This window comes from Rhodophyticola porphyridii (assembly GCF_003688285.1).
GTDB classification, from domain to species: Bacteria; Pseudomonadota; Alphaproteobacteria; order Rhodobacterales; family Rhodobacteraceae; genus Rhodophyticola; species Rhodophyticola porphyridii.
On sequence record NZ_RCNT01000008.1, the window covers coordinates 57,672 to 115,342 of the forward strand.

The window sequence follows — 57,671 nt, forward strand, 5'->3', positions numbered from 1 at the left end:
TGCGTCACCGTGGGCCCTGCTACATCATGGGCGCATCCCGCCTGATCGGGATGCGCCCTTTCCAGTTCAGCGGGCGTTTGGAAATATGACATTCGATCTTGCCACGATCCTGACCCAGACCCATCCCTATGACAGCCTGCCCGCGGAGGATCAGGCGCTGCTGGCCGGAGAACTCTCCGAAGTCACGTTCGACACCAACGAGGTGATCTACCAAATCGGCGCACCGCAAACCGCGCTCTTCCTGATCCTGCGCGGCCGCGTGAACATCACCGATGAGACGGGCGAGCTGGTCTCGATCCTCGGTCCTAAAAACTCCTTCGGTGAACGCGGCCTGATGAAGAACGGCATGGCCGCCGTGACCGCCACCGCGGCGGAGCCCACCACGGTTGTCGCCATTCCGGCGGAGATTTTTCACAGGCTGATCGGCGAACATCCGGCGGTCCGCCGGTTTTTCGACCGGACCCGGCCGGCCATGGCCCGTAAGCAGGACCTGACGACCATGGCCCTGTCGGACATCATGACGCCCGGGCCTTTGACCTGCCCTCCCGGCACGTCGCTGATCGAAGCCGCCCGGATGATGCGCGACCGGCGCGTGTCCTGCGTGATCGTTTCCGAGAAGGGTGAAGCGACCGGCATTCTGACGACCCGCGACCTGACCAACAAGGCGCTGGCGGAAGGGCTTGCGTATGATACCCCCGTCAAGCAAATCATGACGCCCGATCCGATCACGCTGCCGCCCACGGCGCTGGTTTCGGACGTTCTTCATGCCATGGTAGAACGCGGCATCACCCATATGCCCGTGACAGACGGCGGCCAGCTTGTCGGTATTCTGACCCAAACCGATCTGACCCGGTTTCAGGCTGCATCCTCGGCCGCGCTGATCGAAGAGATCACCTATGCGCAAAGCACATCCGCGCTGGCCCAGATCGTGGGCCGCATCCCGCAGCTGCTGGTGCAACTCGTGGGGGCGCACAACGCACATCAGGTCGTGACGCGGCTGATCACCGATATCGGCGATGCGACCACGCGGCGGCTGCTTGCGATGGCCGAGGAAAAGCTCGGCCCCCCGCCGGTGCGCTATCTCTGGCTGGCCTGCGGATCGCAGGGCCGGCAGGAGCAGACCGGCATTTCGGATCAGGACAACTGCCTGATCCTGGACGATGCGGTGACCGAGGCGGATGACGCCTATTTCGCGGCGCTGGCCAAATTCGTCTCCGACGGCCTCGACGAGGCTGGGTATTTCTATTGCCCGGGCGACATGATGGCGACCAACCCGAAATGGCGCCAACCGCTGAGCACATGGCGGAAGTATTTCCGGGGCTGGATTGCCAAGCCGGACCCGGAGGCACAGATGCTGGCCTCTGTCATGTATGATCTGCGTGCGATTGGCGGCGACGCGGAGCTGTTTTCGGGATTACAGGAAGAAACCCTCGCGCAATCGGCCAAGAACAGCATCTTCGTCGCCCACATGATTTCCAACTCCCTCAAGCATACGCCGCCACTTGGCCTGTTTCGCGGCTTCGCCACCGCCCGCTCGGGCGAGCACAAGAACATGATCGACCTCAAGCACAGCGGTGTCGTGCCGGTCGTCGATCTGGGGCGGATCTATGCGCTGCGGGGCCAGCTGACCCAGGCCAATACCCGGGCGCGTCTGGTTTCAGCGGTGGAGACGGGCATCATCTCCGCCACCGGCGGTCGCGACCTGATCGACGCCTATGACATGATCGCCGATACCCGGCTGGCCCATCAGGCCGCACAGATCAAGCGTGGCGAAAAGCCGGACAACTTCATGCCACCATCCGATCTGAGCGATTTCGAACGCAGTCATCTGCGCGACGCCTTCGTCGTCGTCAAAACCATGCAATCCGCCGCCGGCTCCCGCGGCGGTCATCTGAGCTGACAGGAAAACCGCACATGTTCTTCACCCTTATCGCCACTCTTTTCGCCGGGCTTGCCGGCGCCGGCATGGTGATGCTTCTCAGGACCGTGCTGAAGGACAGGGTTCCGAAATGGGCGACGCCGATTGCCGCCGGTGCCGCCATGATCGCCGCGACCATCGGCAGCGAGTACGCCTGGTATGATGGCACGTTGCAAACCTTGCCCGCGGGGATGGAGGTGGTCGCGACACGCGAAAACCAATCCTGGTGGCGTCCGTGGACCTTTGTCGTTCCCTATACCGACGGGTTCGTTGCCGTCGATCAGAGTTCGGTTCGCACCAATGACGCCGTGCCGGGCGTACATTTGCTGAATGTCTATGTCTTCGCGCGCTGGCAGGCGGCTACGCAAATCCCCTCGCTCGTGGATTGCATCGGTAGCCGCCGCGCCGACGTCATCGACGGGATCGAGTTCGACGAAAACGGCGCTCCGATCGATGCCGATTGGCGTGAGGTCACGCCCGACGATGCCTTGCTTGCCGCCGTTTGCGGGGAGGCCGTCAGCTGAAACACCGGCCGGGAGGGGCCGACACTCGCGGGTAGGAGGAGGCCCGCAGCCATGTTTACCCATCTCAGTCTGCGTTTGCGCATATTTCTGTTCTTCGCCCTTCTGGCCCTCGGCGGCTCGGCATTGATGATCGCGGGGCTGACGCTCGGATACATCCGTCTGGGCGAAGACCATGCCCTGCCGAGCTTCGTGATCGCGGGCGCCATCGGCGTCTTGGCGATTTTCGGGCTGACTGCTTGGGTCTGGGTTCTCTTCGATGAAAACGTGGCCCGCCCGGTGGAGAGACTGGCCGCGGACATGCGGGCACGAGCCCATGCCGATGTCGATCTGGATATCGACCATGCACCGGCGCGCTATCTGGGCGATCTGGCCCCGGCTGCGGCGGCGGTGGCTTCAAACCTCACCGAGACGCGCAACGCCATGGCACAGGCGATCGGTCGCGAGACCGCACGGCTCGGCCTTGAGAAATCTCGGCTGGAAACACTTCTGGCCGAGGTGCCGGATGGCGTTCTCTTCTGCACGCCGGATCATTGCGTGGCGCTTTACAACGGGCAGGCCCGCACCGTTCTGGACAACAGCCCCGCCCTGGGGCTCAACCGGCCGCTGGCCGATGTGATCCTGCCGGGCCCGGTGCATCAGGCCTATGAGCGGCTGCTGGCCGCAGAGGCGCAGGAGGGCGCGGATATTCTTTGCGCCACCAAGGCAGGCGCAAAGCTGCTTGAGGCACGCATGCGGCTGATGTGGCTCGACGCGCAGGAGACCAAACAGCCGGGCTACATTCTGAGCTTGCGGGATGTGACGACCGATCTGAAGATCCACGCGGAGCGCGCCCATTTGCTGAACTCGCTTCTTGACGCGGCGAAAGGGGCCGTCGCAAGCAAGGATCCAAGTGCGATGGAGTACCTTGTCAGCACCACGGCCGAAGTGGCCGCCCGCAAACCCCTCACGGATACCGCATGGTGGCCGATGGAAGCCCTTGCAGCGACAGATCTGGGCGCGGCGCTTTCATCGCGGCTGAAACGCAAGGGCGTGTCCATTTCCACCGATCTGCCCGCCCTGAAACTGCGCTGCGACGGGTTCGCGGTGACCCGGCTTCTGGAACGTCTGGCGCTGGAATGGGCGACGGCGGGCGCCAGCGCATTGAAACTCGGCTTTGAGGATGACACGCAGAGCACGGGCCGGCTTGTGTTATCAGCCACGGGCGCCCCGCCCGATGCCGAAACGCTGGCGCGCTGGCTGGCCACGCCGCTCAGCCCCGGTCTGGCGCAGTTCGCCGGCCGGGACGTGCTGGTAACGCATGCCACGAGGCTGCTTCCCGACCCCTCCGGCGCGCTGTATCTGACCCTGCCCCTCGCCGATCCGCGGCCCCGCAGCACCGCACGGGTGATCCAATATGATTTCGAACTTTTGCATGCGGATATCCCCAAGGAGATAGCGGAGGCCGCGCTGAGGCAGTTGAATTACGTGGTGTTCGATACCGAAACCACGGGGCTGAACCCGCAAGTGGACGAGATCTGCCAGATCGCCGCCGTGCGGATCGTGAATGGCAAGATTGTCGATAGCGAGCGGTTCGACATGCTGGTCGACCCGGGGCGGCGTATTCCGCAGGGCTCGATCGAGGTGCATGGTGTGACCAACGAAATGGTCCAGGGCGCGCCATCGGTCGGAGAGGCGTTGAAACGGTTTCACGCCTATGCGGACGGCGCGGTTCTTGTGGCCCATAACGCCCCGTTCGACATGAGTTTCCTGCAGCGCCGCGAGGCCGAGATCGGGGCGCGCTTCGATCAGCCCATTCTGGATACGGTCCTGTGCTCGGCGATCCTGTTCGGGCAGTCGGCGGATCATACGCTGGATGCGCTTTGCCAGCGGCTTGGTGTCGTGATCCCCGAGGCCGACAGGCATACGGCAATCGGCGACGCCATCGGCACGGCGGCAGCCTTTCGCAAGATGATTCCGATGCTGGAAGCGGCAGATCTGCCCAGTTTGGGGGCAACGATCAAGGCTTTCGACAAACATGCCCGCCTGATCGAGCATCTCAATTGACGTGAGGCTGCAGGTGCAGCATTTTCTTTTAGAAGAATCACGAAAGGATCTCAGATGGCGCGTATACCGCTTTACCGCAAGGCCGAAACGGAAATGCTGCGGCGCATCAAGACCGGGGAATGGGCCATTGGCCAGCGGCTTGGAAACGAGTTTCAGCTGGCGGAGGAGTTCGGCGTAAGCCAGGGCACCATGCGCCGTGCGCTCATCACGCTGGAGGGCCAGGGCTTTCTGGCGCGAAAACCGGGCCGCGGCACCATCGTTGCAGAACCCGGCGATACCGGCGATGAGGGGACGGCCCGGCCCGGTTTCGACCGTTTGGCCACGCCCGGCGGCGAGCCGCCCGACCTTGCAGTGTTTCGAAGCCGCACCACCGGTCGCCGCGCCGGGGCCGCAGAGGCCGAAATGCTGGGCGAGGCAAGGGCCCTTGTGGTGGAACGAATGCTGAAGCGCGGCTCTCGCCGGTTCGCGCAGGATGAAATCAGCCTGCCGGAAAGCCTGCTTGACGATATGGATGGCGAGGCTGCGGTGACCCTGCCGGACCTTTTATCCGCCCATGGCCTGGAGGTCGCGCAGATCGAGGATCGGATTACCGCCGAGCTCAGCTCAATGAGCGAGGCGGTCGCCCTGGAAGTCGACCGCAATACGGCCCTTCTGGTACTCAGACGGATCGCGAAGGACGCCTCGGGCAGAGTTCTGGCCATTCAGGTCATGAAAATGGCCAGTGACGATATAGGCTATTCAATCGGTCTTATCGGGTGATCCCGCCGGTTACCCGGTAGCCCGTCACAAACCCAAGGAGGCCGCCCACCCGGTTGGCGCGTTTCAGCGAACCCGTCAGAGCCCGTCGATACAGACGTATTTCGTATCGAGATAGTCATCGAGGCCCTGGCTGCCGCCCTCTTTGCCCATGCCGGATTCCTTGACCCCGCCGAACGGCGCCTCGACCGTTGTGATCAGGCCGGAATTGATACCGATCATACCATACTGCAGCCCTTCGTTCAGACGGAAGGCGCGCGCGAGATCGGTCGTATAGGCGTAGGAGGCGAGACCGAACACCGTGTCATTGGCCATGGCAATCGCCTCCTCCTCCGTTTCGAAGCGGAAGACCGGCGCAAGCGGTCCGAAAATCTCCTCCTGTGCGAAAGCCATGTCCTGTGTGGCCCCGGTCAGCACAGTTGGCTCGAAGAACTGCCCGCCCAGCGCATGACGATTGCCGCCAATCGCGACCTCCGCCCCCTTGGATGTCGCATCTGCAAGCAGGCTTTCGACCTTTTCCACCGCTTCCATGTCGATCATCGGACCCTGCTCGACGCCGTCCTCGCGCCCGTCGCCGACTTTCATCGCGCGGGTCCTCTCCACAAGTCTCTCGACGAAGGCGTCATGGATCCCGGACTGCACATAGATGCGGTTCGCGCAAACGCAGGTCTGCCCCATATTGCGATACTTGGACGTCATCACGCCTTCCACCGCAGCATCCAGATCGGCATCGTCGAACACCAGAAATGGCGCGTTACCGCCCAGCTCCATGGAGACCTTCTTGACCGTGTCCGCGCTACCCCGGATCAGTTCCTTGCCGACCGCAGTGGAGCCGGTGAAGGTGATCTTGCGCACCTCGTCGCGGGCCATCATCGCGCCCGCGATTTCCTTGGCGGATCCTGTCAGTATGTTCACTGTGCCGGACGGAAAGCCGACCTCTTCGGACAGCGCCGCCCATGCGAGACCGGAGTAAGGGGTGGCTGTGGCGGGTTTGGCCACGACGGTGCAGCCAACAGCCAGCGCAGGCGCCAGTTTGCGGGCAAGCATGGAGGACGGGAAGTTCCATGGTGTGATCATTCCCACCACGCCAACCGGATGCCGCGTCACGAGAATGCGGCGGCCGTTCACGCCTGCGGGCACGATCTCCCCCTTGGCACGGCGCGCTTCCTCGGCGAACCAGCGGACATATTGGGCACCGATTGCAATCTCGCCCAACGCCTCCGCAAGCGGTTTGCCCATTTCGACGGTCAGCAACTCCGCCAGATCGGCCTGATTGTCCATCAGCGCATCATGAAGCTTCCAGAGCAGACCGAGCCTGTCCATCAGCGCCATGCCCGAGAACGCCGGAAACGCCGATTGCGCGGCGTCGATGGCGCGCAGTGTCTCGGCCTCGCCTGCCTTGGGAACCGTACCGATGACCTCGCCGCTGGCAGGGTTCGTCACGTCGATGGTCGCGCCGTCATCCGCGCCGACCCATTGGCCTGAAATGAAATTCTTCTCGCGCAGCCAGGTCCGGTATCCGCTCATGCCAACTCTCCCATTCTCACGGCCACATCCAGCATCCGGCAGGAGAAGCCCCATTCATTGTCGTACCACCCGAAAACACGCAGCATCCCCCCTTTTGACCGCTTGATCTCCGGCCCGGCAATCACGAGCGATTCCGGACGGGCGCGCAGGTCGGACGACACGAGAGGTTGCTCAGTGAACCCCAGAATCGGGCCCGCGGTTCCCCGCAACATCTCCCTCGCCTCTTCGGCGGTAGGAGCGTCTTCCGTGATGAGCGCCAGATCAATCGCCGACACGCTGGCCGTGGGAACCCGCACCGCCGAGCCCGTGATGCGCCCCGCAAGATGGGGCAGGACCAGATCGACCAACGCTTCGGCACTGGTGGAGGTCGGCACCATCGACAGGGCCGCCGCGCGGGATCGCGCCAAATCGCCGGTGGGCGCATCCACAGTGGGCTGACTGCCGGTATAGCAATGGATCGTCGTCATCAGCGCGGTTTCCAGACCATAGGCCTCGTCCAGCACCTGAACCAGGGGCGCGACGGCATTGGTGGTGCATGATGCGTTGGACACGATGCGATGGGCGGGCGCCAGCAGATCGTCATTCGCCCCCAGAACCACGGTCAGATCCGCCTGCGGCGACGGGCCGGAGATCAACACACGGGCAGCACCCGCCGCAAGCCCGGCCTCCGCCACAGCGCGATCCTTGGCGCGACCCGTGCATTCCATCAGGACATCCACATCCGCCAGCGGCACCGCGCCCAGATCGGACACATGCGAAAGAGGAATGCGGCGCCCGTCTATCACCAGTGCCCGCGGCGCCGTTTCGACCGTGCCCGGATAGGGGCCGAAGACGCTGTCATACTGAAACAGATAGGCGCAGGTTTCGGGCGGTGCGATATCGTTGATCGCAACGATCTCCACCCCAGGCCAGTCCGTCCGCGTCAGCGCTGCACGCAGAACCGAGCGTCCGATACGCCCGAACCCGTTGATCGCAACCCGAACCGCTCTGGTCATCTTGCCGTCTCCTTGCTCCCTGCATACTCATGCACCCGCGGTGCAGGGGACGCAACGGGTGGCGCACCGAACAGGGTATCCCCGACAGAGAAGCGTTTTACAAAGCACCGGCGACACGCCAATATTCGCACCAAGGGGGAGAGAGGGACTTTCATGCGAACACAGGTTGCCATCATCGGCGGCGGACCTTCTGGCCTGCTGCTGTCTCAGTTGTTACATCTCCGCGGCATCAGTTCGGTCGTTCTGGAACGCAAGACGAAGGACTACGTTCTGGGCCGCATCCGCGCCGGCGTGCTTGAACAGGGGCTTGTCCGACTGATGGAAGAGGCCAATGTCGCCGGTCGGATGCACCGAGAGGGATTTGTCCATGACGGCACGCTTGTGGCCTATGGGGACGAGATGTTCCATGTGGATTTCAAGGCCCATACCGGATCGGGCGTCATGCTCTACGGCCAGACCGAGTTGACGCGCGATCTCTACGAGGCGCGCGAGAAGGCCGGCGGAGAGCTGATTTTCAATGTCGAGGATGTGGAGATTGCGGGCGCCAATACCGATTGCCCGCAAGTGCATTACCGCGTCGGCGATAGGATCCATCAGCTGAATTGCGATTTCGTGGCCGGCTGTGATGGCTTCCATGGGGTCAGCCGGCGGACGATTCCCACGGACCAGAAGCGCGAGTACGAGAAAGTCTATCCTTTCGGCTGGCTTGGCATCCTGTCCGAAACGCCTCCTGTAAACGATGAACTGATCTACTCCAACTCCGAGAGGGGCTTTGCGCTGTGCTCCATGCGCAACGCGAATCTAAGCCGTTACTATATCCAGTGTTCCTTGTCGGACCGTCCGGAGGACTGGACCGACCATGCCTTCTGGGACGAGTTGAAGCGCCGTATCCCGCGCGAGCAAGCCGAGGCGATTGTCATGGGCCCCTCGATCGAGAAATCCATCGCGCCCCTGCGGTCCTTCGTCTGCGAGCCGATGCGATGGGGGCGGCTGTTCCTCTGCGGCGATGCGGCCCATATCGTACCGCCCACGGGGGCCAAGGGGCTCAACACCGCCGCGTCCGACGTGCAGTATCTCTACACCGGTCTTCGCAGATTTTATGAAGACGGCGACATGGAGGGGCTGGACAGCTATTCCGCCAAGGCGCTGGCACGGGTTTGGAAGGCCGAGCGGTTCAGCTGGTGGTTCTCTTCGCTCATGCATCGCTATCCGGATCAATCGATGTTCGATCACAAAATGCAGATTGCCGAACTTGAATTCCTGCGCAGCAGCGATGCCGCGCAAAAGGCCATGGCCGAGAATTATGTCGGCCTGCCCTACTAGACGAGGCGCAAGGAACATCATGTCAAACGCAGACAAGGCCCGTGCGGGCGGCTACATACCCCGGGACCGCGGCTGGCACCCGGCTCCCTTTCATCCGCCCTACAAAACAAGTGTGAAACGCGCGCCTCAGGCGGCACTTCTCTCCTTTCCCAGCACCTTGAGCGAGGAAACAGGCCCGGTTTTCGGCCACACCATGCTGGGGCCGCTCGACAATGATCTCATCCTGAACTTCGCAGCGCCCGGAGAGGCCGCGATCGGGCCGCGCATCATCGTTCATGGACGGGTGCGCGACGAGGCCGGGCGCGGTGTGGCCGGCGCCCTGCTGGAGGTCTGGCAGGCAAATGCGGGTGGCCGCTATCGCCACAAGAAGGAAAGCTATCTTGCGGCGCTGGACCCGAATTTCGGTGGCTGCGGCCGGGTGATCACCGATACGGACGGGCGCTACGAATTCCGGACGGTGATGCCCGGCCCCTATCCCTGGCCCAACGGGATGAATGACTGGCGCCCCGCGCATATCCATTTCTCGCTTTTCGGGGCCGGATTTGCGCAGCGGCTGATCACGCAGATGTACTTCGAGGGCGATCCGCTGATTGCGCATTGCCCGATCATCGGCAGCATCAGCGACCCCGCCGCCGTCGGCGCGCTGGTCGCCCCACTGGACATGGCGCGCACGGTGCCGATGGATGCCCGCGCCTACAAGTTCGACATCACGCTGCGCGGCCGTCGCCAGACCACGTTCGAAAACCGGCCGGAAGGATTGTGATATGGTTCAACCTATTGATATATTGAAGGAAACACCGTCTCAAACGGCGGGGCCCTACGTTCATATCGGCTGCACCCCGAATGTCACGGGCATTCACGGGATCTACGACACCGATCTTGGCGCGTCGATGAAGACGGGGCCGGTCAAGGGGCAGGAGATCATCCTGACCGGCACGGTTTACGACGGGATGGGCGCAGCGCTGAAAGATGCGATGGTCGAGATATGGCAGGCGGATGCGGCAGGGATTTATCCATCCGCGCAGGACCCGCGCGGACCGGCGGACCCCAATTTCACCGGCTGGGGGCGCTCTGCCGGTGATATGCAGACCGGGGCCTTCCGCTTCGAGACGGTCAAGCCCGGGCGCGTACCGTTCCCCGACGGGCGGATGCAGGCGCCCCACGTCACTTTCTGGATCGTCGCGCGCGGCATCAATATCGGGTTGCACACCCGGGCCTATTTTGCCGACGAGCCCGAGGCGAATGCCGAAGACCCGATCCTGACGCGGATCGAGCATCAGTCCCGGACTCAGACCCTTCTGGCAGAACCGGACGGATCAGGCGGCTACCGGTTCGACATCCATTTGCAGGGCCCGAACGAAACCGTCTTCTTCGACATCTGAAGAACCTAGCTCCCCGGCAGATTGACGATCACGCCTTTCTGCTGTGCATGGCTGGCCGCGTCGGCCAGGATCTGTGCCTGCAACCCGTCCTTGATGCCGGGTTCCGGCGCACGCCCGTCAAGCACGGCAGAGACGAACTCGGTCATCTCCGCGACATAGGCAAGGGCGTAGCGTTCCAGAAAGAAATGCTGCGCCGGCGCGCGCCGGAAACCGGCCTCGGTCGCAATCTCCACCGTATCTTCCAACTGGTTTTCGGCACGCAACAATCCCTTGGATCCGTGTATCTCGACCCGCTGGTCATATCCGTAGGCCGCGCGACGCGAGTTGGAGATCTGACAGATCCGGCCCGATGCCGTCGTCAGGATCGCCGACGCCGTATCCACATCGCCCGCGCGACCGATCTCTGCATCGACCAGGGCGGACCCGACAGCCTGCACGCTGACCGGGTCTTCACCCAGCAGGAACCGCGCCATATCGAAATCGTGGATCATCATATCGCGGAACAGGCCGCCGGAGCCCAATATGTAGGATATGGGCGGGGGCGACGGGTCGCGGGAAAGGATCGTGACCAGTTCGACATCTCCGATCTCGCCCGCCTGCAAACGGCTGTGCAGCTTGGAGAAATTCGGATCGAAACGGCGATTGAAGCCGGTCATGAACGGGACGCCCGCCGCCTCCACCGCGCCGACACAGGTGCGGATATTGGCGACATCCATGTCGACAGGCTTTTCGCAGAAGATCGCCTTGCCATTGGCGGCGGCCGTCCGGATCAGGTCGAAATGGGTATCGGTCGGGGTCCCGATGACAACGGCATCTATATCGGCCGCGGTCAGGATCTCCTCTGCACTCCGTGGTCGTACACCGGCCCTGTCGGCCAGCGCCTCGGCCGCGGCGGGCACCGCATCGGCCACGGCCACAAGCCTTGCCCGCTCCACCTGACCGATGGATCGGGCATGCACCTGCCCGATACGGCCGCAACCCAGAATTCCTATATTGAGCATCACGTCACGCCTTTCCGCTCGCGCCCACGGCGCGGATGGCCGCGCGGGCGGCCTCCATCACCGGATCATGGGTTTCTTTCAGGATCTGAACCCGGTCGAACCGCGCGGGGTCCGTGTTGACAGCCGCGCGCAGCGCCGCCCCGAACGCCATGCGCAGTTCGGTCCCGATATTGAACTTGCAGATGGCGGAACCCGTCGCCAGCGCCGTCCGCTGGGCCAGTGGCACGCCGGAGCCGCCATGGATCACCAGAGGCACATGGGTTACCGCCTCGATCGCGCGGATGCGCGGCTCGTCCAGCCCGCCCTCGTGATCCTGTTGCAGATGCACGTTTCCGACCGAGATCGCCATTGCGTCGACGCCCGTTTCCCGGGCAAATCGAGCCGCCTCCCCCGGGTCCGTACCGGCCGACGCCTCGCCGCCGGAATAGCCCACGAAGCCGATCTCCCCCTCGCAGGACACGCCCGCGTTATGGGCCAGGTCCACGATCGCGGCTGTTTCGGCGATGTTTTCGGCCAGCGGCTTGCGCGAGCCGTCGAACATCACGGAAGAGAAACCCGCCCGAATGGCGTCATGGCAGTCGTCGACGGTGTATCCATGATCCAGATGCACCACAACCGGCACCGAAACGCTGTCTGCCAGATGGCGGAACATCGCGCCCAGAACCGGCAGCGGCGTGTGCGCCCGGCAACTGGGGCCCGCCTGGAGGATGACCGGTGCGCGTTCGGCCTCCGCGGCAAGCGCATAGGCCCGCGCATCCTCCCATCCGAGACAGACCAGACCGGCCACGGCATACCCGCCCCGAAGCGCGGGCTGAAGGACCTCGGACAGGGTCGCTAGCGTCATTTGAACTTGGCCACCATATCCATGATGCCGGGGATCGTATGAAGCTGCGCCGCATGGGTCGGCTGGAAGTACTGCTTCAGACTGCGCTGACTAAGGCCGCCGAGGATGGTGAAGTAATACATCTCGTAGCCCGGCAGCACGGCGCAGGGGTGGTATCCCTTGTCGATCAGGATCGTGGAGCCATCGACGATGTGATAGGCATCGCCGGGTTCGTTATCCTCCCGCTGTAGCATCTGCATGCCGGAGCCGTAATTCGGACGAAACCGGAAGTTGTAGGTTTCGTCATGCCGCGTCTCGTCCGGCAGACGGTCCGTGTCATGCTTGTGGCTCGGGAAGCCGGACCAGCCGCCCTGACCCACTGTGTAGAGTTCAGAAACCAGCAGCCGGCCCACACGGTCGTGATACCCGGCACCCAGGATATGCTTGATCTTACGGTGCGTTTTCGTCTCGTCAGAGCCGTATTGGACCAGATCCAGTTCCGCCTCCCGCACCGCGAAAGGTTTCAGGACCTCGTCGTATTTCGCCCCCGCGATGAACACCTCCGCCGCGTCGCTCTGACAGGTGATCCGCGTGCCTGCGCCCGTCGGCACATAGACGCCTTCGGGCTCGCCATCCCAGACATCCACGGTACGGTTGCCGATATCGCGATAGGTTTCGCCCGCCACCTCGACCGTCACAGTGCCCGTGGCCGGAACCACGCAGGTCTCGTAGCCGGGAACCGCATAGTCGAAATGCTCCCCAGCTTTCAGCTTCACTATGTTGAAGTAGTTCAGCGGCACCAGATCGTGGCCGGCGTCCACAATTGGCTCGTTGTGGTTATCGTAGGGCGGGATATGCATTTTTTTCAATCCTTTCAAGCGGCGTTTGGCCCGGCATGCGAGGCGAGAAACGCGTCAAGCTCTTCGGTGGTGGGCATGGCGGGCGCGCAGCCGACGCGGGCTACCACGATCGCGGCCGAAGCCGAGCCGCGCAACACTGCCTCCTCCACGTCTCGGCCCGCGGCCAGCGCCGCGACGAACCCGCCCATGAAACTGTCGCCCGCGCCGGTGGGTTTGAGTGCCTTCGTCGGATAGATGCCGGTACGGATTTCGCGGGTAGGCGTGAAGGTGACAGCACCTTTTTCACCCATCTTGTAAACGGCGATCTGCGCCCCACGGGCCACCAGAGACCGGGCCTTTTCCAGACCCTTGTCATATTCGCCGGCCATGAAGCCGAACTCCACATCATTGCCGATGATGACGTCGCAAAGCGCACCGGCACGGGAATAGACATCCGCCGCGACCTCGGCCGAGGGCCAGGAATAGGGGCGATAGTCGATGTCGAAAATCAACGGCAGACCAGCGGCCCTTGCCCGGTCGAAGGCATGAAACGCGGCGCTGCGGGACGGTTCGGCGGCAAGGACGGTGCCAGTGGCGATGAGGGCGGAATATCGCGTGTAATCAACCGCGTCGACGTCTTCTCTGGTCATCTCGAAATCGGCGGCGCCGTTGCGGTAGATCACCGACTGGTGATCCTCGATCCGGGTTTCCACCACCGCCAGAGAGGTCCGCGCCTCACCCCCCGTGGCGGCGACATGGGAGTGGTCGATCCCGTATCTTTCCAGCTCTTTGATCGCGAAACGTCCAATCGCATCATCCGAAACGCGCGTGACCAGGGCCGCGCTGCCCCCCTGCCTTGTGATCGCCACGGCGATATTGGCCGAGGAGCCGCCAAGGCAGGCGACAAAACGGTCCGCCTCTTCGGTCCGCGTACCGGGGGGGTCGGGATAGAAATCCATCCCCGCACGCCCGATGATGACAAACCTGTTGCCGGAAAGGTCCATCAGACGCCCTTACGTTGCTTGGACCGGGTGGCTTCCCAGGCTTCATGGGCCGCGCGCACCTTGGCGCTCTCGGAGACTTCGGGCGTTCCGACTTCCCACCAGGCATGGCCCTGCGCCGTCCAGCCGTCATAGGCATCCACCTTCATGACGATGACATGGGTCTTGTCGCCCGCCTTGGCGCGCTTGAACGCCTCGGCCAGTTCGCCCGGGTTCGCGACCGTCTCGGCAGTGGCGCCCATCGATGCGGCATGGGCTTCGAAATCCACCGCGAAGGGTGCAGGCACGGTCGGGCAGTCGGCGATCAGATTGTTGAAACTCTCGTTGCCGGTGTTGTTCTGCAATTTGTTGATGACGGCAAACCCGCCATTGTCGAGCACCAGAATGATGAGCTTCCTGTCGGTCAGAACCGAAGAATAAATGTCCGAATTCATCAGCAGGTAGGAGCCGTCCCCGGTGAAGACGATGGTGTCCCGGTCGGGCTCCTTTTCGGCCTGTGCAATGCGGGCGCCCCAGCCGCCCGCAATCTCGTAGCCCATGCAGGAAAAGCCGAATTCCACATCGACCGTGCCGATATCGAGCGTGCGCCAGTTGGCCGTCACCTCTGCCGGCAGTCCGCCTGCCGCCGCCACCACGCGGTCACGCGTATCGCAAAGATCATTCACCACACCGATCGCCTGCGCGTAGGAATTGGGCCGGTTCCCGGAAGCGACATTTCCGGCCACATAGGCATCCCATTTGACCCGCTCGTCCCGTGCCATATCTGTCCAGGCAACCGGGGCGGTGTAGTCCCCCAGCGCTTGGCCCAGGGCCAGCAATCCCAGCTTGGCGTCCCCGACGACTGGCAGGGACATATGCTTGCCCGCATCGTGGCGCGCGGCGTTGAGCGAGATAAGCGTGGCGTCCCGGGCAAAGGCCGTCCAGGAGCCGGTGGTGAAATCCTGCATCCTGCAGCCGACCGACAGGATCACATCCGCCTGTTCCGCGATGGTGTTGGCACTGTCCGATCCAGTCACGCCAATGGGGCCGATGTTCAGCTCGTGGGAGGCCAGCATGTTTGCCCGGCCCGCAATGGACTCCACGACCGGGATCCGGTGCGCCTCGGCAAAGGCTTTCAACTCGGCTACGGCGCCGGAATACTGAACGCCCCCACCGGCAATGATCATGGGGCGCTTGGCCGAGCCCAGTGCGGCAGCGGCATCCGCGACTTCACCGGCATCAGGGCTCACGCGGCGGATGCGGTGGCATTTCTTCTGAAAGAACTCGACCGGATAGTCATAGGCCCAGCCTTGCACGTCCTGCGGCAGACCCAGAAACGCCGGCCCGCAATCGGCCGGGTCGAGCATCGTCGCCAGTGCGGCAGGCAGCGACTGGATGATCTGGGCCGGGTGGGTGATCCGATCCCAGTAGCGAACGACCGCTTTGAACGCATCGTTCACACCAAGGGTCGGGTTTCCGAAATGCTCCAGTTGCTGCAACACCGGGTCAGGCAGACGTGTGATGAACGTATCGCCGCAGAGCATCAGCAAAGGCAGCCGGTTCGCATGAGCCAGCGCCGCCGCCGTCAGCAAATTGGCCGTGCCCGGCCCGGCGCTCGCGGTGCAGAACATGAACCGCCGCCGCAAATGGTACTTGGCATATCCCGCCGCCGCGAAGCCCATGCTCTGCTCGTTCTGGCCACGATAAAGCGGCAGCTCCTCCTGCACATTGTAAAGCGCCTCACCCAGACAGGGCACATTGCCATGGCCGAAGATACCGAACCCGCCGCCACAGACGCGCGTTTCGACACCATCAATCTCGATAAACTGGTTCTGCAGATAGCGGATGATAGCCTGTGCGACTGTCAGGCGATGCGTTTGTGGCATTCCGCGCCCCCAAGTGAATTTTGTCTTTTGCCGGGATGGCGCCGATTCAGACTTGCCTGTCCCTCGGGGCAACGATAGTTGTTTTGCAACCGGTTGCAACAGGATTCTCGGAGAGGGCGTGCAATGACCGAAATCGGCATCGGTATCATCGGCGGCGGATACATGGGCAAGGCCCATGCCGTCGCCATGTCTTCGGTCGGCGCAGTGTTCGATACCCTCCTGCGCCCGCGGCTGGAAATGGTCTGTGCAACAACGGCGGATCGGGCCGATCAGTATCGCCGTGCCTACGGTTTTGCGCGCGGCACGGGAGACTGGCGCGCCCTGGTCGCAGACCCCGCGGTAGAGGCGATTATCATTGCCGCGCCGCAGGAGTTGCATTGCGAAATCGCCCTCGCTGCCTTTGCGCTTGGCAAGCCCGTTCTGTGCGAAAAGCCGCTTGGCGCATCTTTGGAGGACAGCCACAGAATGGTGGAAGCCGCAGAAACCAGCGGCGCCGCCAACATGGTCGCCTTCAACTATATCCGTACGCCCGCCAGCCAGTTCGCCCGCAAGTTGATCGCCGGCGGAGAAATCGGTGATCTGACCTGGTTTCGCGGGGAACATACGGAGGATTTCTATGCCGATCCCGATGCGCCTGCGACATGGCGCACGCAAGGGATGAGCAATGGAACCATGGGCGATCTGGCCCCCCATATGATCAATGCGGCGCTGGCTCTGGTCGGGCCGATCGACGAGGTCATGGGCGCGGTCGAGACCGTTCACAAGACCCGCCCCGGGACAGGTGGTGCCCAGGAGGTCACCAATGATGACCACGCGCAGATCATGTGCCGGTTCGAAAACGGCGTGATGGGACACATGTATTTCAGCCGCATCGCAACGGGCCGAAAAATGGGCTATGCCTATGAAATCATGGGCACAAAAGGTGCGATCCGTTTTGATCAGGAAGATCAGAACGCGCTCTGGCTCTATCGCGCGGCGGGGCCCGAGGCGACACGGGGGTTCACGAGGATCCTCACCGGTCCCGCCCATCCGGATTATCTGCCCTTTTGCCAGGGGCCCGGTCACGGGACGGGCTATCAGGATCAGATCATCATCGAGGCCAGGGATTTCCTGACCGCAATCGAGACCGGCCAGCCGGTCTGGCCCTGCTTCCGGGACGGGATGCATGTGAACCAGATTGTCGCCGCCGCCATCGCATCGTCCGCCGAGAGACGATGGCGGTCGGTTTCCTCCGTCTGAAAGGGTAACTGAGATGACCATCCGTATCGGCAATGCCCCCTGTTCCTGGGGCGTGGAATTTGCAGATGACCCCCGCAATCCGCCCTGGATGTCGGTGCTGAAGGACTGCGCCGACGCCGGCTACACAGGAATCGAGCTAGGGCCCGTTGGCTTCATGCCCGAAGACCCGGTGATCGTGGCCGAAGCTTTGGCCACACATGATCTGCAGTTGATCGGCGGCGTGGTGTTCCGCCCGTTTCATGACCCGGATCAGTGGGACAATGTGCTGGACGGAGCCGTGCGCACCTGCAAGGCGCTTGTCGCCCACGGCGCGCAGCATCTGGTCCTGATCGACTCGATCTCACGCCGCCGCGCGCCCACGGCCGGCCGGCCGGACGAGGCCGAACAGCTCGGGCCTGATGAATGGGCGGGCTTCCGGGACCGGGTTGCGACGGTTGCCCGGATGGGGGCCGAGGAGTACGGGCTCACCGTGGGCATCCACGCCCATGCCGCTGGGTTCATGGATTTCGAGCCGGAGCTGGAACGGCTACTGGAAGAGGTAGATGAAGATATCCTGAAAATCTGTTTCGATACCGGCCACCACTCCTATGCCGGTTTCGACCCCATATCGTTCATGAAACGGCATATGGGGCGAATTTCCTACATGCATTTCAAAGACATAGATCCGGCCGTCAAATCCGATGTGATTGCAAGGCGCACCGGTTTCTACGAGGCCTGCGGACAGGGCATCTTCTGCAATCTGGGTCTGGGCGATGTGGATTTCCGCGCCGTCAGGCAGGTGCTGCTGGATGCAGGGTTCGAGGGCTGGTGCACCGTCGAGCAGGATTGCGATCCGACGCTGGACCCAGATCCCGTTGGCGATGCGCGGGCCAATCGCGCGTATCTTACATCCATCGGCTTCAACTGAAGAGGTGCGCGATGACAAAACTGACCTGGGGTATGATCGGCGGCGGCGAAGGCAGTCAAATCGGCCCGGCACATCGTCTTGGCGCGGGGCTGGATGGCGAGTTCTCGTTCATGGCCGGCGCTTTGGATCACCGGCCCGATGCCGGGCGCGCATATGGCCGGGCCCTGGGACTGGATGTGGATCGGTCTTATGGCGACTGGCGCGAAATGCTGGATGGTGAGCGCACGCGCGACGACAGGGTCGATCTGGTCACCGTCGCAACACCGAATGCCACGCATTTCGAGATCACCAAAGCGTTTCTCGAAGGCGGGTTTCACGTGCTTTGCGAAAAACCGATGACGATGACCGTGGCGGAAGGTGAAGAGATTGTAAACATTTCGAAAGAAACGGGAAAGATCTGTGCCGTCAACTACGGCTATTCCGGGTATTCGCTGGTCCGGCACATGAAAGCCATGGTCGCCCGCGGCGATATCGGAAAAATCCGCGTGGTGGTGGCGGAGTTTGCGCACGGGCACCATGCGGATGCCGCGGATGCCGATAATCCGCGGGTGCGGTGGCGCTACGATCCGGCACAGGCGGGTGTCTCGGCCCAGTTTGCAGATTGTGGGATTCACGCGATGCATATGGCATCTTTCGTGACCGGACAGGAGGTTGAACGCCTGAGCGCCGATACGATTTCCGCGATCGGCAGCAGAGTTCTGGAAGATGACGCCATGGTCAATTTCCGTATGAGCGGTGGCGCGGCAGGCCGGCTCTGGACCAGTTCCGTGGCGATCGGGCGGCAGCACGGTCTGACATTGCAGGTTTTCGGCGAGACGGGCGGGCTCAGATGGGCGCAGGAGCAGCCGAACCAGTTGTACTACATGCCTTTGGGACAGCGCCTGCAGGTGATCGAGCGCGGCGAAGCAGGTCTCAGCCCGGAGGCAGATCGCGCCAGCCGGGTGACCATCGGCCATTCGGAAGGTATGCCACTCGCTTTTGCAAATATCTACAAGGATTTGGCCGAAGCGATCCAGGCACGGAAAGAAGGCCGGACAATGGATCCGGCGGCCAATCTCTACCCTCGCGCGGAGGACGGTTTGCGATCCATGGCGGCTGTATTTGCGGTGGCCGAAAGTGGCAAGGCCGAAGGAAAATGGGTGGATGCGCGGCCACCCATGTTTCGCTGACGGGCTCATATCCACCCGCGCGCATTTGGCGAGACCCGCGTGGCAGAAGTCCCGGCCGGATCGTCCGGTCGCGCATGCCGAGCGAGGGCCGCTGCCCTCCGGCGCGGTCAGGGCGGAAAGCTCATGGCGAGACCTTGCGAACTGGCGGGCGCAGCGTTCCACGTTCAACGATCCGGCAGGGGAACAGCCGCGCCTCCGGCGTGCGGTCGGGTTTGTCGACGGTGGCCACAACCAGTTCGATGGAGGAATTGATGATCTCGCCAATGGGCTGACGGATGGTGGTGAGGTTGATGTTTTCCCAACCGGCCATTTCCATGTCGTTCAAGCCGATGATCCCGATATCGCCGGGCACTGAAAGCCCGGCATCCTTCACCGCGCTCAACGCGCCAATGGACAGCACGTCGTCACCGCAGAAATAGGCCTCTCCCGGGTCGGAGGTCAGCAACCTGATCATTTCCGCACGGCCTGCATCGAACGAATAATCGGATGCGAAACTGTGGCTGACCGTCATGCCTGGGTGGCCCTGCATCACATCCATGAAGCCGATCAGGCGATCCTGCGTCGAGGTGGCCCGTTCCGGCCCGCCCAGAAATGAAACGCGGGTGTAGCCGCGATCGATCAGGGTCTGCGCGGCCATCCGGCCACATTCCTGATTATCGATGCCGACCACATGCACTTCGGGCATGGACGCGCGACGACCGAAGGAATGGACCACCGGAACGCCTGCATCGCGGAACGCCTTGGCGAAGCTGGGCGGCAGCGTGGAGGAGGCGACGATCACCCCGTCGACGGAATACTGGCGCAGCATCCGCACCGAATTGGCCGGCTCGACTTCGTGACTGAGATTGACCAGAAGCGGGCGCAGACCACGGTCCTGAAGGCCGCGGGTGAAGAGATCGAACACCTCCAGAAAGATCGGGTTGTGGAAGTTGTTCGACACAAGGCCGATCAGCTTGGTCCGGCCCGTTGTCAGGCTGGAGGCCAGCGCATTGGGGCTGTAGCCCAGTTCATCGGCGGCCTTTTCCACCTTGCGGCGGGTCTTGTCTGAGACGGAAGCGCCTTCGGTGAACGTGCGCGACACCGCCGAGCGCGACACGCCGGCACGTTCGGCGACATCTTTCAGAGTTACGGCCATGCGTCCCCGTGATCCGATTGCAAAGCTTCCCATCCCTTTTTTCATACAAAAAGACCGAAATCACCATGCCTTGCTCTACCCATTTTTGCAACCGGTTGCAAACTGGCGCGATTCGTGGTTACGATTTCGCCAAGGCGGAGAAGACCGCGAATGCCCGTGTCCGCCGGCGGGGAAACTCTAGGGAGGAACCAATGACATCATTTCTGAAAACGGCCGCGATGACTGCACTTGTCGCCGCAGCGCCGCTTCTGGCAGCCGGTCAGGCCGCCGCCGAAGGAGAGCGCTATGTTCTGGTCAGCCATGCGCCCGACAGCGACAGCTGGTGGAACACGATCCGCAATGCGCTGGCGCTGGCGGGCGAGCAGATGGGCGTCGAGGTGGAGTACCGCAACCCGCCCACCGGCGACATCGCCGATATGGCGCGCATCATCGAACAGGCCACCGCGTCGGGCCCAGACGGCATCATCACCACTCTGGCGGATTTCGATGTGCTCTCCGGCCCGATCCGGGCCGCCGTGGACAGCGGAGTGGATGTGATCATCATGAACTCCGGCACCCCGGAACAAGCCGCCGAGGTGGGGGCGCTGATGTATGTGGGACAGCCCGAATACGATGCGGGACTGGCCGCAGGCCAGCGGGCCGCGCGGGACGGGGTAACCTCCTTCCTGTGCGTGAACCACGTCATCTCCAACCCGGTCGTCGCGGAGCGTTGCCAGGGCTTTGCTGACGGTCTGGGCGTAGATCTGGGCGACTCGATGATCGACAGTGGCACCGACCCGTCGGAAATCCAGAACCGGGTTCTGGCCTATCTGAACGCCAATCCCGATACCGACGCGATCCTGACGCTCGGGCCGACCTCGGCAGACCCGACCATTCTGGCGCTGGAAAGCAACGGCATGGCCGGCGACATCTATTTCGGCACCTTCGATCTGGGCGACAATATCGTTCAGGCGATCCGCGATGGCGTCATCGAATGGGGTATCGACCAGCAGCCCTTCCTGCAGGCCTATCTGCCTGTTGTCGTGCTGACCAACTACCATCGTTATGGCGTGCTGCCGGGCAACAACATCAACTCCGGGCCCGGCTTCATAACCGCAGACGGTCTGGAACTGGTTGAAGAGTTCGCCGGCGAGTTCCGCTGAGCGGCCAAGGATACGATGGCGCGGCGACGGGAGGGTTGTCGCGCCATTCCTGACACGTGAAGGGGGAGGAAGAGATGTCCGACACGGCAACAGGAGACGAACGCGTCAAGGAAATGTCGGGGTTCCGAAAGGCCCTGATCCGGCCCGAATTGGGCGGGATCGTCGGCACGGTGGCGGTATTCACCTTCTTTCTGCTTTTTGCCGCCGATAGCGGAATGTTCAATGCGCAGGGCATCATGAACTGGTCCACGGTTTCGGCGCAGTTCATGATCATCGCGGTCGGTGCCTGCATGTTGATGATCGCAGGGGAGTTCGACCTGTCCGTCGGCTCGATGATCGGCTTCGCGGGCATGTCCATCGCGATTTTCTCGGTCACGCTGGGCTGGCCCGTCTGGATGGCGATCCTGACAACCTTTGCGCTCTGCATCTCGATCGGGGCACTGAACGGCTACATCGTGATCAAGACCGGCCTGCCCAGTTTTATCGTGACGCTCGCGGCGCTGTTCATCCTCCGCGGGTTCACCATCTTCTTTCCGCAGACCATCGAACGGCGCACCATCATCGGCGGAATCGACGACGCCGCCGAAGGAGATTGGCTTGCGCCGATTTTCGGGGGCGAGATCGGACAGCCGATTTTCGTTTGGCTTGCCGATCTCGGCCTGATCGACGTGTTCGAACGGGGCAACCGGGCGGGCGAACCGGTGATCGATGGCATTCCGATGCTGATCGTTTGGGCCATCGCGCTGGTGATTTTCGGGCATATCGTGCTGACCCGCACCCGGTTTGGCAACTGGATCTTTGCCGCGGGCGGCGATGCCCAGGCGGCGCGCTATGTGGGGGTGCCAGTGAACCGCGTGAAGATCCTGATGTTCATGTTCACAGCCTTTTGCGCAACCGTCTTCGCCACCTGTCAGGTGATGGAGTTCGGCTCCGCCGGGGCTGATCGCGGCGTTCTGAAAGAATTCGAGGCGATCATCGCGGTGGTGATCGGCGGCGCGCTTCTGACCGGCGGCTACGGTTCTGTCGTGGGGGCCGCTCTGGGCGCGCTGATCTTCGGCGTGGTGCAGCAGGGACTGTTCTTTGCCGGCGTCGAATCGAGCCTGTTCCGGGTCTTCCTTGGCGTCATCCTGCTCTTTGCGGTCATCCTGAACACCTATATTCGCCGCATCATCACGGGGGAGCGTTGAGATGGCTACCGGACGTGCACCCATCGTCGAGATGAAGAATATCGAGAAGCATTTCGGCTCGGTCATTGCGCTGAACGGCGTCACGGTGGAGGTCTATCCCGGCGAATGCCATTGCCTGTTGGGCGATAACGGCGCGGGGAAATCGACCTTCATCAAGACCATGTCGGGTGTTCACAAACCCACAAGAGGTGAGATCTTCTTCGAAGGCAAACCGATGCAGTTCGACGATCCGCGCGACGCGATCGCGGCGGGGATTGCAACGGTCTATCAGGATCTCGCGATGATTCCGCTGATGAGCGTCAGCCGCAATTTCTTCATGGGAAACGAGCCGCTGCGCAGGATCGGGCCGATCAGGCTGTTCGACCACGATCACGCGAACCGCGTGACCATGGAGGAAATGAAGAAGATGGGCATCAACCTGCGCGGGCCGGATCAGGCGGTCGGCACGCTGTCCGGCGGCGAACGTCAGACGGTCGCGATTGCCCGGGCGGTCCATTTCGGGGCCAAGGTGCTGATCCTTGACGAACCGACAAGCGCGCTTGGCGTCCGGCAGACCGCCAATGTGCTGGCCACCGTCGACAAGGTTCGCAAGAAGGGCATCGCGGTTGTGTTCATCACCCATAATGTCCGCCATGCGATGGCTGTGGGCGACAGGTTCACGGTGTTGAATCGGGGCACCACGCTCGGCACCGCGCAACGCGGGCAGATCACGCCCGAAGAATTGCAGGACATGATGGCCGGTGGGCAGGAACTGGTCGCGCTGGAAGGCTCACTCGGCGGGACGGTCTGACCCGGGACGCAGGACCAGCGCGGGCGCATTGCCAAGGCTTACGCATCTGAAAACGGTGCGCCCAATCCCGTGAAAACAGATATTTAAAGCGTTTTTGCAGGAACCTTCTGGACCTGGGGGAGCCATCGGGCGATGCTTGCCCGAGGGACGGGGGAGATCGGCAATGACACAACTGGCGCAGCATTACATCGGGGGGCTCTGGCGCGACGATGGCGCGCCCCCGCGCCCGAGCGTTAACCCCGCCGATGACACCCCACTTGGCAGTTACATCCCCGGCAACGCCGCGTTGGCCGATGAGGCGGCAACCGCCGCGCGGGATGCGTTTGACGATGGCGTGTGGGCGGCCTCCCCCCGGTTGCGGGCGCAGCTGCTGCATGAATTCGCGGACCGGCTTGCCGAGGCGAAGGATGACATCGCCGATCTGGTCGTCGCGGAAAATGGCAAGCTCCGGTCCGAGGCGATGGGTGAAACCATGGCTGGCATCTCCGAGAGCCGTTACTATGCCGGGCTCACGCGCAACATCCGGGGCTCGATGCAGGAAATGGCGCCGGGACAGATATCCCTGTTTCACCGCGAAGCGGCCGGAGTTGCCGGCATCATCGTGCCATGGAACGCGCCGGTCACGCTTTTGGTGCGATCGCTGGCCCCTGCACTGGCAGCGGGATGTACCGCGGTGATCAAGCCTGCCGCGCAGACACCTCTGGTGCATGCGCGGGTCATGCAATGCCTGACCGAGTGCCCCTCCCTGCCTGCGGGCGTGGTCAATTCGGTCAATGAAAACGGAATCGAGGTCGGGCAGGCCATGGTCGCCTCGCCCCTGATCGACGTGATCAGTTTCACCGGGTCGAGCCGCACGGGGCGCAAGATCATGGAAGGTGCTGCGGCCACGCTGAAGCGGGTCGGGCTGGAACTGGGCGGCAAGGCGCCATCGGTGATCTTCGAGGATGCCGATCTGGATCTGGCGGTGCGGCAATTGACCCACGGTTCGCTGGCGATTGCCGGTCAGATGTGTGCCGCCGCCGCGCGATTTCTGGTCCACGACAGCGTCGCCGTCGATTTCGCGGAGCGGATGACAGCGGCCTTGAAGGCTGTGCGCGTCGGCCCCGGCGCCGACCCGGCAAGCGGGATGGGTGCGCTGATCGACACCGCCAATCAGGCACGCCTGATGCGACTGATCGAGCAGGCCGGAGATGAAGGGCGGATGATGCTGAAAGGCGGGCCGCTGGAAACAGGCGCGTTCCTGACACCCACTCTCTTCGGGATCGACGATGTGCACTCCCCGCTTGTGCAGGAGGAACTGTTCGGCCCGATCATCTCTTTCGAGACCTTCGGGAACGAGGCCGAAGCTGTCGCCAAAGCCAATGCAACGGTCTACGGGCTGGCGGCCTCGGTCTTCACCCGCGATCATGCCCGCGCGATGCGAATGTCGCGGGCGGTCCGGGCCGGCACGGTCTGGATCAACGCGCATCTGCGACTGTTCGCGGAAGCCGAAACCGGCGGCTACGGACAGTCGGGACTGGGCCGGTTGCACGGGCCCGAGGGCCTCCACGATTTTCTGGAAACCAAGCATATCTTCATGGAGCCCGGTGTCGCATGACCCAGCACGATGTCATCATCGTCGGGGGCGGACCGGTGGGCATGGGGCTGGCCATCGATCTGGGTCAGCGCGGCCTGCGTGTCGCGGTGGTGGAGCGTCATGTCGCGCCGCAGCCGATCCCGAAAGGCCAGAACCTGACACAGCGGACGCTGGAAAATATCGATGCGTGGGGCTGCGAGCCCGAACTGCGCGCAGCCCGTGTGGTGCCCCGCGGCGTGGCCAATGGCGGCTTGGTGACCTATGGCGCACTGCTGAGCGATTACCATTACGACTGGTTCCCGAGGGAAAAGGTACAGCCCTTCTACGGGCAGGCGCTGGACCGCTTGCCGCAATACGAGACCGAGCGGGTTCTGCGGGCCCGCGCCGCGCGCATCGACATCATCGACACCTTCTATGGCTGGTTTTTCGACGGGCTGTCGCAGGATGGCGACGGTGTGACGATCGAGATCGCCGAGCACAGGGGCGACGGCCGGCGGGTTCTGCGGGCCGCATTTGCGGTGGGCTGCGACGGCAGCCGATCGGCCACGCGCGATGCGGCGGGGATCACGCAGAGCCTGTCGGATCATGACCGGCGGATGGCGCTGCTGGTGTTCCGCTCCCCCGAGTTGCATCGGCTCTTGGGTGAACGTTATGCGGAACGGTCGTTCTACAACGCGATCAGCCCCGAGCTGGATGGCTATTGGCTGTTTCTGGGCCGGGTCGATCTGGGCCGGGAGTGGTTCTTTCACGCGCCGGTGCCCGAGGGCACGACGGAAGAGACCTTCGACGCCGCCGGGTTCCTGCACAAGGCCGTTGGCCACCCGTTCGATCTGGAGATCACGCATACCGGGTTCTGGGATCTGCGCGTGGCGCTGGCCGACACCTATCGCAAGGGTCGCGTGTTCATCGCCGGCGATGCGGCCCACAGCCATCCGCCCTACGGCGGCTACGGGATTAATACCGGGTTCGAGGATGCGCGAAACCTGGGGTGGAAGCTGACCGCGGCGTTGCAGGGCTGGGCTGGTGAGCGGTTGCTGGACAGTTTCGATGCAGAACGCCGCCCGGTTTTTGCCTCCACCGCGCGCGATTTCATCGAACGGTTCATCAAGGAGGATCGGGCATTTCTGGCGCGCTACAGCCCCGAAAAGGACGAGGAGGCGTTCAGAAAAGCCTGGTTCGCCCGGCCCGAAGGCGCATCCGAGATCGTGGCGTTCGAACCGCATTACGAAGGCTCCCCCATCGTTGCGGGGTCGGGCCATCCCGGCGCGCGGGGCGATCATCGGTTCGAGGCGCGCCCGGGGCATCATCTGGCCCCCCGCAGTCTGAGCGACGGGCGCACCACCTATGACGCCTTGGGATCAGGCTTCACTCTTCTGGCCTTTGACAGGCCGGGATTGGCAGGCGAGATGACGGCCGCCGCCGCCGAGCTCTCGGTGCCGCTGACGGTCGTGACCGACAGCTATGCGGATGAACGGCTGGATTACGCTGCGCATGCCATTCTGGTCAGGCCAGACGGTTTCGTGGCCTGGGTCGGCGACGACATCGAAAACCCCGGGGCGATTCTGGCGATGGCGGTCGGGCGCGAGGTCTAGACCCGGGTGATCTTCAGCTTGGTCTTCAGATCGGTGCGGCAGAACGCATGGAGGAAACAAGTTCGCTCGGACACATCCAGCATGTCACGGGCAGCCTCGTCGGCCTCGCTGGTCACAAGATGCACATGGGTCTCGACCGGATCGGCCGTGCCCGCCTTGCCGGTGCCGCCCGACGCCCCGCCAAGGGAAAAATGCGTATCCTGCACGATGGAATAGCTCGGCAGATCGAGGTTTTCCATCGAAGCCATGCGACCAAACTGGGTCATGAAGCAAAAGCCGATCCCGGCGGAAATGAAGCTGACCGCATCGGGCGCGCGCCCCTGCCCGCCGGCCACCGGGGCCTCTTCGCTCAGAAAGCGGAAGACGCTGCCATGGGGGCTGTAAAGCCGTTGTTCGATCTCCTTGATCCCATCGTCGCGGAGCGTGCAGATCGCACCGGGGTTCAGCGTGCGGTCCTGTTCATCGGTCAGACTGGTTGCGGCACCTGCGGTCCCGCCGCGGACCTTCTTCACCGGCGTCATGCCAAGGCGCTCGATCAGGGTCAGCTCGGTGGGCGCGGGCACCGGACCGGCGCCCGTGGGGTCGGGAACGGGCGCGCCATCGAGCTGTTTCGCTTCGGCGGTGGGGATCTGCATGTCATTCCGTGTCAGCGTGAACAGGCTGTCGAGCTTGCCCCGCATCAGCCCGTTCAGTGGCGAGGCATGCACTGCATTGCTCAGCAACTCGGCCAGAGCGCCGTCCTCCAGATCGCAATCGACCTGCACTTCCAGTTCCACGGGAAGCGCGCCGCCGGTCATCGTGCGTTGCCGCATGGAGCCCTTCATGGTGTAGAAATTGTCCTGGATCAGCCGCAGCTTGTGCAATGCGACCCCCTCCCGCGTCGCAAGTGCGGTAATCTCGTTCATGTAACTCGCGATCATGCCGGTGGTGAGGAAGGCCAGCGGGCACGGGGCGGCGTCGTGGCCGTTCAGATAGGCCCCCTCATCGGAGACCAGCCGCCACATCAGCCCGGAACGCGCCGAGATCACCAGAGCCTCTTTCTGAAACCCGGACAGCGACCGGACCCAGCATCGCACCGCGTCGCCCAGACGCAAGGCGGGCGGTGCGAGACCCACATCGCCGGGATTGGCAACGCCGTAGAACGGCGCCGTGTCGCTTGCGGCGATGATGTTTTCACCCATTTTCATATCACAACTCCCTGATGGAACGCCGAAGCCCTAGCCGAACATGGTTTGCGGCAGGAGCAGCGCGATTTGCGGAAAGACAACGATCAGGATCACGGCCAGCAGCATGGCAAACCAGAACGGCCAGATGCCGCGGAATATGGTGTTCAGCGGAACCCCCGGCGCAATGCCCTTGACGACGAAGACATTCACACCCACGGGTGGCGAGATAAGGCCCATCTCCAGACAGATCACCATAAGCACCCCGAACCAGATCATATCCACGCCCAATGGCTCGATGATCGGCTGCACAAGCGGCACGGTCAGCACGAGGATCGCGAAGCCGTCCATAAACATGCCCAGAATGATGAAGATCAGCAGGAACATCAGCACCACCTGCATCCCCGTGAAGCCCTGCGCCTCAACCCAGAGGGACAGGTCGTAGGTGACGCCGGAAAAACCGATGAAGCTCTTGAACACGAATGCGCCGAAAAGGATCAAAAAGACCGTGCCGGTGGATTTGAGTGTGCTCGTGAAGACCTCGATCACATTGGCACGGGTCAACTGGCCCCGGAAGGCGGTGATCACGAAGGCCAGTGCTGCGCCCACTCCGGCCGCCTCCACCGCCGAGAAGACACCCAGATAGATGCCGCCGATGGTGATGACGATGATGCTCACAATGGCGGAGGCGCGGCGCATCGCCTGAAACCGTTCCCTGAGCGGCACGATCGCGGCACCACGCGGGGCCTTTTCGGGATTGCGCAGCACGACCAGCCAGATCGCGACGACAAAAAGCGCGGTCAGCATCAGACCCGGGATCACCCCGGCCATGAAAAGCTGTCCGATGCTCTCTTCGGTCAGGATGGCGTAGATCACGAAGCCGGCCGAGGGCGGGATGAGGATACCAAGGGTGCCGCCCGCGGCGATAGAGCCCGTGGCAAGGCCATTGTCGTAATTGTAGCGCTGCATTTCCGGCAGGCTGACGCGGCCCATGGTGAGTGCCGCGGCCAGAGACGACCCTGACAGCGCCGAAAACCCCGCACAGCCCACCACCGTGGCCGAGGCCAGCCCGCCCTTCAGGTGGCCAAGCCAGCTATGGGCCGCCGAATAGAGATCCCGGCTCATGCCCGAGACGCCGGCAAGGTTACCCATCAACACGAAAAGCGGAATGATCGTGAGCGGGTAATTCGATGCCTCGTTGAAGATTTCGCCCGCAAGTTTCGGGATCGCCGCGCGTTCGCGGATCACATAGATGCCGATTGTGCCGACGAGCATCATCGAGATGCCCACCGGCATGCGGATCACCAGACAGGCGAACAGGGCGATGAAGCCGACAAGCGCGATCAGGCTTCCGTCCATCAGTCAGCAATCTCGTTCGGGTCGTCGCCATCCAGATGATAAAGACCGACAACAAGCTGGAGCAGCACATTCAGGGCAAAAAGGCCCATCGTGGCGGACAGGAAATAGTAGAACGGGCGATGCACGATGGACATGTTGTTGGTGAGACAGGCACGTTCCGCGCCGCAGGCCTTGTCGGCCAGCGCATAGCTTGCCAGGGCCAGAATACCAAAGGCCATCAGCCGCATCAGCGCGTCAGTGAACCGGGTCAGCCGGCGGCCCGCGACCATTCCGATCACGTTGACGGATACATGCGCCCCGTGACGCGCACCATAACAGACCGATGCCCCGGCCACGACGATCAGCGTCATGGTCGAGATGTCGCTGATCCCGAAAATCGGATCATTCAGGGCATAGCGCCAGAGCACCGCCGTCAGCGTGACGAACATCAGCCCCAGAACGGCGAGCGCGCCCAGGATCGCCACCAGCCCGGACAGGCGCCCAAGCTGGCGGTCGACCCATAACAGCGCGGATGGTGTCTGACGCGGCACGGGGGATCAGCCGTCCGGCTGCATCATCAGGTCCATGACTTCACCCACGGTCATCGGTCCCGCATTCTGGGCCCGTACCTCGGACAGTGTGTCGGCAATGGCCGCGTTCCATCGGGCGCGTTCCTCCTCCGGGATCTCGATCATCTCGACCCCGGCCTCCGCGGCCATCTGCAGCCCGCGGGCGGCGGCCCGGTCGTAGAACTCGCCTCCGGCGATCGACAGCGCATCATCGGCGGCCGCGTCGATCCAGCCACGCTGTTCATCGCTCAACCCATCATAGACCTCACGGTTCATCAGCAGAACAAAGGCCGAGCCGGAACCTGGAAACCATGTGGTGATGTAATTCGCCGGCTCATGCAGATTGAAGGAGGGGATGCCCGACGGCCCGATGGCGATTCCGTCGATGACACCGTTGGTCAGGTTCTGGTTGATGACATTCACCGGCTGCGCCACGGCGGAGGCCCCAAGCGCCTCGACGAAAGGCGCATCCTGGCTGGCGGTGACACGGATCAGCATCCCGTCAAGATCCTCCAGCCTGCGCACCGGCCTGTCGCGGGTGATCAGAACCGGCGGCGCATTGGCCCAGATCGCCAGCACCTCGGCCTCGTATTCCTGTTCCAGCACATCGCGCGCGCGCAGCAATGCCTGCGTGCATTCGGACGCGCTGCCGCAAACGCCCGGGGTCGTGACGGCATTGGTCATCGGGAACACCTCGCCGGTGTAACCGGGCAGGGCAAACACGATATCGGCCACACCATCGAGCAGAATTCCGTACTGGCGGGGTGGCGCCGAATTCAGCGCCCCTCCGGGGTATTGCTGCACGGTCATTTCTCCGCCCGAAACCTCGGCCAGAGCCTCGGCGAACGGTGTGAAGACGGCGGCGTTCATCGGATGACCGGGCCCCATGAAATAGGCCAGGCTCAACTCCTCGGCCTGAGGCGCGGCTGTCGACAAGGCCAAAGCGGCAGCGGCACAGATACCCAATCTTTGCATTCTCTTCCTCCCTCTGGTGGCGACACAGGCTTATCCCGATTTCGATGAGAGAAGCTTAACAGTGTCGGCGGGGCAGATCCGGCCTCTCCTCCCAAAGCGGCCTTGCGATGTCCCTCCCCCACTAGAGGCAAATTTGTATCCAAAAGAAAGCAAAAAAATGCCATATCGCTCCAGATTAGCTCGACAGACGCAATTTCGTATCCGATAATCGGGCATGGCATCCAGCGTGGAACATGTGCTTGCGGTCATCCGCCGGCAAATCCTCAACGGCGATCGACCGCCGGGGGAGAAGATTTCGGAAGCTGCGATTGCAGCCGAGCTTGGCGTGTCCCGAACACCCGCCCGCACGGCCCTTGCCGCATTGCAGGCCGAAGGTCTGATCGAAAAGCGGAAGGGTCGCGGATTCACGATCCGCTCGATCTCGACCGCGGATGTGGAAAAATCCATCGCCGTGCGCGCGGCGCTCGAGGCGCTTGCCGCCGCCACCATGGCGCAAACCGGGATGAGCCCCGAAGTGGAGGCAGACCTCTCGCGCTCCATCAAGATGTCCGAAGACATGCTGGCCGGCGATGGCCCCGTCGCATCACAGCTGGAACTTTATCAGGAGGCCAATATCCTGTTTCACGAAACGATCATGAAACGGTGCGGCAACGAGTTGATCGCGCATACATTCGAGCGGATCGCGATGCTGCCCCTGACTTCGCTCGGGTCGCTCATGTTCAAGGCGACCGAGCCCAGACGGGAACGCATGCGCCTGACCGTGGGCCACTCGCAACATGTCATCATCTTCGACGCGCTGAAGAAACGCGATGTTGCGCGCGCCGAGGCGATGATGCGCGAACACAGCCATGCCGCACTCAATTACAGCGATCTCTTTGTGCGCGAAGTGGTCGTGGACGGCCCCGGGAAAAAACCGGAACTGGCATGGGACGACTGACCGGCAAGGCCGCCGTCATCACGGGCGGGGCCAAAGGCCTGGGCCTCGAGTTTGCCCGCGCGCTGATTGCGGAGGGGGCCGGGGTTCTGGTGGTCGACATTGCCGATGGCGCCGATGCGGAACAGGCGGGCGCGCATTTCATGCATGCCGATATCACCGGGGAGGGTGCGGCCGAGCGGATTGCGGACGCTGCGATGGATGCCTTCGGGCAGGTCGATATCCTGATCAACAATGCCGCCCTCTATGCCGGGCTGCCGATGGCGCGATATGACCGGATCGAGCCCGATCTGTGGGACGAGGTGATGAGGGTGAATATCGGCGGGACCTGGCGGATGATTCGCGCTATCGGACCGCTGATGGAGAAACGCCGGCGCGGCAAGATCGTCAACATCACCTCCGGCACGGTGATGAAGGGTATGCCGGGAATGGCGCATTACGTCGCCTCCAAGGGAGCGCTCGCGGCGCTGACGCGGACCCTGTCGCGGGAGATGGGCGGAAACGGCGTCTGCGTGAACTCTCTGGCGCCCGGGCTTACGCTGTCCTCCAGCATTCTGGAAAACGCGGCGCATATCGAGGCGACCCGCGACCGGGTGCTGGCTTCGCGGGCCATCAAACGCGATGGCCAACCCGCGGATCTGATCGGCGCTCTGCTGTTCCTGTGTTCCGACGACAGCGACTTTGTGACCGGCCAGACCATCGCGGTGGATGGCGGATCGGTAAACACATGAGATTTTCGGGAGACCATCATGACAGAAACCGACATCACGCCTGCCGTCGACCTCGCCAAAGCCGAGGCAGAGGTGGATCTGCCGCCGATCGGGGACCGCAGCAGATACGACGCGCTGATGCAGGTGATCCGCAACCGGGTGACCGTGCGCAAGTTCGACGCCGGTTTCGTGGTGCCGGAGGCGCATTACGAACTGATTCTGGAAGCCGCCCGCCACGGCCCGTCAGGCGCCAACGCGCAACCCTGGCAGTACATCATCGTGCGCGACGCGGCGGTGAAACAGCAGATCGCGGACTACTTCGTCGCCGAGCAACGGTTTCGCGCCAGGGCGAAGATGAAGTTTCCGACGCCGGACTATCGCGGGCTGGCCACGGCACCGGGATTTGTCGTGGTCTGTTCGGACATGCGGTGGGTCAATGCCTTTCCGGTACTGAATGACGGATCCGATCTGGACCGGATGTATCGCGAAAATGCGGAACGGATCTTGCTGCAATCGGTCGCCGCATCGACCATGTCGGCCCATCTGGCCGCGGCAGCACTGGGCTATAATGTCTGGTGGGTGACGGCCATCGGCCAGCAGGAGGCGCAGGAGGCTATGCGTCCTTTGCTGAATATACCCGAAGAGATCTCGGTCCTTGATATCTTTCTGTTCGGTCCCCCCGCGCAGTCGCCCTATAAACGCTGGCGCCGTCCGATCGAGGAAATCCTCCATCGGGACGAATACAATCGCGATCATTTCATGTCCGATGAGGATCTTGCGGAGTGGATAAGGACGCGCCGGCATCGGGTGATGTATCGCGATGCCTCCAAAATAGACTGACCGGGCGGCTTTTGGCGAGGAAACCCGCGGAACCGGTATCAATCTGTTCATTCGGGACAATAAATCAGTCAGGGCTTCCGCATATCGCATTCAGGTGCTTAGATACCGGAAGTTCGATGTCCGACATCGAAAAGTGTTTGTTCCGATTCTGGTCTTGCGTGACAACCATGTAGGAGTTTTTCCGCCGAAAGCGGAAATGACGCAACGTATACTAGTGTGTGAACCGCAGGTTTCGCGGAAATACCGGGATCAAGTCGAGGCCACAAACCGGCAGAGTCCGGAAACGCCCGGCGACCACCAACAGGGAGACCCAAATGACGAGACTTAGCCTTCTGACCACATCCACCATTCTGACGTTTGCGCTTGGCAGCACGGCCTGGGCGCAGGCGACGCACCCGGTAACCGGCGAAACGCTGGCCGAGGACCAAACCTTTCAATACCGCCTGCTGGATCAGTTCCCCTCCATCGATCCGCAATTGATCGAGGAAACCGCCGGCGGGCACGTCGCGCGCCAGTTGTTCGAGGGGCTGCTGACGCAAAACGCCGATGGCACCCTGCGCCCGGGCGTGGCCGAAAGCTGGTCCTCCGAAGACAACCAGACCTGGGTTTTCAATCTTCGTGAAGATGCCCGCTGGTCCAACGGCGACCCGGTGACGGCACAGGATTTCGTTGCCTCCTGGCAGCGTGCGGCCGACCCGGCCACCGCCTCCGAATACGCCTGGTATGTCGAACTGAGCCAGATCAGCAACTCCGCCGCCGTCATCGCGGGCGAAGTCGGCCCGGAAGAGCTTGGCGTCCGCGCCATCGATGACCGCACGCTTGAGGTCACGCTGTCCCAGCCTCTGCCCTATTTCCCGCAGATGACTGTCCATTACACCTTCATGCCCAGCCACCAACCGTCGGTTGAAGAGCACGGCGCGGCATGGACAGCGCCCGAGAACATCGTCTCCAACGGTGCCTATATGCTGGACGAGATTGCGGTGAACGAATTCTTCCGGCTGGTTCCGAACCCGGAATACTGGGGAGCCGAGAATGTGATCATCACAGAGGTTACCGGATACATCATCAACGATGCCAGCCAGGCCCTGACGCGCTTTCAGGCCGGCGAGTTCGACATGATGGACGATCTGCCCGCAGGCAGCTATCCGCGTCTCGAAGCCGAGATGCCCGATGTTGCGCATTCGGTCCCGCGTCTGTGTTCCTACTACTATGCGATCAACCAGTCCGAAAGCGGGCACGAGGCACTTCAGGACCGGCGCGTTCGCACCGCTCTCAGCCTTATGATCGACCGCGAAGTCATCACCGATCAGGTGTTGCAGGCCGGTCAGGCACCTGCCTTCAACTTCACGCACTGGGCGACCGCAGGTTTTGAGATGCCCGAAATTGAATATGCCAGCTGGACCCAGGAAGAGCGGATGGCACATGCGATGGAATTGATGACAGAGGCCGGGTACGGCCCCGACAACCCGATCGAGCTGAACCTGATCTACAACACCTCGGAAAACCATCGCCAGATCGCGACGGTCATCAGCCAGATGTGGCGCCCCCTGGGTGTGAGCACCGTGCTGAACAACTTCGAATGGCAATCCTATCTGGAGATCAGGGGCAACCAGAACTTCGACGTCGCCCGCTCGGCCTGGTGCGGGGATTACAACGAGGCGTCGACCTTCCTCGACCTGCTGACCTCGAACAACTCCAACAACGACGGCAAATACGCCAATGACGAGGTCGACCGGCTGATGGCGGAAAGTGTCACCATGGCCGATCCGCAGCCGAATTACACCGCGGTCGAGCAGATCCTGTCTGAGGACATGGCGATCATCCCGATCTACCATTACACGCAGAACTTCGTGCTGGATCCGACGATCCGGAACTGGCCGATGGAGAACGTGGAAAACAACTGGTACGTCCGCGATATCTACCGCGTCGCAGCAGAATAATGAACAGCCGGGGCGGGTGATCCGACCCGCCCCGGCGCTTCGTTTTCCAGATGTTCACATTCATCTTCAAACGCCTTCTGATCGCGATACCGGTTCTGCTGATCCTGATCGTGGGCACTTTCATCCTGATGTATGCCGCCCCCGGCAGCCCGTTCGCCACCGAGCGTGGCGTACCGCCCGCGGTTTTGGCCAATCTTGAGCGCCAATACGGGCTGGACCAGCCGTTTCACGTTCAGATCTGGCGCTATATCTGGGGCATCGTCAGCGATTTCGATTTCGGCCCGTCCTTCATCTACCGCGACCAGGATGTGAACGACCTGATCGCGCAGGGTTTCCCGGTGACGCTGACCTACGGGTTCTGGAGCTTTGTGGTCGCCGTGCTGGTTGGGGGGACCCTCGGTATCATCGCCGCGATCCGTCACAACACCTGGCTGGATTATCTGGCTGTCGGCATCTCCATCGGCGCGCAGGTTCTGCCCAACTTCGTGCTGGCGCCGATCCTGGTGCTGATCTTCACGCTCTGGCTCGGCTGGTTACCGGGCGGCGGCTGGCAGGGCGGGCAGATCGAATATGTGATCCTGCCGGTCATCGCGCTCTCGACCAGCTTCATGGCTTCCATCGCGCGGATCGCGCGTGCCTCGATGCTGGAAGTGCTGACCTCGAACTTCATCCGCACGGCCCGGGCCAAGGGCCTGCCGATGCGCCGGATCGTGCTGCGCCATGCCCTGAAACCCGCGCTTCTGCCCGTCATCTCCTATCTGGGTCCCGCATTCGTGGGGATGATCACCGGATCGGTGGTGATCGACATCTATTTCTCCACCGGCGGCATCGGGCAGTTCTTCGTCGCCTCCGCGCTGAACCGCGATTACGGGGTGATGATGGGCATTACCGTTCTTCTTGGCACGCTTACGATCTTCTTCAACCTCGTGGTCGATATCCTCTACGCCTGGATCGACCCGAAAATCCGGTATTAGACCCATGCTCGCAACCAGAGCCATCGCCGACCAACTGGCCCACAAAGACGCCGTCAAAGGGCGGTCTTTGTGGGCGGATGCGCGCACCCGGTTCTTTCGCAACAAGGCAGCCGTCGGCGGTTTGATCGTTCTGCTTCTGGTCGGCCTCTTCGCCGTGATCGGACCTTTCGTCGCGCCCTGGGACTATGAGGAGATCGACTGGTCCGTGCTCGGCCGCGTCGCCGAGGCGGGGCGTCCATCGCTGGAGACCGGTCATTGGTTCGGCACCGATCCTTTGGGCCGGGACTTGTTCGCGCGTACCGTGCAGGGCACGCAGATCTCGCTCATGGTGGGGATCGTGGGCGCTTTCATCGCGGTCATCGTGGGCACGTTTTACGGTGCGGTCGCCGGGTATTTCGGGGGCCGCGTGGATAATGTGATGATGCGCATCGTCGATGTGCTGATGTCGATCCCCTACATGTTCGTGCTGATCCTGCTACTAGTGGTCTTCGGGCGCTCCATGCTGATGCTGTTCATCGGGATCGGGCTGGTCAGCTGGCTGGACATGGCGCGGATCGCGCGCGGCCAGACGCTGACGCTACGCAACAAGGAGTTCGTGGAGGCCGCCGTAGCGACGGGCGTCGGGCCCTTCACAATTATCCTGCGCCATATCGTGCCCAATCTTCTGGGCGTGGTGATTGTCTATGCGACGCTGCTGGTCCCCTCCATGATCATCTACGAAAGCTTCATCAGCTTTCTGGGCCTTGGGGTGCAGGAACCGCTGACAAGCTGGGGCGCGCTGATCAGCGAGGGCTCCGGAGAGATGGTTAACGGGACGCTCTGGATGCTGCTGGTCCCGCTGTTTTTCTTTGTCGTAACGCTCTTCGGCTTCTTCTTCGTCGGCGACGGGCTGCGCGATGCGCTCGATCCGAAGGATCGGTGATGACACGTTTCCCGAAGGATCAATAACGAATGCCGCTTTTGGAAGTCACCGACCTGACGGTCAGCTTCGATACGCCCGATGGCATCGTGCGCGCCGTCAACGGAATGAGCCTTACGCTGGAGCCCGGCGACAAGCTTGCGATTGTCGGCGAAAGCGGCTCCGGCAAGACGCAGCTGGCTTTCGGCATCCTCGGTCTGCTGGCCAAGAACGGCAAAGCCGAGGGAAGCGTGCAGTTCAACGGCCAGGAAATCCTCAACCTGCCGGAATCGAAGCTGAACCGGATCCGCGCCAACGAGATCGCGATGATCTTTCAGGACCCGATGACCTCGCTGAACCCCTATATGCGGGTCGGGGACCAGATGGCCGAGGTTCTGATGCTGCATCAGAGCAAATCCAAGCATGACGCGCTGGAGGAAAGCGCCGCCATGCTGGACGCGGTGCGCATTCCCGATGCCCGGTCGCGTCTGCGGATGTATCCGCACGAGTTTTCCGGCGGGATGCGGCAGCGGATCATGGTGGCGATGGCGCTTTTGTGCCGTCCGAAACTGCTGATCGCCGACGAGCCGACGACGGCGCTGGATGTGACCGTACAGGCCCAGATCATGGAACTGATGGCCGATGTGCAGCGCGATTTCGGCACGGCGCTTGTGCTGATCACCCATGATCTGGCGATCGTGGCGGGCACCTGCGCCGAAACGCTGGTGATGTATGGCGGGCAGGTGATGGAACGCGGGCCCACCGATGATGTATTCGAGGCGCCGGCCCATCCCTATACCCTTGGCCTTCTGAAGGCGGTGCCACGGCTCGATGTGCCGCAGCCTTCGCTTGAGACCATTCCGGGCGATCCGCCGGATCTGACCGATCTGCCGCCGGGCTGTCCGTTCAGCCCACGCTGTCCGCTGTCCCACGACCCCTGCACGAAAACCATGCCCCCGTTGGAGGCGTTCGACACCGGACGGTTCAGGGCCTGTCATGCCAGCCGGGAGGCGCTGTAATGAGCAACATCCTGATGCAGGTCGAGAACCTCAGCGTCACCTTCGGGATCCCGCGCCGGGGTGGCTGGCCATGGACGCCGCCGGACCAGCTACAGGCGGTCTCCAACGCCTCGGTCATATTGAAGGAGGGGGAGACGCTTGGCCTTGTGGGCGAAAGCGGCTCAGGCAAATCGACGCTTGCCCGGGCCATCGTGGGCACCGTTCCGGTAAGCGGCGGCCGGGTGCTGTGGAAAGGCAAGGACATGGTCGGGCTGTCGGCCGCCGAGACCCGCGCCCATGGCCGCCACGTGCAGATGGTCTTTCAGGACCCTCTCGCGGCGCTGAACCCACGGATGACCGTGGGCCAGGTCGTGGCAGAACCGCTGGTTACGCATTTCCCGGATCTGAGCAAATCCGAAGTGCGGGACAAGGTCGGCGCGATGATGGAACGGGTGGGCCTGCTGCCCGCGCTGGTCAACCGCTATCCGCATGAGTTTTCCGGCGGGCAGTGTCAGCGGATCGGCATCGCGCGGGCGCTGATAACCGAACCGGAACTGGTGGTCTGCGACGAACCGGTCAGCGCGCTTGACGTGTCGGTGCAGGCGCAGGTGGTGAACCTGTTGCAGGATCTGCAACGCGACATGGGTCTGTCCCTGCTGTTCATCGCCCATGATCTGAGCGTGGTCCGCCATATCTCGAACCGGATTGCGGTGATGTATCTGGGGCGGATCGTCGAGACGGCCGAAGCCGGCGAGTTGATCGCCAATCCCCGCCATCCCTATACCAAGGCGCTGATCTCCTCGGTTCCGATCCCGTCTCCGAAGGCTGAACGCGCGCGGCATCGCCCCGTGCTGGAAGGCGAACTTCCCTCCCCGCTCGCCCCGCCCTCGGGATGTGTGTTCCGCACACGCTGCCCGATTGCGCGTCCCGACTGCGCGGAGGTGCGGCCCGAATTGCTGGAAGTCGCCAACGGACACATGGTTGCCTGCCCGCATCATGACGATGCCGCAAATGCGGATCAGCGACCTGCCGAAAGCGTCAACTGACGCAAACGCGGCCGTGCCGTCGTTCTCTGCCCGTGCGCTTGCCATCCCGTTGGCGGGGACCCGGCGGGATGCCGCGCGCGCTAAGTCAGGCTGACCAGATGGTTGTCCCACTGGAGTGCGTCGTGGCGCGTTCGGGTCACCGACCGACCAGCGACTGTCAGGATATCCCCACCGCCCGTAGAGGCGACGAAGCCCCCCGGCGCCGGGCCCAGACCGCAGACATCGGCCGCCGCGACCGCCCCCAGAAACCCGCCGCTCTCGCCGTCAAACCGGTGGATCGCGCCACCACGTGGAGATGTGATAGCGATCTCGGCACCGTTTCCGGAGAAGCTGACACTGCCGGCATAGCCCCGCAGACCACGCTGGATTTCCCACGGGGCTTCAAGCAGTTGCGGCGCTCCGTCGCCCAACCGGTGAAGCAGCAGAAGAGGCGGGTAGATCGTCTCCGCGCCCTGCCACTGCATCGCTGCCGCCACAAACCCGTCAGGACGGATCGACAGGTGCCGGATCGAGTTCAGACGCTGCGCTTCCGGCAGCTCGATCTGATCCAGCACCGCGCCACGGTCGTCCAGATAGGTGAGGTTGGCGCGCATAGTCGGAAGGTTGAGCTTGGCCCGGCCGCTATCGGGGTGGGTGGCGATGCCGCCATTGGCAACGACAAGCGCGTCGGAGCCCGGCAGACGCCGCAGATCATGCGGACCAACTCCACCAGACGGCATGTCGCCAATGCGCGCGTAACCTGAGCCCGCATCCCAGATGCCGATCCGGCCTTCGAGCGTCTCAAGATCGTTTTCGGTCGTGTAAAGCCGTCCGCCATCGGCGGAAAAGGTACCATGACCGTAGAAATGGCGGCCGGGCGGTGCGGCGAGCCGCGCCGTATGCACCCCTGTCCCACAATCGATCACATCGGCGAATGTGCCCGGGCGGCGGGCGAAGGCCACCGCCTGAGGATAGTGAGGATGGGCGGCGGCGGCATGGCCCCGGCCGGGCAGCGGAAGCGAAAAGACAAGATGCCCGTCCGGGGTGAGCCCGCAAAGCCGATAGGTGCCGTCGGTTGCCCGCGCGGCGGACAGGTAACCGGGATCGCCCACATCGGCCCAGCTAGCCCGGGACACCGATGCCGCGGCGAGGATACCGGCAAGGAACGCTCTGCGCGACGGCATGCTAGTCTCCATCCAGCGCGTTGAACCCCGCGGCGATGCCCAGAGCGGGCCCAAGCTCGGACCGGAGAACGCCATTGGCGTCGCGTACGGCCTGTTGCAGAACCTCGACCCGCAAACGTCCGGCCGGCGTTTCGACACCGGCAAAGACCGGATCGTCCAGCGCCTCGGCCCGGGTGATGGCGCGCTGAAAAGCACGGTCAAGCCGATCTCGGATCTCCGGGCGGGAGGCCGCCAGCCGGTGGGCCAGATCGGCCTGACTGATCAGCGACATCTGTACATGGCGAAGCGAGCGCCCAGAGCGCCACGCCTCTGCCTGCCGCGGCCGGGGACGCTCGAACGTTCCCATGGGACGGCCGAGGCGCAGATCGGCAGTGAACTCCAGCCCCTCGGCCAGCGCGCCGAAAAGCGTACGCAGGGCCTCCTCGCGGCTTTGATAGGTGTCATTGCCGCCTGCATTGCGGATCAGGCCTTCATGGGTTTCCTGCCAATCGGTCAGAATGGCGCCGGCGGTTGCATGGGCATCGGCACTCGCCGCCCGGATCAGTGCACAGCGATAGGCCGCGGGCTCAAGCGTACGTATCTCGGGGTCATAGAGAAGGAACTCCAGAGCGTAGAAACCCCGCGCCGCCACCGATACGGTTGCGTAGCTTTCGGCGGTTTCGATGACCGGGTCTTGGACCCGGACCAGATCGGAAAGGCTGCGGGGCGTGGCCCCGCGCGTGTCGGGCCAGAAGGCAAGAACGAAGCTGCGGTTGTCGGTCTCGGCGGGCCCGAAGCGCAAATGGCTGACGCGGATCCACGCATCGAACGCATCGCCATAGGCGGCGCGCAGAGCGTCGGAGGAAGGATCGCAATCCCGTTCGGCCGCCGCAGCAAGATCGCCGGTTTCGGCCGCCAGAGCCTCGAACCCGGGCAGAATGTGATTGTCGAGAATGTCGTCGATCACGTCAGACGCGGGCTGGGCCGCCGACGCCAAGGGCAGAAACAGCGCCAGACAAAGAACAGCCAGCCGCATCACAGGCTCTCCAGGAAACGGATCAGGGCGGCCCGATCTTCGGGCGGCATTTCCACCACCTGATCGCGTGCCGATTGCGCCTCTCCGCCGTGCCAGAGGATGGCCTCCAACAGGTTTCGGGCGCGCCCGTCATGCAGAAAATAGGTATGCCCGCTAACCGTCTCCGTCATGCCGATCCCCCAAAGCGGGGCGGTACGCCATTCCCGGCCATCGGCGCGTCCCTCAGGCCGGTTGTCAGCCAGCCCCTCGCCCATATCATGAAGCAGCAGATCGGTGTATGGCCAGATCAACTGAAAGCTCTGGGCCGTATCGCCCTGAAGCCGATGGGTGACATAGCTGGGCACGTGGCAGGCGACGCAACCTGATGTATTGAAAACCTCCTTGCCGCGCAGCACCTCCGGATCATCCACATCGCGGCGGGCGGGTACGGCGAGATTCTGACTGTAGAAAGTCACCAGATCCAGACCAACCCGATCGATCTCGACACCGTCCTGTTCGGGGTCGGCCCCGTCAAGCGCCTGCCGGCAATTGGTCTGCGCCGGCGTGCATTCCCCCCAGCCGTTGGGGTGGAGCGGGCTCGAAATCCCGATATCGCCCGCAAAGGCACCTGCGGATTGTTCCAGCACAGTGGGGTTGCCCGCCTTGTGACCGAACCGGCCCAGCATCGGCTGATCGTGGACAAGGGACCACACGACCTGCGGACGTCCGGAGATACCGTTGCCATCGGCATCTTCCGGATCGGCATGCGCCAGAATATCCTCGACCGGGATCGCTTCCAGTAGACCCAGCCCGATCATCTGCGGCGCGACGCGCGGCGACAGCATGGCCTCGGGATGCAAGGGGCCATAGCCAAGGTCTTCCGCGGTGTAGACCGGCGCGCGCAGGCGCGCCGTTTCGCCGCCGGACAGCTCGACAAGGGTTTCCTCGTATGCAATGCCGAGCGAATACTCCGCGGCATGGCCCGGCAGGCTGAAATCCTGCAACTGGGTGCCGTAATTCGGGTCGGCCTGCGTTGCGATATAGCCTGCGATTTCGTCCATCGGGCTACCGCCCGGGATCGAGATGCGCAGAAACATCGAGACCGCGCTGTCCTGCGGCCCCTCGGGCGGGTGTCCGCGACCGTCTTTCAGGTGACATCGCTGGCAAGACCGCGCGTTGTAAAGCGGCCCCAGACCATCGCTGGCGATGGTGGAGGCCGGTGGCGAGACCCAGAGCCGCCGGAAAAGCCCGTTGCCGACGCGGAAATCCAGCTCCTCTTCAAAGGAGAGATTGGCCGAGGGTTGCGAAAACGCATCCGCGTTGTTCCGCGCTCGAACCGTCGCGGCACCGCCGGAGTTTTGCTCGAAGGGTTGCGCGGCGCTGAAATCGTCGGTCAGGGCGGTCACGGCCGCGATCCGGGCGGCCTCCTCCTCGGTGCGGGGAACAATATCCAGATGGACATCGCGAAGCCCCGACCAGTCAGCCGGCGCAGGCGTCGCGGTCTGCGCCGCAATCAGCGCCGGCAGGGCAAAAGCAACGGCAACGGGAAGGCAGGCAAGAAAGACCTTATACATGAAATGCACCTGTTGCGGGCGGCGTGAGACGAGATCTCACGCCGCCACTCCCCATGTTACTCGAACACGGCAGAGGGATTATCCAGACTGTCGGAGCCCTCGAAGGCGATCTGATCCAGATCGAGCGCTGCCACCAGCCGTTCAATGCTCTCGGTCTGAGCGATAAGCCCGTTCACCCCGCCCATGATCAGGGCCTCCCCGGCATCGTCTCCGCGTTCCAGCATCTGATCATAGGCGAACCCGGCCTCTGCCGCCGTCTTGATCCGGCCCAGCGCCCTCAGCGTATCAGAGAGGCGGGTGCGCATCTCACGGTCAAGCTCGGGGTCGACCGCTGCGGCCAGATCGGACAGGGACGGACCCGCCACAAGCGTACCGTCAACACGGATATATTCGCCGAGATAGACATTCTGCATCCCGATCCCGTTGTAGAAATGGCTGTTATGGGTGTTGTCTGAGAAGCAATCATGCTCCTCTTCCGGATCGTTCAGCATCAGGCCAAGACGCATACGTTCGCCCGCCAACTCGCCATAACTCAGGCTGCCCATCCCGGTCAGCATCGTCGCAAGTCCGCTTTGGGGGTCACCCAGCAGCTCTTCCCGCGCAGCGCCGCCTTCAGCCCATTGCGCGGCCATCCATTCAAGATCGCTGACAAGAAGATCGGTCGCAGCGATCAGATACGCGGCCCGACGATCGCAGTTGCCGCCGGTGCAGGCATCACCCGCCGCATAATCCGTCCAGGGCCTGTCGCCCGCGCCGGGCCCGTGCCCGTTCAGATCCTGGCCCCAAAGCAGGAATTCGACGGCGTGATAGCCGGTGGCCACATTCGCCTCCACCCCGTCGGCCTCGTGCAAGGTATCCTGCAGCAGCGCGGGTGTGATTTCGGCGGCATCCACATTTGTTCCGGACAGGGTGAAACTGGCATTCGCCACCACGTTCAGAGCCGCGAATTCGTTTTCATCCGTCGCGCCGCCATAAGCGCCATCCACATAGTCGATCAAACCTTCATCCAGCGGCCATGCATTCACACGGCCTTCCCAGTCGTCCACCATGGCATTGCCAAAGCGATAAACTTCGGTCTGCTGATAGGGCACGCGGGCGGCGATCCAGGCGGCGCGGGCGGCGGTCATATTCTGGGCCGACGGCTCGGCAACCAGCGCCGCGACCGCGTCTTGCAAGCGCTCCGCGGTGATCAGCGCGTCGGTGTATTTCGCCTGCGCCATGTCGGCATAGTGGCTGACCACATCACTTGCATCCTGCGCCTGGGCGACGGTTGCGAGCCCCGCCACCAAAGCCGTGCCGGTCAGAAGAAGTCGTTTCATCGGGAATAATCCTTAGGGTTGCCGTCAGTATTTGAATGACTGAAATCCCGGATCGGACTGCTGCGCTCCAGCGCATCCAGCATCGGCTCCAACCCCGCTTCGCAACACCCGTCGAGGCAGAGTGCGGACCAGACGGTCTCCCCCCTGTCGGACGGATAAGGAGCGTGATCGCGTTGGAAGCGTTGGCGGCGGGACCACATGGCCAGTTCTCCGGGATCTATCCAGGGCATGGCGATGGGCTTTGCCGCGAGTCGCGCAAAGGGTGACTAATTTCATCGGATAAATCAATCCCGAGTTTTTTAGTCGGAAACTATGCGGAGATCTTCGTGAGTGGCTGAAACGTTCGGTACAAGACGGTCAGGAGCCAATGAGCGACCAAACAGGAGTGAGGCCGTCGGGCCGGTCGGCATCAGAGCGCCGTATCCAGGGCGAGTTCCATTTCGTCCAGCAGCGTCTCGATCCGCTGCCGGCAATCGGCCCAACCACCGGCATCGAGCGGCTTTGAGAGCCGCCCCTCGACATCCAGGGCAACCTTTCCAAGATCTTCAAAGCCCAGTGTCGGCGCCACGCCGGCGGTCTTATGGGCACGTCCGGCGATCTCGTCGATCAAGCGCTGCTGAAGGCCCTGTTCATCGATGGCCAGCATCAGCGTCTCTATCTCCAGACAACGATCGCCGAGACGTTCGAGAAACCGCTCCCGAACGCCGCCGACCACAGACGCGATCATTTCGGAATCGGCTGTCATGGATGACATGGGAAAGATCCGATCAGACGCGTCACCTGTCCATGCTCTGGCTGAACCCGGTGAAATGCCGCGCCGCCGAGCGGGCATTCAGGATCGCCTCGTCCAGAATCCGGGTCGGGGCGGCCATGTGGAGCGCCTTGCAGCCAACGGCAGGACCGACCGAAACCATCGGCAGATGGATATTCAACTCGTCATAGATATGACCGAATTCCGCGATGCTGATGCGAAGGGTATCCCCGAGTTCGAAGGCATCAAGCGCCTCGACCCGCGACAGCAGGCAGACAAAATCGCCCTTGCCGGCATAGCTGATCATCCGGCTGCTTGTCTTCAGACAGTCGGAGATGCAGGTCGCCACATCAATCATCACTTCGCTGAAAATCGACGGGCCGGCCTCATCGAACAATTGCTGACCGTTCAGAACATGGAAGCCCACCGCCTTGGTCGACAAGGCCCGGAACACACCGAGTGTTTTCAGATAGTTTTCCAGCGCAAGATACTCGATCGTACCGGCCACGCGCCGCATAGGGATCTGATCGGCAAAGCGGTAAGACGGCGTGGCAAACACATCCGCGCCGCCATGGTTGATGGCGTGCTGCGTGCGGAGACGTTCGCGCACAAGCGTGTGCAGAACACCCAACCGGGTGTTGATCTCGATCTCGTCGATCGGCTTTGTCAGGTAATCGGTCGCACCCGCGGCGAAGGCCTGATCGATATGGGCACGATCCGCCAGGATCGTGTTCATCACGATCGGCGTTTCTTCGTATTCCGGGATTGCCCTGATTTCCTCACACAGCTCGATCCCGTTCATTTCCGGCATCTGAATATCCAGAATGAAGCAGTCGAACGGTACTTGTGTGTTCGACAACAGCTCCAACGCCTCGGCGCCAGAGGTGACAAAAGTCACGTTGGCGTAACCCAGTCGCGTCAGTGTTGACTCGAACAGAGTCAGGAAATCGGGATCGTCATCAACGGCCAGGATCTTCATTCAATGCCTCAGCTTCTAGAGCGCGACACCGTTTTAGCGCCGCAAAAGTTAACCACTCATTAACTAAAAGCTAAATGTCGACAGTGGCATAAGTGGGGCGTGAATGTGGGAAATTGGGGGATTCAACCAAGGTTGGAAATCGCCTGATCCCGGGATCGACCGCGGGATCAGGCGTCTTCCAGCAAGCTCCATGCCGCACGGATCTGCGACCCGAGCGACATAGGATCGAACGGCTTGGTAATGACCGCGAGCGCACCGGTGTTGAGCAGATCCTGCGACAGGGAATCCTCGGCTTTCGCTGTCATGAAGATCGTCGGGATCTCTGGGCAATCCGGCCGTCCCTTGATCTGCTCCCAAAGATCGGGACCGGTCATGCCCGGCATCATGATATCCAGCAGCAGGAGATCCGGAGCAAGGGATTCGATCTTTTCGAGAGCCGCCGAGCCATTGTTGAACTGGTGCACAGTGAAGCTGTCGACCATCTCAAGCGCCATCCGGGCGATTTCCAGAATGTCATCGTCATCGTCCACATGCAGGATCGTTTTCAGCTCAGTCAATGCTCTCTCCCTCACATCCGCGTCCGTCTTGACGCCTTATTGCTACGCCACCGCCGTATTGCGCGCGTCAACCGCTTCCGCTTCGATCAGCATGCCCGCCTCACCCGCATCAAGTTTGGTTAATTCAAAGTAGAATGTGGTGCCTTTGCCCAACCGTGTGTCGAAGGCAATCGTGCCGCCATGGCGTTGAACGATCTTCTTGCTGATCGTCAGGCCGAGCCCGGTTCCGGGCCGGGAATGCTCGCTGGTGCCTTCAACCTGGAAAAAGCTGTCGAAAAGTGTTTTGTGCGCGGATTCGGGAATACCCGGGCCATGGTCCGCAACACAGACCCGCCATGCATCGGACCGGTCCTCAATATAAAGATCCACATCGGCACCCGGGGGCGAGAATTTCGCCGCGTTTGACATCAGGTTGGACATCACCTGCATCAATCGAGATTGATCGCCGCAAACAAGGGCCGGTTTATCCATGGCGGCCACCGCGTATTGCACACCGAACTGTTCTCCGTATCCGGCATTGGCCTCCGCGGCTTCCTGCAGAAGGTCGCGCAGGTCCATCTGCTTGTTGACGAAGCTCATCTCGCCCGAGTCGATTTTCTCAAGCGCCAGAATATCGTTCACGATCTCCAGAAGACGGTCGCTGTTGCGGTGCGCTACCGAGATCATTCGGCGGATATCGGGGCTGAGTTCCCCGACCGCACCGGACTCGATCAACCGCAAGGCGCCCTTGATGGATGTCAAAGGCGTCCGCAATTCGTGGCTGACCATCGAGACCGAGTTCAGCTTCAGACTTTCGGCCTGCTTGCGCTCGGTTATGTCTCGGATAACGGAAATCAGGCTGGGTTTGCCATGCGGACCGGTATCGAAATGCGTAAGGATCTCGACCGGTCCCTGATCGTGCATAACCTCAATCGTCACCTCCTTTTCTTCGCCATTCAAAAGCGGTGCTAGGTAGCGCTCAAAAAGATCGTGATCGAACTTGGTGAAAGTGTCGGACATCTTCTTGCCGTCAAGATCACCTTGCTGCCAGCCAAGACGCTTCCGGCAGTTCTTGTTCGCATAGATGATCTCGAAGCTGTCCGGGTCATACACGATCACACCGTCGGGAAGCCCTTCGATAACCGCGTTCCGGCCATCCGATGCGGCCTCCGCCCGGGCCTTGGTCAGATCCGTGCGGATCGAGATGCTGTCGACATGAACGCCCGACTTGTCGAAACGCGGGATGATCGTTGTCTGCACAATGACGATATTGCCGTTCTTGGCTTTGAGGTGTTGCTCCCCTTGCCAATAGCCAGCCTCCGATACAATGGCCCAGACATCGGAGTAAGTCGGCTCGTCCTCGTTGTCGCCATAAAGGATCGCGGGGCTCTGCCCGACAATTTCATCGATTTCATAACCGAAGGCCTTAACGAAGTTCTGATTGACCTCCTTGATGCGGCCATCCCTGCTGGCAACACTGACAATCGTGTGTTCACTTAGCGCCTGGTCCCGCAGGCCGATCGCTTCGTCAAACGCCGCAGACATCGCGGAAGCAACTTTTGGATCGGTAATCTTCGCATAGGCGATGCTGATCACCGTGATCAGCGCGACCAGTGCGGATGTGACCATGAACAGCAGTGTGAAGCGCTCAGGTCCCGCCTCCGTGATGGACGGAACCCAGTTGTGAAGGAGAACCGTCAGACCCAGAGCGACAGCGGTATTGCTAACCACCAGCGCCATCAGGGAAATCTTGCGGATTCTCTTCATTCTTTGCCTCGGCGACCACTCATTTGGCAGCGACAGTTCAAGCGCCGGCCATTATTGTTTTCCTGCGAAAACTGACGCGAAATTCAGGCCTAAATAAGACACAATCGTCAACATAGCGGGCGATTATCGGGCATTTATTGTCAACGCGCCGCCGCCCCCCGTTCCCGTTGTGGCGCTTCCAGTTCCACCCGGAAGACGCTTCCCTGCCCCTCCACACTTCTCACTTTGATGGTGCCACCATGAAGTTCAGCGAGATGTTTTGCAATCGGCAAGCCAAGGCCCACGCCATCATGTTTGCGACTATTCGAAGCATCAACCTGCACGAAACGCTCAAAAATCTGGTCAATCTGATCCGGCGCGATCCCGCAGCCGGTATCCTCCACCTCGACCCATGTCTTCCCGCTATCCGATCCCGTCCGCACGGTCACGGTCCCGCTATCGGTGAACTTCACGGCATTCCCGATCAGATTGAGCAGGATCTGACGCAGCCGCAATGGATCGGCCAGCACCTCGTGCGCACCGGTCTCGACGATGATGTCGATCCCCTTCTTCGACGCGGCCAGATGGAACTGTTCCACCAGTTCATCGACAATCGGCTCAAGTTCCAGCCGATCCGAGTGCAGTTGCAGCGTTCCCTCGTCAATCGCGGCCATATCCAGTATACCGGAGATCAATCCCATCAGTTGACGGCCCGAGACATCGATCTGCCTGCTGAATTTCTCCAGATCGGCCTTGAAACTTTCAAGGCTTTCCTGCGCGCCATCGAAGTCCTTTATCGCAAGCCGGTTCTGCGTTTTCTTGAAATTCGGCAGCGAGTCCGGCTTTTTCAGGAAGGCATTGTATCCCAGTACTACCGTCAACGGTGTCCGCAACTCGTGGCTGACCGTATTCAGAAACTCGGTCTTGGCCGCATTCGCGGCCTCGGATCTTGCAACCGCTTCCTTCAGTTCCGTGATGTCCACGCGCAGACCGGCCACACTGCCTGACGGCGTGGCTCGTTCGACCACGCGGAGCCAGCGCCCATCCGATAGCTTGATCTCAAGCATCTCGCCCGGGTTCCGCTGTGCCGCCACGCGCTCCGCGATCCACTCTTCCTCGCGGCCCTTGGATAAAGGATATTGCCCGGTCTCAACCCCGCGACGAAGAATGTCTTCAAATCGCGTGCCGGGCACCATCAGTTCGGCGGATGTGGGGTAAAGCGCCTTGTAACGCTGGTTGCACATGATCAGACGGCTGGATTTGTCGTAGAGCGCAAAGGCGTCATCAAGCGCTTCGATGGCTTCGGACAGTTGCGTTTCCGCGGCATCCTTGCGGTCCACGACCCACTGGAAGATCCTCATCAGCACCATGACCAGCGCTGCAAGGGCCAGCACGATGAACCAGATCTGATACCGGTCCGGTGGCCCGCCCGGCCATCCATCCGACGGCACCATCGACAAGATCCAGTTCACGCCGGGCGCGATCACCGAGGTGGAGACCGGTTCCATGAACAAGACCTCACTGGAGCCAGACAGGATGCGCCCGTCCCGATCCTGCACCACGTAAGCGAGGTCGAGGTTCTCGACAGCGAGGCCGGCCGTCTCGAACAGCCCATCGGCGTCGATCACCAGCGATACGACGCCCCAGAACTGGTTTTCGAAAGAATTCGAGTAGTATCCGAACACTGCGGATCTCGTGACGAAACCACGCCCTCCCTGCACCAGATCGATCGGGCCGTCGATAATGGTCTCACCTGTTGCAATGGATCTCTCGACCGCGTCCATGAGGTCCGCCCGCTCGCGCAGATCAAGCCCGAGCGCCGCCTGGTTCTGGGCAAACGGATAGACATACTCGATGACCAGGTCCGGAGCCGCGGCGACGTTGATCACATTTTCCACGTTCCGGATAAGCTGGCTTGTCACGCGTTCGAATTCCCGCTGAGACATATCCGGCCGGGAGGCGAATGCCGCCATAATTCCTTCGGTGATCAGGATCTTCTCGTTGATCGCGCGCTCAAGAGCCGATTGGAACTCGTTGTTGGACTCGATCAGTTGAAGCCTTTGATCAGACCGAAAATGATCCGAATTCTCCATGTCCAACACGATGCCGAAGGCAATCGCGGCAATCAGAACAGCGAGGTAGCGAATATAGGAGACTGCGGCCTTCAGGAGCGTCATCTCTATCCTTGTCGTTGCAGGGTCCGCACGCCCACCACTTGCCTGCCCTCGGGTTTCTTTAGCTCTACACTATAGGACAATCCTATGTTGTTAATAATAACTAACAAATGGTTAACAATTTACTAATCACTTAAAGTACTTTTTAGATAACTGCCCGAGGCGAGGCAGGCAAGTGCAGAATGCCCCACCAACGGATACTCCCCAAACGTTTGAACTAAGGCCGTCTTGGGCGCCACAGTTCCGCGGACAATCGACCCTCGGCTGCGATCTCAGGATGCAATTGCCCGGTCGACCGCGCGCGCAAGCTTTCCGACGAGCTCTTCGATCTGCGCATCCTCAATAATGAAAGGCGGTGCGAGAAGGATGTGATCGCCGTGCCGCCCATCGACCGTCCCCCCCGCAGGGTAGCAGATCAACCCCTCCTCCATCGCGGCGGCCTTGACCTTCGCGTGCAGTTTCCGGCCCGGATCGAAGGAGCGTTTGCTGTCGCGATCGGCAACCAGTTCCACCCCCCGGAAAAGGCCGCGCCCGCGCAGGTCGCCGACATAGGGGTGTTGCCCAAACGCATCTTGCAAGGTGGTCTCCAACTGCGCGCCCCGGGTTCCGACCCGCGCAATCAGGCCCCGCCCCAGGATGGCGCTGACCACCGCATGGCCCGCCGCGGCGGAAAGCGGATGACCGTGATAGGTATGGCCGTGCTGAAAGCTGCCGGAGCCATCGGAAATGGCGTTGTAGATCGCCCCCGAACACAACATCGCGCCCACCGGCGCATAGCCCGCACCAAGTCCCTTCGCGATGGTTACGATATCGGGTGCCACGCCCTCCTGCTCGCATGCGAAGAAACTTCCGGTCCGGCCCATTCCGCACATGACCTCATCAAGGATAAGAAGCACACCGTGCCGATCGCAGATCTCGCGGATGCGCGCGAAATAACCGTTAACCGCAGGGACCGCCCCGGCCGTGGCGCCGACAACCGGTTCGGCTATGAAGGCCATCACCGTCTCGGGGCCCAGCCGTTCGATCTCCGTTTCCAACTCGTTCGCCGCACGCTGGCCGTAATCCGCGAGGCTCTCGCCTTCGGCGCGCTCGCGATAGGCAAAGCATGGCGCGATATGGCTGGTCTCGACCAGAAGCGGTGCGTATTTTTCCCGCCGCCATGCGTTCCCGCCCGCAGCCAAGGCACCGAGCGTGTTGCCGTGATAGCTTTGCCGCCGCGCGATCACGCGGTGGCGATCTCGCTGCCCGATCTCTAGAAAATACTGCCGGGCGAGTTTGAGGGCCGCCTCGATGGCCTCGGATCCGCCGGACAGGAGATAGACCCTTTCGATCCCCTCTGGCGCGTTCTCGATCAGAAGATCGGCCAGACGTTCGGCCGGTTCGGATGTGAAAAACCCGGTATGGGCAAAGGCGAGTTGATCCAGTTGTGCATGAATTGCGGCGCGGATCTCGGGATCGGAATGACCAAGGCAGGACACTGCGGCGCCGCCCGACCCGTCCAGATACGCTTTGCCGGTGCTGTCATAAAGATAACAGCCCTCGCCGCGCACGGCGGTTGGCAAACCTGCCCCGCCGCGACCGAAAACATGGCTCACTTGCGCTATCCTCCGCGGACGACAAAAACCGATTGCTTGGCGTGGCGCACAACGCGGGCGGCATTGGGGCCAAGCAGATAGTCGCTCAGCTCGGGCGTATGTGAACCCATGACGATCACATCGACCTGCAAACGATCAGCGGCTTCGATGATCCGGTCATAGACACGCCCATGCATGACATGCGGGTGCACCTCGACAGTGTCGGGGATGTTCTCCGCCACCCAGGCGGTCAGTTTCTCTCCAACCTGGTGGAGCGCTTTCTCCTCGAAACCCTGTTCGAAAAAGCTGCCGACGACGGACATCCCGAAATCGGGCACTACCGTGATGACATGAAGTATGCCGGTCCCGGGATCGCAGAGCCGCAACGCGGCAGGCAGGGCCTTGGACCAACTGTTTTCCGCCGAAAGGTCGATGGGCAAAAGGATTGTCTTGAACATCTCTCTCTCCTCAGAAGGCCGGTTTCGTCTGGCGCCGCCTTTGCAGCAGCATCACAAGGCCCAGCAACAGCAAGGCGGGCAGATAGAACACCTGCTCGGGCATCCTTGTCTGCGGCACCCTGACCGAGGCCAGTTGCACCGGTGTGTCGGCATAGAAATCGAAATCCGCGAGGCTTTCCGCCGTCGCGGTGCCGAACATGGGTTCGTCCAAGCGCACGGCCTCCCCCTCCGGAATCAGCAACAGCCCGGAATTCGCGATCCGCTCCGCCTCATCGGCACCTTCGACATTGAGCACCAGCGTCGTCTCGGTCATCTCGCCGGAATTGAAATCGGGGCCCTGGATCAGCAGACGTAACTGCGCGCCATCCTCGGCCTCACCGACGGCCGTTTCAAACTGGGTCGGAGGGATGTCCCGGAACGGGTCCTGCACCATGTTGAGCCAGACATTCGGCACGAAAAGCGTGAAGGCGACCAGAAGCAGCGCCGCGCTTTCATAGATCCGCGATCTCGCCAGAAAGTAGCCTTGGGTCGCGGCGGCGAACAGCAGCATCGCAAAGGTCGCCACGATGAAGACGAACACCGCCTGTCCTATGCCGGCCCATGTGCCAAGATCGACACCGTAAAGGATCAGCGTCGGGTTGAAGATGAACAGGAACGGAAGCGCCACCGTGCGCAGGCTGTAGAAGAATGCGGTAAAGCCAGTCTTGATCGGGTCGCCCCCGGAAACCGCAGCGGCGGCGAAACTGGCAAGCCCCACCGGTGGCGTCACATCCGCCATGATCCCGAAATAGAACACGAACAGATGGGCGGCGATCAACGGCACGATCAACCCCTCCTGCGCGCCAAGCGACACGACGACCGAGGCCATAAGCGACGAAACGACGATGTAGTTCGCCGTGGTCGGCAGACCCATCCCGAGGATCAGCGAAAACAGCCCGATCAGGACCAGCATCACGAAGAGATAACCGCCCGACAGCTGTTCGACCAGCCCGGCAAGCTCGGTGCCGATGGGCGTGCGGGTTACCGTGGCCACGATGATGCCGGCGGCTGCGGTGGCAACCCCGATGCCGATCATGTTTCGTGCGCCGGCGATCAGACCCTCGACCAGATCGTTGAAACCGCCCTTGAACTCCTCCATCATCCGGGCGCCTTCGCCGCGGAACAGCGCCTTTAGCGGGCGTTGGGTGACGATGATGCCGATCATCAGGGCGGTCGCGAAAAACGCCGATCGCGCGGGGCTTTGCCGCTCCACCATCAGGAACCAGACCAGCACGACGATGGGCAGGACGTAATGCAGGCCCGTGGCGTAGATGTCCTTGACCTCGGGTAGCGAGATCTCCTCGGCGTTGGGATCGTCGATCTCCAGATCCGGCTTGCGCGCCGCGATGGAAACCAGCCAGACATAGACCGCCGCCAGCAGCGTCATCATTATCGGCCCGGTCAGCGACGGCACTGTGTCGCGCAAGGCGCCCACGCCGTAGATCAGCGCGGTGAAACCTGCCCCGGCCACCGCAAAACCGACGAAGAATTTCACCAGCATGCCCGACAGGCTCTTGGCCTTGCCAAGGGCGGGCATGTCTTTTTTCAGAGCCTCCAGATGCACGATATAGATCAGCGCAATGTAGGAGATCACCGCCGGAATAAAGGCGTGCTTGATCACCTCGACATAGGAAATGCCGATGAATTCGACCATCAGGAACGCGGCGGCGCCCATTACCGGCGGCATGATCTGACCATTGACGGAGGAGGCGACCTCGACGGAGCCTGCCTGTTCGCTGGTGAAGCCCACCCGTTTCATCAGCGGGATCGTGAAGGTCCCCGTGGTGACCACATTCGCAATGGAGGACCCCGAAATAAGCCCCGTCATGGCCGAACCGACCACGGCGGCCTTGGCCGGGCCACCCCGCAAATGGCCCAGCCCCGCGAAGGCCAACTTGATGAAGTAGTTGCCCGCACCCGCCTTGTCGAGGAGCGAGCCGAACAGAACGAACAGGAAAACGAACGCCGTCGAAACGCCCAGCGGGATGCCGAAGACGCCGCCAGTGTCCAGCCATTGGGCATTGATCAGGGCCGTGAAGGACAGTCCTTCATGCTCGATCAGTTCGGGGATCAGCCAGCCTTGGCCGAGATAGGCATAAAGCAGGAAGATCGAGCCCACGATGGTCAGTGCCGGACCAAGGGCCCGGCGACTGGCCTCCAGCAGCAGCAGGATGCCGACCGCGCCGATGATCACCTGGGTTTGCGTCGGCAGGCCGGACCGCGCCGTCAGTGCAAGCTCTTCGGAGAATAGAAAGATATAGAAGGAACAGAACCCGGCGACGCCCATCAGGATCCAGTCAAAGATCGGAATACGGTCCCGCGGGGAGGATTTGAAAGCCGGATAAGCCAGAAATGCCAGAACGATGGCGAATGTCAGATGTATCGGGCGTGTCTGCGATGAGTTCATGACCGACAGATATTCCGCAAACCAGAGCTGCGGCTGCGCGATCCAAAGCTGGAACAGCGACCAGATCAGCGCCAGGCCGGCGATCAACAGGGCCACATTGCGATTTGCAGGGGCCCGCGCGCCGCTGTCGGTGCTGGCGACCAGATCCTGCAGTTCCTCGTCGGTAAATTGGCGCCCCTCGCGCCCGTCCTGATCCGTCATCGGGCCACTCCCATCATGATAGTGCCGTTCATGGGCCACCTATTGGATCCCGGGCGCGGATACGGGCCCGCGCCCGGGATCGGTCTTTCCTGCACGCTGACCGTCGACCGATTACTCGATCAATCCGGCCTCGCGATAGTAGCGCTCAGCGCCCGGATGCAGCGGTGCCGACAAGCCGTCATTGGCCATTTCCGCCGGATCAAGATTGGCGAAGGCCGGGTGCAGGCTGCGGAACTGGTCGATATTCTCGAACACGGCGCGGACCACCTGATAGACCACTTCTTCGGGCACATCGGCAGAGGTCACGAAGGTCGCGCCGACGCCAAAGGTCTGAACGTCCTCATCGGTGCCGCGATACATGCCACCCGGAATGGTCGCGGTACGGTAAAACGAATTCTCCGCAACCAGCCGGTCCACCGCCTCGTTCGATACGGTCACAAGGATCGAGTCGCAGGCGGTCGTGGCCTCCTGGATCGAACCCGAGGGGTGACCAACGGTGTAGATCATCGCATCGATGTTGTTGTCACACAGCGCCTGGCTCTGCTCGGCCGCCTGAAGCTCGGAAGCGACCGTGAAATCGTCCATCGTCCAGCCCATGGCCTCCATCAGCACTTCCATCGTGCCGCGCTGACCAGAGCCGGGGTTGCCGACATTCACACGCTTGCCTTGCAGATCCTCAAAGGTCTCGATGCCTGCATCCGCACGCGCGACCACCGTGAACGGTTCGGGATGGACGGAAAAGACCGCACGCAACTCTTCGAATGCGCCTGTTTCCTCGAACCGCGACGTGCCGTTGAAGGCGTGATATTGCCAGTCTGACTGTGCCACGCCGAATTCCAACTCGCCGCCGCGGATGGCATTGATGTTGAAGACCGAGCCGCCGGTGGATTCGACGCCGCAGCGGATACCGTGCTCGGCCCGGTCCCGATTAACCAGACGGCAAATCGCTCCGCCCGTCGGGTAGTAAACCCCCGTGACACCGCCGGTGCCGATGGCGATGAAGGTCTGATCCTGCGCAGCGGCGGCGCCAGCGCCCAGGGCCGTTGTGGCCGCTACAAGTGCGCCAACCAAATGTCTGTTCATGAATTCTCTCCCAGTTGATCACTCTGAAACACGAATATGAGACCATGAAGCAAACCCCTGAAACTAGTCAAGGGGCGGGCCCAACCGTTTCATATGATACAAAAAACCCCAAGACGTGGCTTCCTTCCTGTCGGTTCAGACAGCGTTGGCGCCTGTTCGGTGAACCCGCCGGTGGCTCTTTTGCGGACGGACCCCGCCGGTGCCTAAACCGTTAAACTCAGCTATTGGTCGTCCGAGGCCATCGCCGTTTGGGCCGCCAGATGACGTTTCATCCAGCGATCCAGAGCCTCGATCTCGCCTGGCGACAGCCGCAAGCCCAGCTTTGACCGGCGCCACACCACATCGGCCGCGCGGCGGGCATATTCCTTCTCGATCAGCCAGATGACTTCCCGCTCGGTGAGTGTCGCGCCGAAATCCTGGCCCAGATCCTCGATCCTTTGCGCATCGCCCAGAACATCCCAGGCCTCGGTGCCATAGGCTTTCACCAGACGGCGCGCCCATGCAGCGCTCAGATAGGGGTGTTCGGCCTGCAACCGGCTGATCAGGGCGGCCACGCCATCCACCGGGAAATCGCCGCCGGGCAGCGGCACGCCCGCAGTCCATGCCCCCGGAAGCCCGGGAAAGAACGGCGCGATTTTTTCCATCGCGCCTTCGGCCAGACGGCGATAGGTTGTGATCTTGCCGCCGAAGATGTTGAGAACGGGCGCACCGCCCTCCGAATGTACCTTGAGCGTGTAATCCCGCGTCGCCGCCGTGGCGGAAGACGCCCCGTCATCATAAAGCGGGCGCACACCGGAATAGGTCCAGACGATATCATCAAGGCCGATATTGCGTTTCAGATACTGATTGACGAAATCGACCAGATAGCGCTGCTCTTCCTCGGTGCAGACGGGCGGGTTTGACGGGTTGTCATGATCCTGATCCGTTGTCCCGATCAGGGTGAAGTCGCTCTCGTAGGGGATTGCGAAAATGATCCGCCCATCGGTTCCCTGAAAGAAGTAGCATTTGTCATGATCGAACAGCTGGCGCGTCACGATATGCGACCCGCGGACCAGCCTCACATCCTCCCGGGAGTTGAGGCGGAGCGTGCCGTGGATGACCTCGCCCGCCCATGGGCCGCTCGCATTGATGAGAACCCGGGCCTCAATGATACTCGTGACCCCGGTTTCCGTATCCTCGACCGTAACCTGCCAGATCGCGCCCTCACGGCTTGCGGACAGGACCTTGCGGCGGCTGAGGATCCGCGCGCCGCGCGCCTCCGCGTCACGGGCATTCAGAACCACGAGCCGGGCGTCTTCGACCCAGCAATCGGAATACTCGAAGGCGCGTTCGAACTTGTCCTCAAGCGGAGCACCCTCAGGCGCCGTGCGCAGGTCGAGCGTTTTGGTCGCGGGCAGGATCTTGCGCCCGCCCAGGCTGTCGTAAAGAAACAGGCCCAACCGGATCAGCCAGGCTGGCCTGCGCCCTTTCATCCAGGGCATCGTCAGACCGAGGAGTTTGGAGGTCGGCGTGTCCGCCTCAAACCTCATGTCGCGGTGATAGGGCAGCACGAAG

General features: G+C 62.2%; 49 protein-coding genes (1 of these 49 only partly in view). 23 read left to right on the forward strand and 26 right to left on the reverse strand.

All coding sequences use genetic code 11. The features are described 5' to 3' along the window. Positions 1-85 precede the first annotated feature (85 nt). From D9R08_RS15165 to D9R08_RS15180, 4 genes are read left to right on the forward strand one after another with little or no spacing between them, the layout of a single operon-like run. A complete protein-coding gene (locus tag D9R08_RS15165; protein WP_121898916.1) occupies positions 86-1,900 on the forward strand; it encodes a DUF294 nucleotidyltransferase-like domain-containing protein in 1,815 nt (604 codons plus the stop codon). Between the two features lie 14 nt (positions 1,901-1,914). Then, complete coding sequence (locus tag D9R08_RS15170) at positions 1,915-2,442, forward strand: hypothetical protein (protein ID WP_121898917.1); 528 nt, start codon at positions 1,915-1,917, stop codon at positions 2,440-2,442. A gap of 51 nt (positions 2,443-2,493) precedes the next feature. After that, on the forward strand, positions 2,494-4,485 hold the full coding sequence (locus D9R08_RS15175) for a 3'-5' exonuclease (protein ID WP_121898918.1): 1,992 nt from the start codon (positions 2,494-2,496) through the stop codon (positions 4,483-4,485). Positions 4,486-4,539: 54 nt separating this feature from the next. Continuing rightward, a complete protein-coding gene (locus tag D9R08_RS15180; protein ID WP_121898919.1) occupies positions 4,540-5,244 on the forward strand; it encodes a GntR family transcriptional regulator in 705 nt (234 codons plus the stop codon). Between the two features lie 75 nt (positions 5,245-5,319). Here D9R08_RS15180 and D9R08_RS15185 read toward each other — a convergent pair whose 3' ends face one another. Both D9R08_RS15185 and D9R08_RS15190 read right to left on the reverse strand, forming a co-directional pair. Then, entirely contained in the window at positions 5,320-6,768 is a 1,449-nt protein-coding gene (locus tag D9R08_RS15185; RefSeq protein ID WP_121898920.1) for an NAD-dependent succinate-semialdehyde dehydrogenase, read from the reverse strand. Continuing rightward, entirely contained in the window at positions 6,765-7,763 is a 999-nt protein-coding gene (locus tag D9R08_RS15190) for a type I glyceraldehyde-3-phosphate dehydrogenase (RefSeq protein WP_121898921.1), read from the reverse strand. Before D9R08_RS15190 ends, D9R08_RS15185 begins: the two co-directional genes overlap by 4 nt. A gap of 153 nt (positions 7,764-7,916) precedes the next feature. Here D9R08_RS15190 and pobA point away from each other — a divergent pair, with 153 nt between their 5' ends. The 3 genes from pobA to pcaG are packed head-to-tail and all read left to right on the forward strand — an operon-like array spanning position 7,917 to position 10,468. Then, positions 7,917-9,086: a 4-hydroxybenzoate 3-monooxygenase gene (gene pobA / locus D9R08_RS15195; RefSeq protein WP_121898922.1), complete on the forward strand. Its 1,170-nt coding sequence runs from the start codon at positions 7,917-7,919 to the stop codon at positions 9,084-9,086. A gap of 19 nt (positions 9,087-9,105) precedes the next feature. Continuing rightward, a complete protein-coding gene (gene pcaH / locus D9R08_RS15200) occupies positions 9,106-9,849 on the forward strand; it encodes a protocatechuate 3,4-dioxygenase subunit beta (protein WP_121898923.1) in 744 nt (247 codons plus the stop codon). Position 9,850: 1 nt separating this feature from the next. Then, positions 9,851-10,468, forward strand: a complete 618-nt coding sequence (gene pcaG / locus D9R08_RS15205) for a protocatechuate 3,4-dioxygenase subunit alpha (protein ID WP_121898924.1) — start codon at positions 9,851-9,853, stop codon at positions 10,466-10,468. Between the two features lie 5 nt (positions 10,469-10,473). On the opposite strand, the gene iolG is transcribed toward pcaG, so the two are convergent. Genes iolG through iolD form a run of 5 tightly spaced genes read right to left on the reverse strand, consistent with a single transcriptional unit; the run spans position 10,474 to position 15,997 of the window. Then, the gene (gene iolG, locus D9R08_RS15210; RefSeq protein ID WP_121898925.1) at positions 10,474-11,469 is read right to left on the reverse strand and encodes an inositol 2-dehydrogenase; all 996 of its coding nucleotides are present in this window, start codon (positions 11,467-11,469) and stop codon (positions 10,474-10,476) included. 4 nt (positions 11,470-11,473) lie between these two features. Next, complete coding sequence (locus D9R08_RS15215) at positions 11,474-12,313, reverse strand: class II fructose-bisphosphate aldolase (RefSeq protein ID WP_121898926.1); 840 nt, start codon at positions 12,311-12,313, stop codon at positions 11,474-11,476. Then, positions 12,310-13,152 (reverse strand): 5-deoxy-glucuronate isomerase, encoded by an 843-nt coding sequence (locus D9R08_RS15220; protein WP_121898927.1) that lies wholly within the window; start codon positions 13,150-13,152, stop codon positions 12,310-12,312. Before D9R08_RS15220 ends, D9R08_RS15215 begins: the two co-directional genes overlap by 4 nt. 14 nt (positions 13,153-13,166) lie before the next feature. Next, complete coding sequence (iolC, locus tag D9R08_RS15225) at positions 13,167-14,135, reverse strand: 5-dehydro-2-deoxygluconokinase (RefSeq protein WP_121898928.1); 969 nt, start codon at positions 14,133-14,135, stop codon at positions 13,167-13,169. After that, the gene (iolD, locus tag D9R08_RS15230) at positions 14,135-15,997 is read right to left on the reverse strand and encodes a 3D-(3,5/4)-trihydroxycyclohexane-1,2-dione acylhydrolase (decyclizing) (RefSeq protein ID WP_121898929.1); all 1,863 of its coding nucleotides are present in this window, start codon (positions 15,995-15,997) and stop codon (positions 14,135-14,137) included. The genes iolC and iolD overlap by 1 nt, the downstream gene beginning before the upstream one ends. Before the next feature lie 123 nt (positions 15,998-16,120). Between iolD and D9R08_RS15235 the strand changes: the two genes are divergently transcribed. Genes D9R08_RS15235 through D9R08_RS15245 form a run of 3 tightly spaced genes read left to right on the forward strand, consistent with a single transcriptional unit; the run spans position 16,121 to position 19,312 of the window. After that, positions 16,121-17,236, forward strand: coding sequence for a Gfo/Idh/MocA family protein (locus D9R08_RS15235; protein ID WP_121898930.1), 1,116 nt, complete (start codon positions 16,121-16,123; stop codon positions 17,234-17,236). 13 nt (positions 17,237-17,249) lie between these two features. Next, positions 17,250-18,143: a sugar phosphate isomerase/epimerase family protein gene (locus D9R08_RS15240; protein WP_121898931.1), complete on the forward strand. Its 894-nt coding sequence runs from the start codon at positions 17,250-17,252 to the stop codon at positions 18,141-18,143. Between the two features lie 11 nt (positions 18,144-18,154). Further along, complete coding sequence (locus D9R08_RS15245; protein WP_121898932.1) at positions 18,155-19,312, forward strand: Gfo/Idh/MocA family protein; 1,158 nt, start codon at positions 18,155-18,157, stop codon at positions 19,310-19,312. Positions 19,313-19,433: 121 nt separating this feature from the next. On the opposite strand, the gene D9R08_RS15250 is transcribed toward D9R08_RS15245, so the two are convergent. After that, the gene (locus D9R08_RS15250) at positions 19,434-20,447 is read right to left on the reverse strand and encodes a LacI family DNA-binding transcriptional regulator (RefSeq protein WP_121898933.1); all 1,014 of its coding nucleotides are present in this window, start codon (positions 20,445-20,447) and stop codon (positions 19,434-19,436) included. A 191-nt stretch (positions 20,448-20,638) separates the two neighbouring features. Between D9R08_RS15250 and D9R08_RS15255 the strand changes: the two genes are divergently transcribed. From D9R08_RS15255 to D9R08_RS15275, 5 genes are all read left to right on the forward strand, one after another. Then, complete coding sequence (locus tag D9R08_RS15255) at positions 20,639-21,589, forward strand: sugar ABC transporter substrate-binding protein (protein WP_121898934.1); 951 nt, start codon at positions 20,639-20,641, stop codon at positions 21,587-21,589. A 74-nt stretch (positions 21,590-21,663) separates the two neighbouring features. Beyond that, positions 21,664-22,776 (forward strand): ABC transporter permease, encoded by a 1,113-nt coding sequence (locus D9R08_RS15260; protein ID WP_121898935.1) that lies wholly within the window; start codon positions 21,664-21,666, stop codon positions 22,774-22,776. Position 22,777: 1 nt separating this feature from the next. After that, positions 22,778-23,566: an ATP-binding cassette domain-containing protein gene (locus tag D9R08_RS15265; protein ID WP_121898936.1), complete on the forward strand. Its 789-nt coding sequence runs from the start codon at positions 22,778-22,780 to the stop codon at positions 23,564-23,566. 163 nt (positions 23,567-23,729) lie between these two features. Next, positions 23,730-25,163, forward strand: a complete 1,434-nt coding sequence (locus D9R08_RS15270; protein ID WP_121898937.1) for an aldehyde dehydrogenase family protein — start codon at positions 23,730-23,732, stop codon at positions 25,161-25,163. Further along, positions 25,160-26,734 (forward strand): FAD-dependent monooxygenase, encoded by a 1,575-nt coding sequence (locus D9R08_RS15275; RefSeq protein WP_121898938.1) that lies wholly within the window; start codon positions 25,160-25,162, stop codon positions 26,732-26,734. Before D9R08_RS15270 ends, D9R08_RS15275 begins: the two co-directional genes overlap by 4 nt. Here the strand turns inward: D9R08_RS15275 and D9R08_RS15280 are convergent. Genes D9R08_RS15280 through D9R08_RS15295 form a run of 4 tightly spaced genes read right to left on the reverse strand, consistent with a single transcriptional unit; the run spans position 26,731 to position 30,779 of the window. Continuing rightward, the gene (locus D9R08_RS15280) at positions 26,731-27,921 is read right to left on the reverse strand and encodes an OsmC family protein (protein ID WP_121898939.1); all 1,191 of its coding nucleotides are present in this window, start codon (positions 27,919-27,921) and stop codon (positions 26,731-26,733) included. The genes D9R08_RS15275 and D9R08_RS15280 overlap by 4 nt on opposite strands. A gap of 30 nt (positions 27,922-27,951) precedes the next feature. Beyond that, a complete protein-coding gene (locus tag D9R08_RS15285; RefSeq protein ID WP_121898940.1) occupies positions 27,952-29,256 on the reverse strand; it encodes a TRAP transporter large permease in 1,305 nt (434 codons plus the stop codon). After that, complete coding sequence (locus D9R08_RS15290) at positions 29,256-29,786, reverse strand: TRAP transporter small permease (RefSeq protein WP_121898941.1); 531 nt, start codon at positions 29,784-29,786, stop codon at positions 29,256-29,258. Before D9R08_RS15290 ends, D9R08_RS15285 begins: the two co-directional genes overlap by 1 nt. 6 nt (positions 29,787-29,792) lie before the next feature. Beyond that, positions 29,793-30,779, reverse strand: a complete 987-nt coding sequence (locus tag D9R08_RS15295; protein WP_121898942.1) for a TRAP transporter substrate-binding protein — start codon at positions 30,777-30,779, stop codon at positions 29,793-29,795. Positions 30,780-30,993: 214 nt separating this feature from the next. On the opposite strand from D9R08_RS15295, the gene D9R08_RS15300 reads away from it, so the two are divergent. The 8 genes from D9R08_RS15300 (at position 30,994) to D9R08_RS15335 (ending at position 39,119) form a co-directional block, all read left to right on the forward strand. Next, on the forward strand, positions 30,994-31,716 hold the full coding sequence (locus D9R08_RS15300; RefSeq protein ID WP_121898943.1) for a GntR family transcriptional regulator: 723 nt from the start codon (positions 30,994-30,996) through the stop codon (positions 31,714-31,716). After that, on the forward strand, positions 31,704-32,444 hold the full coding sequence (locus tag D9R08_RS15305) for an SDR family NAD(P)-dependent oxidoreductase (RefSeq protein WP_121898944.1): 741 nt from the start codon (positions 31,704-31,706) through the stop codon (positions 32,442-32,444). The genes D9R08_RS15300 and D9R08_RS15305 overlap by 13 nt, the downstream gene beginning before the upstream one ends. An 18-nt stretch (positions 32,445-32,462) precedes the next feature. After that, entirely contained in the window at positions 32,463-33,263 is an 801-nt protein-coding gene (locus D9R08_RS15310; RefSeq protein ID WP_121898945.1) for a nitroreductase family protein, read from the forward strand. Between the two features lie 314 nt (positions 33,264-33,577). Then, complete coding sequence (locus tag D9R08_RS15315) at positions 33,578-35,203, forward strand: peptide ABC transporter substrate-binding protein (protein ID WP_121898946.1); 1,626 nt, start codon at positions 33,578-33,580, stop codon at positions 35,201-35,203. 50 nt (positions 35,204-35,253) lie between these two features. Further along, entirely contained in the window at positions 35,254-36,177 is a 924-nt protein-coding gene (gene oppB, locus D9R08_RS15320; protein ID WP_121898947.1) for an oligopeptide ABC transporter permease OppB, read from the forward strand. 4 nt (positions 36,178-36,181) lie between these two features. Further along, positions 36,182-37,099 (forward strand): ABC transporter permease subunit, encoded by a 918-nt coding sequence (locus D9R08_RS15325; protein ID WP_121898948.1) that lies wholly within the window; start codon positions 36,182-36,184, stop codon positions 37,097-37,099. 29 nt (positions 37,100-37,128) lie between these two features. Next, positions 37,129-38,094 (forward strand): oligopeptide/dipeptide ABC transporter ATP-binding protein, encoded by a 966-nt coding sequence (locus D9R08_RS15330; protein WP_121898949.1) that lies wholly within the window; start codon positions 37,129-37,131, stop codon positions 38,092-38,094. After that, on the forward strand, positions 38,094-39,119 hold the full coding sequence (locus D9R08_RS15335) for an oligopeptide/dipeptide ABC transporter ATP-binding protein (protein WP_121898950.1): 1,026 nt from the start codon (positions 38,094-38,096) through the stop codon (positions 39,117-39,119). Before D9R08_RS15330 ends, D9R08_RS15335 begins: the two co-directional genes overlap by 1 nt. Before the next feature lie 80 nt (positions 39,120-39,199). On the opposite strand, the gene D9R08_RS15340 is transcribed toward D9R08_RS15335, so the two are convergent. From D9R08_RS15340 to glpD, 14 genes are all read right to left on the reverse strand, one after another. Further along, positions 39,200-40,282, reverse strand: a complete 1,083-nt coding sequence (locus D9R08_RS15340) for a DUF1513 domain-containing protein (protein ID WP_121898951.1) — start codon at positions 40,280-40,282, stop codon at positions 39,200-39,202. 1 nt (position 40,283) lies between these two features. After that, positions 40,284-41,297: an imelysin family protein gene (locus D9R08_RS15345; RefSeq protein ID WP_121898952.1), complete on the reverse strand. Its 1,014-nt coding sequence runs from the start codon at positions 41,295-41,297 to the stop codon at positions 40,284-40,286. Beyond that, the gene (locus D9R08_RS15350; protein ID WP_121898953.1) at positions 41,297-42,850 is read right to left on the reverse strand and encodes a di-heme oxidoreductase family protein; all 1,554 of its coding nucleotides are present in this window, start codon (positions 42,848-42,850) and stop codon (positions 41,297-41,299) included. Before D9R08_RS15350 ends, D9R08_RS15345 begins: the two co-directional genes overlap by 1 nt. A 56-nt stretch (positions 42,851-42,906) precedes the next feature. Continuing rightward, complete coding sequence (locus D9R08_RS15355) at positions 42,907-44,169, reverse strand: imelysin family protein (protein ID WP_121898954.1); 1,263 nt, start codon at positions 44,167-44,169, stop codon at positions 42,907-42,909. A 409-nt stretch (positions 44,170-44,578) separates the two neighbouring features. Further along, on the reverse strand, positions 44,579-44,914 hold the full coding sequence (locus tag D9R08_RS15360) for an Hpt domain-containing protein (protein WP_158599017.1): 336 nt from the start codon (positions 44,912-44,914) through the stop codon (positions 44,579-44,581). Between the two features lie 31 nt (positions 44,915-44,945). Next, the gene (locus D9R08_RS15365) at positions 44,946-45,899 is read right to left on the reverse strand and encodes a response regulator (protein WP_121898956.1); all 954 of its coding nucleotides are present in this window, start codon (positions 45,897-45,899) and stop codon (positions 44,946-44,948) included. Positions 45,900-46,066: 167 nt separating this feature from the next. Continuing rightward, complete coding sequence (locus tag D9R08_RS15370; RefSeq protein WP_233557509.1) at positions 46,067-46,456, reverse strand: response regulator; 390 nt, start codon at positions 46,454-46,456, stop codon at positions 46,067-46,069. A 42-nt stretch (positions 46,457-46,498) separates the two neighbouring features. Continuing rightward, on the reverse strand, positions 46,499-48,031 hold the full coding sequence (locus tag D9R08_RS15375) for a PAS domain-containing sensor histidine kinase (protein ID WP_158599018.1): 1,533 nt from the start codon (positions 48,029-48,031) through the stop codon (positions 46,499-46,501). Positions 48,032-48,342: 311 nt separating this feature from the next. Beyond that, positions 48,343-50,358, reverse strand: a complete 2,016-nt coding sequence (locus tag D9R08_RS15380) for an ATP-binding protein (RefSeq protein ID WP_121898958.1) — start codon at positions 50,356-50,358, stop codon at positions 48,343-48,345. 269 nt (positions 50,359-50,627) lie between these two features. Further along, a complete protein-coding gene (locus D9R08_RS15385) occupies positions 50,628-51,950 on the reverse strand; it encodes an aspartate aminotransferase family protein (RefSeq protein WP_121898959.1) in 1,323 nt (440 codons plus the stop codon). Positions 51,951-51,955: 5 nt separating this feature from the next. Then, a complete protein-coding gene (locus D9R08_RS15390; protein WP_121898960.1) occupies positions 51,956-52,387 on the reverse strand; it encodes a universal stress protein in 432 nt (143 codons plus the stop codon). 10 nt (positions 52,388-52,397) lie between these two features. Further along, the gene (locus D9R08_RS15395; RefSeq protein ID WP_121898961.1) at positions 52,398-55,034 is read right to left on the reverse strand and encodes a TRAP transporter permease; all 2,637 of its coding nucleotides are present in this window, start codon (positions 55,032-55,034) and stop codon (positions 52,398-52,400) included. 111 nt (positions 55,035-55,145) lie between these two features. Then, entirely contained in the window at positions 55,146-56,117 is a 972-nt protein-coding gene (locus tag D9R08_RS15400; RefSeq protein ID WP_121898962.1) for a TAXI family TRAP transporter solute-binding subunit, read from the reverse strand. Positions 56,118-56,338: 221 nt separating this feature from the next. Beyond that, positions 56,339-57,671 carry the 3' portion of a glycerol-3-phosphate dehydrogenase gene (gene glpD / locus D9R08_RS15405; protein WP_121898963.1) on the reverse strand. It continues 326 nt past the right edge of the window, so the window shows 1,333 of its 1,659 coding nt (coding positions 327-1,659); the start codon falls outside the window, past its right edge; it ends in the stop codon at positions 56,339-56,341.

Excerpts from the sequence above, each read along its gene's own strand:
- D9R08_RS15165 (WP_121898916.1), top strand. The coding sequence starts at position 86 with ATGACATTCGATCTTGCCACGATCCTGACCCAGACCCATCCCTATGAC.
- D9R08_RS15170 (WP_121898917.1), top strand. The coding sequence starts at position 1,915 with ATGTTCTTCACCCTTATCGCCACTCTTTTCGCCGGGCTTGCCGGCGCC.
- D9R08_RS15175 (WP_121898918.1), top strand. The coding sequence starts at position 2,494 with ATGTTTACCCATCTCAGTCTGCGTTTGCGCATATTTCTGTTCTTCGCC.
- D9R08_RS15180 (WP_121898919.1), top strand. The coding sequence starts at position 4,540 with ATGGCGCGTATACCGCTTTACCGCAAGGCCGAAACGGAAATGCTGCGG.
- D9R08_RS15185 (WP_121898920.1), bottom strand. The coding sequence starts at position 6,768 with ATGAGCGGATACCGGACCTGGCTGCGCGAGAAGAATTTCATTTCAGGC.
- D9R08_RS15190 (WP_121898921.1), bottom strand. The coding sequence starts at position 7,763 with ATGACCAGAGCGGTTCGGGTTGCGATCAACGGGTTCGGGCGTATCGGA.
- pobA (WP_121898922.1), top strand. The coding sequence starts at position 7,917 with ATGCGAACACAGGTTGCCATCATCGGCGGCGGACCTTCTGGCCTGCTG.
- pcaH (WP_121898923.1), top strand. The coding sequence starts at position 9,106 with ATGTCAAACGCAGACAAGGCCCGTGCGGGCGGCTACATACCCCGGGAC.
- pcaG (WP_121898924.1), top strand. The coding sequence starts at position 9,851 with ATGGTTCAACCTATTGATATATTGAAGGAAACACCGTCTCAAACGGCG.
- iolG (WP_121898925.1), bottom strand. The coding sequence starts at position 11,469 with ATGCTCAATATAGGAATTCTGGGTTGCGGCCGTATCGGGCAGGTGCAT.
- D9R08_RS15215 (WP_121898926.1), bottom strand. The coding sequence starts at position 12,313 with ATGACGCTAGCGACCCTGTCCGAGGTCCTTCAGCCCGCGCTTCGGGGC.
- D9R08_RS15220 (WP_121898927.1), bottom strand. The coding sequence starts at position 13,152 with ATGCATATCCCGCCCTACGATAACCACAACGAGCCAATTGTGGACGCC.
- iolC (WP_121898928.1), bottom strand. The coding sequence starts at position 14,135 with ATGGACCTTTCCGGCAACAGGTTTGTCATCATCGGGCGTGCGGGGATG.
- iolD (WP_121898929.1), bottom strand. The coding sequence starts at position 15,997 with ATGCCACAAACGCATCGCCTGACAGTCGCACAGGCTATCATCCGCTAT.
- D9R08_RS15235 (WP_121898930.1), top strand. The coding sequence starts at position 16,121 with ATGACCGAAATCGGCATCGGTATCATCGGCGGCGGATACATGGGCAAG.
- D9R08_RS15240 (WP_121898931.1), top strand. The coding sequence starts at position 17,250 with ATGACCATCCGTATCGGCAATGCCCCCTGTTCCTGGGGCGTGGAATTT.
- D9R08_RS15245 (WP_121898932.1), top strand. The coding sequence starts at position 18,155 with ATGACAAAACTGACCTGGGGTATGATCGGCGGCGGCGAAGGCAGTCAA.
- D9R08_RS15250 (WP_121898933.1), bottom strand. The coding sequence starts at position 20,447 with ATGGCCGTAACTCTGAAAGATGTCGCCGAACGTGCCGGCGTGTCGCGC.
- D9R08_RS15255 (WP_121898934.1), top strand. The coding sequence starts at position 20,639 with ATGACATCATTTCTGAAAACGGCCGCGATGACTGCACTTGTCGCCGCA.
- D9R08_RS15260 (WP_121898935.1), top strand. The coding sequence starts at position 21,664 with ATGTCCGACACGGCAACAGGAGACGAACGCGTCAAGGAAATGTCGGGG.
- D9R08_RS15265 (WP_121898936.1), top strand. The coding sequence starts at position 22,778 with ATGGCTACCGGACGTGCACCCATCGTCGAGATGAAGAATATCGAGAAG.
- D9R08_RS15270 (WP_121898937.1), top strand. The coding sequence starts at position 23,730 with ATGACACAACTGGCGCAGCATTACATCGGGGGGCTCTGGCGCGACGAT.
- D9R08_RS15275 (WP_121898938.1), top strand. The coding sequence starts at position 25,160 with ATGACCCAGCACGATGTCATCATCGTCGGGGGCGGACCGGTGGGCATG.
- D9R08_RS15280 (WP_121898939.1), bottom strand. The coding sequence starts at position 27,921 with ATGAAAATGGGTGAAAACATCATCGCCGCAAGCGACACGGCGCCGTTC.
- D9R08_RS15285 (WP_121898940.1), bottom strand. The coding sequence starts at position 29,256 with ATGGACGGAAGCCTGATCGCGCTTGTCGGCTTCATCGCCCTGTTCGCC.
- D9R08_RS15295 (WP_121898942.1), bottom strand. The coding sequence starts at position 30,779 with ATGCAAAGATTGGGTATCTGTGCCGCTGCCGCTTTGGCCTTGTCGACA.
- D9R08_RS15300 (WP_121898943.1), top strand. The coding sequence starts at position 30,994 with ATGGCATCCAGCGTGGAACATGTGCTTGCGGTCATCCGCCGGCAAATC.
- D9R08_RS15305 (WP_121898944.1), top strand. The coding sequence starts at position 31,704 with ATGGGACGACTGACCGGCAAGGCCGCCGTCATCACGGGCGGGGCCAAA.
- D9R08_RS15310 (WP_121898945.1), top strand. The coding sequence starts at position 32,463 with ATGACAGAAACCGACATCACGCCTGCCGTCGACCTCGCCAAAGCCGAG.
- D9R08_RS15315 (WP_121898946.1), top strand. The coding sequence starts at position 33,578 with ATGACGAGACTTAGCCTTCTGACCACATCCACCATTCTGACGTTTGCG.
- oppB (WP_121898947.1), top strand. The coding sequence starts at position 35,254 with ATGTTCACATTCATCTTCAAACGCCTTCTGATCGCGATACCGGTTCTG.
- D9R08_RS15325 (WP_121898948.1), top strand. The coding sequence starts at position 36,182 with ATGCTCGCAACCAGAGCCATCGCCGACCAACTGGCCCACAAAGACGCC.
- D9R08_RS15330 (WP_121898949.1), top strand. The coding sequence starts at position 37,129 with ATGCCGCTTTTGGAAGTCACCGACCTGACGGTCAGCTTCGATACGCCC.
- D9R08_RS15335 (WP_121898950.1), top strand. The coding sequence starts at position 38,094 with ATGAGCAACATCCTGATGCAGGTCGAGAACCTCAGCGTCACCTTCGGG.
- D9R08_RS15340 (WP_121898951.1), bottom strand. The coding sequence starts at position 40,282 with ATGCCGTCGCGCAGAGCGTTCCTTGCCGGTATCCTCGCCGCGGCATCG.
- D9R08_RS15345 (WP_121898952.1), bottom strand. The coding sequence starts at position 41,297 with ATGCGGCTGGCTGTTCTTTGTCTGGCGCTGTTTCTGCCCTTGGCGTCG.
- D9R08_RS15350 (WP_121898953.1), bottom strand. The coding sequence starts at position 42,850 with ATGTATAAGGTCTTTCTTGCCTGCCTTCCCGTTGCCGTTGCTTTTGCC.
- D9R08_RS15355 (WP_121898954.1), bottom strand. The coding sequence starts at position 44,169 with ATGAAACGACTTCTTCTGACCGGCACGGCTTTGGTGGCGGGGCTCGCA.
- D9R08_RS15360 (WP_158599017.1), bottom strand. The coding sequence starts at position 44,914 with ATGACAGCCGATTCCGAAATGATCGCGTCTGTGGTCGGCGGCGTTCGG.
- D9R08_RS15365 (WP_121898956.1), bottom strand. The coding sequence starts at position 45,899 with ATGAAGATCCTGGCCGTTGATGACGATCCCGATTTCCTGACTCTGTTC.
- D9R08_RS15380 (WP_121898958.1), bottom strand. The coding sequence starts at position 50,358 with ATGACGCTCCTGAAGGCCGCAGTCTCCTATATTCGCTACCTCGCTGTT.
- D9R08_RS15390 (WP_121898960.1), bottom strand. The coding sequence starts at position 52,387 with ATGTTCAAGACAATCCTTTTGCCCATCGACCTTTCGGCGGAAAACAGT.
- D9R08_RS15395 (WP_121898961.1), bottom strand. The coding sequence starts at position 55,034 with ATGACGGATCAGGACGGGCGCGAGGGGCGCCAATTTACCGACGAGGAA.
- D9R08_RS15400 (WP_121898962.1), bottom strand. The coding sequence starts at position 56,117 with ATGAACAGACATTTGGTTGGCGCACTTGTAGCGGCCACAACGGCCCTG.